We start from the raw sequence: 57,671 nt of genomic DNA on the forward strand, positions 1-57,671 counted from the left end.
CTGCCGGCCTTGCCGGCCTTGCCGGCCTTGCCGGCCTTGCCGGCCTTGCCGGCCTTGCCGGCCTTGCCGGCCTTGCCGGCCTTGCCGGCCTTGCCGGCCTTGCCGTACGCGTCCGCCCTCCCATCCCGTTGGCAGGCCCGACGACGGCAGCACGCATTTCACTGCTCGTCTCGACGCGCTCCCGGGCAGGGGTGTCGCGGATGCTGTCGGCGGGTGCCTCGGTCAGCAGGTCGTCGACCCGGACGTGGGGGTCAGCCGGGTGATCGAAGGAGCGCCGGTGCGCGTGGAGGTCCGGGCTGGAACTGGCCGTAGCGGTGTAGTGCGCTTGATGCGCGTGCGCGGCGAGGACTGAACTCCGAATCTCAGGAACGCCAGTGGCGCCGTCGGTGCGGACATCGCGAGGCCCCTGTGGCGAGCACTCTCCGTGAAGGCTGACGGACACTCAGATATCTCTGACGTATCGTCACCAATTTAAGATCATCTTGCACGCACGTTGCACAAGGTGATGAAAAACAGCGATGATCAATGGAGGGTCCCGCAAGTGTGTAACAGCAGGTCAGCAGGCATTTAGGAGTGTCGTGCCCCTCATCTCCCAGGGGCACGACACTCCTGCCGATCAGATGTCCCGGAAGATCTCGATCTGCGCACCCACCGTGTTCAGGCGTTCCGCCAGGTCCTCGTAACCCCGGTTGATGACGTAGACGTTGCGGAGCACGGACGTGCCCTCGGCGGCCATCATCGCCAGGAGGACGACCACGGCCGGGCGGAGGGCAGGCGGGCACATCATCTCGGCGGCGCGCCAGCGGGTGGGGCCTTCGACCAACACCCGGTGCGGGTCGAGGAGTTGGAGGCGGCCCCCGAGGCGGTTGAGGTCGGTCAGATAGATCGCGCGGTTGTCGTAGACCCAGTCGTGGATGAGGGTCTGGCCCTGCGCGGCGGCGGCGATGGCCGCGAAGAAGGGGACGTTGTCGATGTTCAGGCCGGGGAACGGCATGGGGTGGATCTTGTCGAGCGGCGCCTGGAGTTTCGACGGGCGGACGGTGAGGTCCACCAGCCGCGTACGGCCGTTGTCGGCGACGTACTCCGCCGAGCGGTCGTGGTCGAGACCCATCTCCTCCAGGACCGCCAGCTCGATCTCCAGGAACTCGATCGGCACCCGGCGCACGGTCAGTTCGGACTCCGTGACGACGGCGGCGGCCAGCAGGCTCATCGCCTCCACCGGGTCCTCGGAGGGCGAGTAGTCGACGTCCACGTCGAGGTGCGGCACCCCGTGCACGGTGAGCGTGGTGGTGCCGATGCCCTCCACCCGTACGCCGAGCGCCTCCAGGAAGAAGCAGAGGTCCTGGACCATGTAGTTGGAGGAGGCGTTGCGGATGACCGTCACGCCGTTGTGGCGGGCGGCGGCCAGCAGCGCGTTCTCCGTCACCGTGTCACCGCGCTCGGTCAGCACGATCGGGCGGCCGGGGGTGACGGACCGGTCCACCTCGGCGTGGTACAGCCCCTCGGTGGCCGTGATGTCGAGGCCGAACCGGCGCAGAGCGATCATGTGCGGCTCGATCGTCCGCGTCCCCAGGTCGCAACCGCCCGCGTAGGGCAGCGTGAAGTGGTCCATGCGGTGCAGCAGGGGGCCGAGGAACATGATGATCGAGCGGGTGCGGCGGGCGGCGTCCGCGTCGATCGCGGCGAGGTCCAGCGCGGCCGGCGGCACGATCTCCAGGTCGACACCGCCGTTGATCCACCGGGTGCGTACGCCGATGGAGCCGAGCACCTCCAGAAGGCGGTACACCTCCTCGATGCGCGCCACCCTGCGCAGCACTGTGCGCCCCTTGTTCAACAAGGAGGCGCACAGCAGCGCGACACACGCGTTCTTGCTGGTCTTCACGTCGATCGAACCCGACAGCCGACGCCCGCCGACGACCCGCAGATGCATCGGACCCGCGTATCCCAGCGAGACGATCTCGCTGTCCAGCGCTTCACCGATTCGGGCGATCATCTCAAGGCTGATGTTTTGGTTACCGCGCTCGATACGATTCACCGCGCTCTGACTCGTGCCGAGTGCCTCCGCCAACTGCGACTGTGTCCAGCCACGGTGCTGCCTGGCGTCACGAATGAGCTTGCCGATGCGTTCGAGGTAGTCGTCTGCCATGAGGCGAGGTTATCTCAGATATGAGATTGCACCTCCTGAGGGGCCTGTTGGGGGTGTGACGAGGGGCCATTCAGGTGACGGAGTGTCAGCCGTGCGGTGCGGGTCAGTGGCGCCTGGCGTTGCGTGTACGACGCCAGCCGAAGGGACCGGGCAGGTCCATCGAGGTCGTACGGCGTCCCGTGCTGCTGTGGGTGTGGCGTGGGCCGTTGCGGCCCCCGGTGGTGATGGACCAGGAGCGCTTGTTGATGTTCAGTCGTACACCCGGCAGGATGCGGAAGCTCTTGCGGAACGTGAGCGGCATGTGTGCCTCCCTCCCGACTACTTGACGCGGACCGGGTACCCCGCCCGACGGTTCGCATCCCTGCCGTGCGGCGGCAACTGCGCGCACCGTGCCGGGTGTTGGCTCGACCGTGCGCGTCAGCGGGGCGGCAGTACGCAGAACTCGTGGCCGTCGGGGTCGGCCAGCACCACCCAGTCGACATCGCCCTGGCCGATGTCGATCCGCGTCGCGCCGAGGGAGACGAGGCGGTCGACCTCCGCCTCCTGGTCGCCGCCGGCGGGCGGGGCGAGATCGAAGTGGAGGCGGTACTTCCCGGTCTTCGGGGCCAGCGGCGGACCGCCCCAGGTGATCTTCGTGCCGCCCTGCGGTGCCTGGATCGCGGTCTCCTCGTCCTGGTCCCAGACCAGGGGCCAGCCCAGCGCCCGGCTCCAGAAGTACCCGACCTCCTGCGAGCCGTCGCTCGCGAGCGCACCGACGAATCCGCAGCCGGCGAGAAACTCGTTGCCCGGCGGGATGACACAGAACTCGTTGCCCTCGGGATCGGCGAGGACCACGTGTCCCTCCTCCGGGAGCTGGCCGATGTCGATGTGACGGCCGCCGAGGCCGAGTGCCCTCGCCACCACCTCTCGCTGGTCCTCCAGGGACTGGCTGGTGAGGTCGAAGTGCATCTGGTTCGGGACGGTCTTCTTCTCCTGGCTCGGCAGGAAACGGAGCCGGAAGCCGGTCCCGTCGTCCGGGGCGAGCGCGACGGCGCCGTAGGGATCGTCGACGGCCTCCCAGCCCAGCACACCGGCCCAGAACCGCGCCAGACCGACGGGGTCGTGCGCGTCGAAGCAGAGTGCGTGCAGGTGGGAGGTCATGTCGGGGATCTCCGATTCGCTGACTCACGGCCGCGCACCGGGCTCGTCCCCGTGCCCATGAGGCCCACCATGCTAGGAAGGCCGGGAATCACCGTGCAACGCAAATAGAACGGCCGTGCGCGGCGCCGGGCGGAACGGCTCCGTGGGGCATCGGGTGGAACGGTCCGGTCGGGCGGTGACGGCTTGCCTGGGTGGTGGGGCGACTGGCCGGTGTGGCGGCGCGGGCGGGCCGGCCTGTGTGGCGGCGCGGGCGGGTCGGCCTGCGTGGTGGGGCGGGCGGATCGGCCTGCGTGGTGGGGCGGACCGGCCAGTGCGACCGGTACGGGCTGGCCCGTCGGGCGCGGACGGACCGCCTCGTGCCGGGCGGACGATCGGCGCGCGGCGCGGACCGGCACCTCCCTGCGGCGTGGACGGGCTACCCCTGCGAGCAAACGAACCGTCCGTGCGAGCAAAGGAACCGTCCGTGGGACGCGAGCCGGCCGCCTTCTCCGACGCGAGCCGGCCGCCTTCTCCGACGCGAGCCGGCCGCCTGTCCGACGCAAACCGGCCGCCCGCGTGACGCGAGCCGGCCGCCCGTCCGACGCTAACCAACCAACCAACCGCCCGTCCGACGCGAGCCAAGCACCCCCTGCGACACCCGTGAAATGCCCCCGACGCCGTGCCGGGACGGGCGGCGATCGCCCCTCACCCCGTCGAGATTGGCGCACGCCACATCGGGCCGGGCATGACCAGCCCGCGCCCATGTACTACTGTTATCTCGACATCGAGATATCTGCCGAGGCGCACCTCGGCCGCACGCCGTAGTCGGTCTGGCGGTAAGGGCTACCTAACTTAGCCTTACCTTAGCGGATCGGCCAAGGGGGCGTGGCGGCAGGATGCGGTGGTACGCGCACATGGAATGAAGGAGACTGTCGTGTCGGCGAACAGCTTCGACGCCCGCAGCACGCTGCAGGTGGGCGACGAGTCGTACGAGATCTTCCGGCTGGACAAGGTGGAGGGCTCGGCTCGCCTGCCCTACAGCCTCAAGGTCCTGCTGGAGAACCTGCTCCGCACGGAGGACGGCGCGAACATCACCGCCGACCACATCCGTGCCCTCGGCGGCTGGGACTCGCAGGCCCAGCCCAGCCAGGAGATCCAGTTCACCCCGGCCCGCGTGATCATGCAGGACTTCACCGGTGTCCCCTGTGTCGTGGACCTCGCCACCATGCGTGAGGCCGTCAAGGAGCTGGGCGGCGACCCGGCCAAGGTCAACCCGCTCTCCCCGGCCGAGCTGGTCATCGACCACTCCGTCATCGCCGACAAGTTCGGCACCAACGAGGCCTTCGCCCAGAACGTCGAGCTGGAGTACGGCCGCAACAAGGAGCGCTACCAGTTCCTGCGCTGGGGCCAGACCGCCTTCGACGACTTCAAGGTCGTACCCCCCGGCACCGGCATCGTCCACCAGGTGAACATCGAGCACCTGGCGCGCACGGTCATGGTCCGTAACGGCCAGGCGTACCCCGACACCCTCGTCGGCACCGACTCGCACACCACCATGGTCAACGGCCTCGGCGTCCTCGGCTGGGGCGTCGGCGGCATCGAGGCCGAGGCCGCGATGCTCGGCCAGCCGGTCTCCATGCTCATCCCGCGCGTCGTCGGCTTCAAGCTGACCGGTGAGCTGACCCCCGGCACCACCGCCACCGACCTCGTGCTCACGATCACCGAGATGCTCCGCAAGCACGGTGTCGTCGGCAAGTTCGTCGAGTTCTACGGTGAGGGCGTGGCCGCCACCTCCCTCGCCAACCGCGCCACCATCGGCAACATGTCGCCGGAGTTCGGCTCCACCGCCGCGATCTTCCCGATCGACGGCGAGACCATCAAGTACCTGAAGCTCACGGGCCGTTCCGAGCAGCAGCTCGCGCTCGTCGAGGCGTACGCCAAGGAGCAGGGCCTCTGGCTGGACCCGGCCGCCGAGCCGGACTTCTCCGAGAAGCTGGAGCTGGACCTCTCCACGGTCGTCCCCTCCATCGCCGGCCCGAAGCGCCCGCAGGACCGCATCGTCCTCGCGAACGCCGCCGAGCAGTTCAAGCAGGACGTCCTCAACTACGTCGACTCCGTGGACGAGTCCGGCAAGGAGTCCTTCCCGGCCTCCGACTCGCCGGCCGTCGCCCCGAACGGCGCCCCGTCCAACCCGGTCACCGTGACCGCCCCCGACGGCTCGACGTACGAGATCGACCACGGCGCGGTGACGGTCGCGGCCATCACCTCCTGCACCAACACCTCCAACCCGTACGTCATGGTCGCCGCCGCGCTCGTCGCGAAGAAGGCCGTGGAGAAGGGCCTGACCCGCAAGCCGTGGGTCAAGACCACCCTCGCCCCGGGCTCCAAGGTCGTCACCGACTACTTCGACAAGGCGGGCCTGACCCCCTACCTCGACAAGGTCGGCTTCAACCTCGTCGGCTACGGCTGCACCACCTGCATCGGCAACTCCGGCCCGCTGCCGGAGGAGGTCTCCAAGGCCGTCAACGACCACGACCTCGCGGTCACCTCGGTCCTGTCCGGCAACCGGAACTTCGAGGGCCGGATCAACCCCGACGTCAAGATGAACTACCTGGCCTCCCCGCCGCTGGTCGTCGCGTACGCCCTCGCGGGCTCCATGAAGGTGGACATCACGCGCGACGCCCTCGGCACGGACCAGGAGGGCAAGCCGGTCTTCCTGTCCGACATCTGGCCCTCCGAGGCCGAGGTCAACGACGTCGTGGCCAACGCCATCGGCGAGGACATGTTCAACAAGTCCTACCAGGACGTCTTCGCGGGCGACGCCCAGTGGCAGGCCCTGCCGATCCCCGAGGGCAACACCTTCGAGTGGGACGCGGAGTCGACGTACGTCCGCAAGCCCCCCTACTTCGAGGGCATGACGATGGAGACCACCCCGGTCTCGGACATCGCCGGCGCCCGCGTCCTCGCCAAGCTGGGCGACTCGGTCACCACCGACCACATCTCCCCGGCCGGCGCGATCAAGGCCGACACCCCCGGAGGCAAGTACCTCACGGAGCACGGGGTCGAGCGTCGTGACTTCAACAGCTACGGCTCGCGCCGCGGCAACCACGAGGTCATGATCCGCGGCACGTTCGCCAACATCCGCCTGCGCAACCAGATCGCGCCGGGCACCGAGGGCGGCTACACCCGCGACTTCACCCAGGACGGCGGTCCGGTGTCGTTCATCTACGACGCCTCGCGCAACTACATCGAGCAGGGCATCCCGCTGGTCATCCTGGCCGGCAAGGAGTACGGCTCCGGCTCGTCCCGCGACTGGGCGGCCAAGGGCACGGCCCTCCTCGGCGTCAAGGCCGTGATCGCCGAGTCCTACGAGCGCATCCACCGCTCGAACCTCATCGGCATGGGCGTGCTCCCGCTGCAGTTCCCGGAGGGTGCCTCGGCAGCCTCCCTCGGCCTCACCGGCGAGGAGACCTTCTCCTTCACCGGCGTCGAGGAGCTGAACAACGGCACCACCCCGCGCACGGTGAAGGTCACCACCGACAGCGGCGTCGAGTTCGACGCGGTCGTCCGCATCGACACCCCCGGTGAGGCCGACTACTACCGCAACGGCGGCATCATGCAGTACGTGCTGCGCAGCCTGATCCGCAAGTAGGCGGACCGGCAGGGCGGTCGAGGGCCGCATCCCCGCGCGACGGGGATGCGGCCCTTCGCCGTTCCCGACGGCCGGCCCGGTCCCGCCGACTCGCCGGGCGAAAACCTGGCGATGCCGGGACCGAAGGGCGAAGACTTGGGCCCATGGATGCACCGATGCGGCGCAGTGCCCCCCTCCCGTTCGTCGACGAGCACACCGTCCTCATCGAGGCGAACGCCGACGACACCTGGTGGGCCCTCGCCGAGACGCTCGACTGGGCCTTCTCCCGTCCCGCCGCGGTCCGTTACGCCAGGCTCGTGGGCTGCGCCGACCACACGGCCTCCGGCCCGCGCCCGCCCGTGGCGGGCTCGACGACGTTCCCCGGCTTCCGGACGGCGGCCGCGATCCCGCCCCGGGAGCTGACCCTCCTGGGCCGTCACCGCTTCTCCTCCTACACCTGGACCTTCCGCCTCGACGCGGAGGGCCCGGACCACGTCCGTCTGCGCGCGGAGACCCGCGCCGCCTTCCCGGGCCCGGCCGGCGGCCTCTACCGCCTCCTCGCCCTGGGCACCGGGACGCACGCGAAGCTCACCCGCCGACTGCTGGCCGACGTCCGCCGGCGCACCGAACGCTCCTGGACGCGGGGACCGGCGGCCTGAGGCGGCCCTGCGGGCGACAGCGGGCGCCCGCAGCCGTTTACAAGCGCGGCGCTCCGCGCTAGCTTCCGGAGTAGGTGGGGGTGGGAGCGCTCCCATATGGTGCGGCGGACCGGAACCCGCTGTGCCCGGACCGGCTCCCACCCCGCACCACTCATCCACGCACGGGCACCGCACACCCGCACCTTCGCACCTGGCACGCGCACGTCCCCCCACCTCCAAGCCGTACACGCAAGGAGTATCTGTCATGCACGTGACAAAATTACGATTGAGGCTGCCCAGACGCCACCAGGCACTCCTGCTCGTCCTGCTCGCCCTCGTGACCACGATCCCGGCCCTCGGCCTGGTCGTCACGGCCGGCAGCGGCAAGGCGGAGGCGCACGGCACGCCCATGAAACCCGGCAGCCGCACGTTCCTGTGCTGGCAGGACGCGCTGACCGACACCGGTGAGATCAAACCGGTCAACCCGGCGTGCCGTTCCGCACAGCAGGTGAGCGGGACGACCCCGTTCTACAACTGGTTCTCGGTGCTCCGCTCGGACGGCGCCGGCCGCACCCGCGGCTTCGTCCCGGACGGTCAGCTGTGCAGCGGCGGCAACACCAACTTCACCGGGTTCAACACCCCGAGCGCCGACTGGCCGTTGACGCACCTGACCTCCGGCGCGACCGTCGACTTCTCGTACAACGCCTGGGCGGCGCACCCGGGCTGGTTCTACGTCTACATCACCAAGGACGGCTTCGACCCGACGAAGACGCTCACCTGGAACGACCTGGAGGCGCAGCCCTTCCTGAGCGTCGACCACCCGCCGCTGACGGGCAGTCCGGGCACGGTCGAGGCCAACTACTCCTGGCGGGGGCGGCTCCCGGCGAACAAGTCGGGCCGCCACCTCATCTACATGGTGTGGCAGCGCTCCGACAGCCAGGAGACCTTCTACTCCTGCTCCGACATCGTCTTCGACGGCGGCAACGGCGAGGTGACCGGCATCAAGCAGCCCGGCAACCCCAGCGAGCCGGTACCGGGCGAGTGCGCCGCCACCCGTCGTACGACGGGCAGCTGGTCCGGCGGCTACCAGTCCGAGGTCGTCGTCACCAACACCGGCGAGGTGCCGATGCTCGGCTGGATGGTCGACTGGAACCTGCCGGCCGGCCAGCGGGTCGACAGTCTGTGGAACGGCAGCGCGACCTACAGCGGGCAGGGTGTGATGGTGCACAACGCCAACTGGAACGGGGAGCTGGATCCCGGCGAAACCGCCACGTTCGGCTATGTGGTGCAGGGGTCGGGAGGTGATACCGCGACCACCCTGCCCTGCCGGGTCGGCTGAGGGCCCGCCCGGTGCCCCGGTCCCTCCGGCAGCCGGTCCCGGCCGTCCGGTCGGGGCCGGCTGCGTCGCCGCACCCGGCCCCGACCGGGATCAGGACAACAGCTCCACCTCCGCCAGCGTCGCCGTGCCGTCGAGGACGAGGCGGTAGCGGTCGTACGCCTTCGGGGCGGTGAGGGAGAAGACCCGGGTCTGGCGGTCCCAGGCGAAGGATTCGCCGGAGCGCCTGTCGAGGGTCTTCCAGCTGGTGCCGTCGGCGGACCCCTGGAGGGTCCAGCCGGCCGGTGCCTCGTCACGGTCGGCCGAGGTCAGCGTGTACCGGACCGCCTTCGTGCGGGCCGGTATCGGAAGCGGCACCGTCCCGGCCGACGCCTTCGTCGCCGAGGTGTCGTCGAACAGCGCTCCCTCGCCCTCGACGGCGTCCGAGCGGGGCGCCGGAGCCCTGTCGTCCTTCGTGATCGACACCGGGGCCGCCTTCTCGCCGGTGCCCCAGCGGGACGGCTCCGGGCCCATGTCGAACCTCAGCGTGCCGCCCCGGGAGATGAGCGAGTGCGGCAGCGAAGTCGACGTCCAGGGCCTGCCGTCGACCTTCAGACCCTGTACGTACACGTTCCGCGCGCTGTTCCCGGGAGCCTCGACCACCAGGTCCCGGCCGTTCTCCAGATGGACGGTCGCCCTGGTGAACAGCGGGGAGCCGACGGCGTACTCACCGCTGCCCATCACCAGCGGATAGAAGCCGAGCGCGGAGAACAGGTACCAGGCGGACTGCTCGCCGTTGTCCTCGTCGCCGTGGTAGCCCTGCCCGATGGCGCTGCCGACGTAGAGGCGGGACAGCACCTCGCGCACCTTCTCCTGGGCCTTCCAGGGCTGCCCGGCGGCGTCGTACATGTAGATCGCGTGGTGGGCGACCTGGTTGGAGTGCCCGTACATGCCCATGCGTACGTCACGGGCCTCGGTCATCTCGTGGATGACCCCGCCGTATGAGCCCACGAGGTCCGGGGAGGCGGTCTCCGGGGTGGCGAAGTACGTGTCCAGCTTCCTCGCCAGCCCGCTGCGGCCGCCGTACAGGTTGGCCAGGCCCTTGCTGTCCTGGGGCGCGGTGAAGGCATAGCCCCAGCCGTTGGTCTCGGTGTAGTCGTGGCCCCAGACGCGGGGGTCGTACGCCGAGGAGTCGACCCGCCAGGCCCCCTCGGCGTCCCGGCCCTGGAAGAAACCGGCCTTCTCGTCGAACAGCCTCACGTAGTTCCGGGCTCTGTCGAGGAAGTAGGCGGACTCCTCCGCGTAGCGCTTCTCACCCGTCCTCCGGTACAGGGCCCGGCCCATCCGGGCGATGCCGTAGTCGTTGAGATAGCCCTCCAGCGCCCAGGACAGGCCCTCGTGGGTGTCGGTGGAGGTGTAGCCGAGGAAGGGGGAGGTGGCCATGCCCTTGCGGCCGACGCCCGGCGAGGGCGGGACGACCGTGGCGTTCTTCAGGGCCGCCTCGTACGCGGTCTTCGCGTCGAAGTCCACTCCCTTCACGTACGCGTCCGCGAACGCCACGTCCGACGAGGTGCCGGTCATCAGATCCGCGTAGCCGGGGGAGGACCAGCGGGAGGTCCAGCCGCCGTCCTCGTACTGCTGCACGAAACCGTCGACCATCTCGCCCGCCTGACCGGGCGTCAGCAGCGAGTACGCGGGCCAGGTCGTCCGATAGGTGTCCCAGAAACCGTTGTTGACGTACACCTTGCCGTCGACGATCTTCGCCCCGGTGCGGGTCGGGGTGTCCTGGCCGGTCATGGGGGAGAACGGCGAGGCGTATTGGTGCTTCGAACCCACCTTCTCGAAGCCGGAGTTGGGGTACAGGTACAGGCGGTAGAGGCTGGAGTACAGCGTGGTCAGCTGCTCGGGGGTCGCGCCCTCGACCTCGACCTTGCCGAGGATCCGGTCCCACTGCGCCCGCGCCCGGTTCTTCACCGTCCCGAAGGCCGTGCCGTCCGGGATCTCCTGGCGCAGGTTGTCCTTCGCCTGGTCCAGGCCGATGAGGGAGGTGGCCAGGCGGAGCGTCACCGTGCGGTCCTCGCCGGCGTCGAAGCGGAGGTGGCCCTTCACGCCGGCCGAGCCGCCGTCCGTGACGGGTGCGTCGAAGACCCCGTACACGAAGAGGCGGGTCGCGCCCGTGGAGAGCCCGGACTTCACGTCCGAGAAGCCCGTGACGATGCCCGCGTCCTTGTCCAGGGTCAGACCCGCCTGGTCGGTCACGTTGTCGAAGAGGACGCTCGCGTCGTCTCCGGGATAGGTGAAGCGCAGCGCTGCCGCGTGGTCCGTCGGTGCGATCTCGGCCCTGACGCCGTTCTCGAAGCGGACCCCGTAGTAGTACGGCCGGGCCGTCTCGTTCTCGTGCCGGAACGCCAACGCCCGTGCCGAGCGGCTCAGTTCGGGGGTTCCGGCAGCGGCCGAAGGCATCACCTGGAAGGTCTGCCGGTCGCCCATCCACGGGCTCGGCTCATGACTCGCGCTGAACGCCTGGACGGTGGGGAGGTTGTCCGCGTCGTTGGCCCGCGCGTAGTCGTACAGCCAGCTCAGTGACCCCGCGTTGGTGACCGGCGTCCAGAAGTTGAAGCCATGGGGCACGGCGGTCGCCGGAAAGTTGTTGCCGCGGGAGAATCCGCCGCTGGAATTCGTTCCCCTGGTGGTCACCGCGTAGTCGGAGAGATGCGCCTTCGGCCGTTCGGGCGCCCGCACCCGCAGCGTGACGTCGTCGAGCCAGCCGCGGAACCTCGCCGGCCCCCTGGGGGAGTCGTACGCCACCACGATCCGGTCCACGGTCCGCCCGGCCGCGACCGAGCCGATCCGTGCGACCACGTCGTTCCACTGGTTGACGTACAGCACCTTCGCCGCGCCCTGGCCGCGCGGCGACAGCGGGAACCCGTGGCCGTCCACCGCCCCCAGCTCGCTGAGCGAGGTGCCGTCGGTGAATACCAGGTCGACCGAGACGTTCGTGGCGTCGTAGTCCGGATCCCCGGCGGCCATCGACGGGAAGATCCGGTACGCCAGCTCGGTGTTCCGCTCGACGGCCACATCGACGTCGAAGATCTTGTTGTACGCGTACGCCCTGCCCTGTGCCGTGTGCCGGCCCGCGTATCTGAGGGCCCGCGCGCCGGTGAAGCCCGCGCCGGCCTTCGCGGTCGCCGAGCCGCTCGGGCCCCGGTCGACCAGCGACAGCATCTCCTTCGGCGCGGGTGCCTGCCCGCCGCCCGTGGAGAAGCGCACATCGGCGAGCTGGGTGATCATCGAGGCGCCGTTGTTCCTCGTGATGTCGAGCCGGAAGTGCCGGTACCCGGCAACCGCCTCGCCGGGGATGTCGTACGACTTCGTGAGGAACCGCTGCCCGAAGCTCTCACCGGAACGGGTGTCGAGGGTCTTCCACTCCTTGCCGTCGGTGGAACCCCGCAGGGTCCAGTCCTTCGGGTCGCGCGTCTCGACGTCGTTGGCCGAGGTCAGCGCGTACGTGACGACCTCGGCGGGCCGGTCGAGGTCGAACTCCGCCCAGCCCGTGGGCTGGAAGGTGAGCCACTTGGTGCCGGGCTCGCCGTCGACGAGGTTCTCCTTCACCTCACCGCCGCTCGTGTTCTCGCCGCTGGCCCGCACGTCGGTGACGCGGTCGGTGATGTCGCCCGGGATGCCGGTGGTGTAGCCGCCGTCGACGCCGGACGCGCGGGGGGAACCGTCCGGTGCCGTGTCGGTCGTGCTGAGCCAGTCCGGAGCCGGGTCGTCCGGTTCGAACGAGGAGCTGAACTCCCGCTCACCGGCCGCCGGCCGGTCCGGTGACGCGACCGCCGCGCCCTGCGAGGCCACCACCAGGGCGAAGGCGGCGGCGCCGAGCGCCACTGTGGAACCCCGTCCGTGCCGCATCGGCGAGCACCCTCCCTACGTCCGGAAGACAGTTCTCGATCAAGAGACGACCGAATGAGGACAACGTTGTCGACCGCGTGAACGCAGGGACCAGTAGGGGTGGAAGTGACGTGTCGTGTCAAGGGTGTTGAGTGCGCCGTCCGGGACGAATGGCGGGAATTTTCCGGTCGGGTGGCGCAAGGCCGCTCATATTTCCGCGAGGTCTCAACTCGGAAAAGACCGAAGGCGAACCTTGCATTCGATCTTGCCCCCCTGGCGGGAAGTGGACTATACCTGTCGGCGTCCGCATAGTGGTCACCCAGGTGCGGACAGGCCCTACCTGGGGGGAATTACCGGTGGTCGCGGACGTGTCCGCGCGCGGACCGCCGTCTTGCCCCTGTTGAATCCTCACGCACGACCCCAGCTTGAACCGACTGCGGTGCCGGGAGGATCCGGTTCACCGCCTGAGTCCTGGAGAAGGCGAGGACTTGAGCATGGGATCCACGACCGCTGAGAACGACCACGGCCCCGACGGGGTCGCCGGCACCGGCACCGGCACCGGCCCCGAAGGCGTAGGCCGCCGCGATCTGATCAAGCGTTCCGCCGCGCTGGGCCTGATCGCCGTGCCGACGATGAGCGTCCTGTCCGCGTGTGCCAGTGGCGGCGGCGGGGACGACACCTCCGAGGACAGCCAGGGCAAGACCTCCGCGTCGAACCCGTTCGGCGTCAAGAAGGGCAGCAAGCTCGACGTCGTCATCTTCAAGGGCGGTTACGGCGACGCCTACGCCAGGGCGTGGGAGGCCGCCTTCCAGAAGAAGTGGGGGGTCACCTCCACCCACACCGGCACCCAGGAGATCACCGGCAAGCTCCAGCCGCGGTTCAACGCGGGCAACCCGCCGGACATCGTCGACGACTCCGGCGCCCAGCAGATCCCGATCGACGTCCTCTACAAGAACGGCCAGCTCCTCGACCTCGCCGAGGTCCTGGACGCCCCCTCGATCGACGACCCGGGCAAGAAGGTCCGCGACACCCTGATCCCCGGCACGCTCGACGCGGGCATGCAGGAGAACAAGGTCGTCGCCCTGAACTACATCTACACGGTGTGGGGCCTGTGGTACTCCGGCAAGCTCTTCAAGGAGAACGGCTGGGAGGAGCCCAAGACCTGGGCCGACTTCCTCACCATCTGCAAGGAGGCCAAGGCCAAGGACATCGGCGGCCTCGCCCACCAGGGCAAGTACCCGTACTACATCAACGTCGCCATCATGGACCTGATCGCCAAGACGGGCGGTCTGGAGGCCATGAAGGCGATCGACAACCTCGACCCGAAGGCGTTCGTCGGCTCCGACGCCGCGAAGGCCGGCGTCGAGGCCATCTACGAGGTCGTCGAGAAGGGCTATCTGATGCCCGGCACGAACGGCCTCACCCATACGGAGTCCCAGGCCCGCTGGAACCAGTACAAGGCCGTGTTCATCACCTCCGGGTCCTGGCTGGAGAACGAACAGCTGAAGCAGACCCCGGACGACTTCGAGATGACGTTCATGCCGATGCCCCTGCTGCCGGACAGCGTGATGCCGTTCGAGGCGATCCGGGCCGGCTCGGGGGAGCCGTTCATCATCCCGGCCAAGGCGAAGAACCTGCCGGCCGCCAAGGAATTCATGCGGATGATGCTCTCCAAGGAGTGGTCGACACTGTTCGCCAAGGAGGCGAACTCCCTGACGATCGTGAAGGACGGGGTCGACACCGGTGTCTCCCTGCGGCCCGGTACGCAGTCGACGGTGGAGGTGTCCAAGGCCGCCGGTGACAACACGTTCCGTTACCTGTACACCGAGTGGTACAGCGAGATGGACACGGCGATCCAGAACGCGTCGAACGAACTGATGGCCAAGCGGATCCAGCCGGCCGAGTGGCTCAAGCGGGCACAGGCCGCGGTGGACAAGCAGGCCAAGGATCCCGACTCCAAGAAGAACCATCGGGACTAGTGGGGGCGTCGGAGCGCCGGGAGAGCTGCGCACTGTGGTGAGCTGCGGGTTCGTGGTGGCTCGCCGCGCAGTTCCCCGTGTCCCCCGAAATCTGGGGCGCGCCTTTCGTCTCATGGAAGCCGAGGCAGGGAAACGCCAATGCGTAAAGGACAGAACCGGTTCGTCGCGGGGTTTCTCCTCGTTCCCGTGGCGCTTTATCTGATCTTCGTGATCTGGCCGTACATCCAGACGTTCGGCTATTCGCTGACCGACTGGAAGGGCCAGTCGCAGACGTTCTCCTTCATCGGCCTGGACAACTACACGGCGTTGTTCCAGGACGACATCTTCCTCCAGGCGATCTGGCACAACATCCTGTTCCTGGTGTTCATCCCGGTGATCACCATCCTGCTGGCGCTGTTCTTCGCGTTCATGCTGAACGCGGGCGGCCGCGGCCGGGCCGGCGGGGTCTCGGGGGTCGCCGGCTCGGGGTTCTACAAGATCGTGTACTTCTTCCCCCAGGTGCTGTCGCTGGCGATCCTCGCGGTGCTGTTCGGGGCCGTGTACCGCAGCGACAGCGGAGGCATGCTCAACGGCCTCCTGCTGAAGCTGGGGCTGGTCGACAAGAGCAGTCCCGTCGAGTGGCTGAACGAGCCGAACATCGTGCTGTGGGCCCTCATCCTCGTCGTCGTCTGGCACGGCGTCGGCTTCTACCTGGTGCTGTTCTCCGCCGCGATGCAGGCCATTCCGAGGGACATCTACGAGGCCGCGCTGATCGACGGCGCCGGCCGTGCCCACACGTTCTTCCGCATCACCCTGCCGCTGCTGTGGGACTCCGTGCAGACCGCCTGGGTCTACCTCGGCATCGCGGCGATGGACATGTTCATCCTGGTCTCGACCATGACCGCGGGCGAGTACGGGGGCGGCCCCGACCACCACAGCGAGGTCATGGCGACCGTGATGATGCGCAACTTCCTGCTGTACGGCAGGAGCGGTTACGCCTGTGCCATGGGCGTCGTGATGCTGCTCCTCACCCTGATCGTGTCGGTGGTCATGCTGCGCGCCACCCGTCGCGAGCGCGTCGAGTTCTGAGCGGGAGAGACGACAGAAGTGATGAGTGCACCCCTCAAGACCGCCTCGCGCGGCGACTCGGTCCCGACCGGCCCGACGGTGGACAAGCGCCGGACCGGCCCCGGCGACGAGCGCGGCGAAGGCGTCGTGCTGAACGTCTTCTCGCACGGCTTCCTCGCCCTGTGGGCCCTGCTGATCGTGCTGCCGCTGCTGTGGCTGGTGCTCAGCTCCTTCAAGACCGACGCGCAGATCGGCGGCTCGGCCTTCGGCTGGCCCAAGCACTGGTCCCTGGACGTCTTCTCCCGTGCCTGGGACAAGGGCATCGGCGACTACTTCGTCAACACGGTCATCGTGCTGGTCTTCTCCGTGCCGCTGACCATGCTGTTCGGTTCCATGGCCGCGTACGTCCTGGCCCGCTACCCCTTCACGGGCAACCGGCTGCTGTACTACTTCTTCGTCGCCGGCGCGATGTTCCCGGTCTTCCTCGCCCTGGTGCCGCTGTTCTTCATGGTCAAACGGCTCGACATGCTGAACACCTACCAGGGGCTGATCCTGGTGTACGTCGCCTACTCGCTGCCGTTCACGGTGTTCTTCATGCACGCGTTCTTCCGGACGCTGCCCACGGCGGTCTTCGAGGCGGCCATCCTCGACGGTGCCTCGCACACCCGGACGTTCTTCCAGGTCATGCTGCCGATGGCCAAGCCGGGGCTGATCAGTGTGGGGATCTTCAACACCCTGGGGCAGTGGAACCAGTTCATCCTGCCCACGGTCCTCATGCAGCCGCAGAGCGGCGACGATCCCGAGCGCTACGTCCTCACCCAGGGCCTCATCCAGCTCCAGCAGCAGCAGGGCTACGCGTCCGACCTGCCCGTCCTCTTCGCCGGTGTCACCATCGCCATGATCCCGATGCTGGTGGTCTACCTCTCCTTCCAGCGCCAGGTGCAGGCGGGCCTGACCTCCGCCACCCTCAAGTAGCCCGGTCCGGGACCTCAAGTAGCCGCAGAGTGACATTTAGTGGTCATTCGGCGGTCTCAGTTTCCCTCAAGGACTTGACTGCGGTAACCCGTTCAGCGGAGTTTGGAGTTCACAACTTGTAAGTGACCCGGGTTCCGCGGCTGTGGCCTGGGTCACGGGCGGCGTGCGGGCCGCCCGTCCTGGGACGGGAGTGGATGAGTCGATGGAGACTCCGGGGTCGCAGTCGTCGCTGCACCGAGCAAATCTCGAGCGCGTCGTCCGGGCGGTCCGGCTCGCCGGGTCGCTGACGCAGGCGGAGATCGCCAGGACCACCGGCCTGTCCGCGGCCACGGTCTCCAACATCGTGCGCGAACTGAAGGACGGCGGAACCGTCGAGGTCACGCCCACGTCGGCCGGCGGCCGGCGGGCGCGCGCGGTCTCGCTCAGCGGGGACGCGGGGATCGTGATCGGCGTGGACTTCGGGCACACCCATTTGCGCGTCGCGATCGGGAACCTCGCCCATCAGGTGCTCGCCGAGGAGGCCGAGCCGCTGGACGTGGACGCCTCCTCGTCCCAGGGCTTCGACCGGGCGGAGCAGCTGGTCACCCGTTTGATCGAGGCCACCGGAGTGGATCGAACGAAGATCGCCGGCGTGGGCCTGGGAGTCCCCGGCCCGATCGACGTGGAGTCCGGTTCGCTCGGCTCCACCGCCATCCTGCCGGGCTGGACCGGCTCCAAGCCCGCCGCCGAGATGCGCGACCGCCTCGGCGTGACCGTGCACGTGGACAACGACGCCAACCTCGGTGCCCTCGGTGAGCTGGTCTGGGGCAGCGGCCGGGGCGTTCGGGACCTCGCGTACATCAAGGTCTCCAGCGGAGTGGGGGCCGGACTGGTGATCGATGGCAAGATCTACAGGGGTCCGGGTGGCACAGCGGGAGAAATCGGGCATATTACTCTTGATGAATCCGGCCCTGTCTGCCGCTGCGGCAACCGAGGCTGCCTGGAGACCTTCGCGGCCGCGCGCTATGTGCTGCCGCTCCTCCAGTCCAGCCACGGCACCGACCTGACCATGGAAGGGGTCGTACGGTTGGCGAGGGACGGGGATCCGGGCTGCCGTCGGGTGATCGCCGACGTCGGCCGACACATCGGAAGTGGAGTCGCCAATCTCTGCAATCTGTTGAACCCGAGCCGCGTGGTCCTCGGTGGCGATCTCGCCGAGGCCGGAGAGCTGGTTCTCGGACCCATAAGGGAGTCGGTCGGCCGGTACGCGATCCCGAGTGCCGCGCGTCAACTCTCAGTGCTGCCAGGGGCACTTGGCGGCCGAGCCGAGGTCCTCGGGGCCTTGGCCCTGGCCCTCAGTGAGATGGGTGATTCGACCCTTTTGGACGGAACCCTCTCCGCAGCTACCCCTGTCTTCACTTAGAGAACGAAACACGCCGTTGCCAACCCGTTAAGGATTTACTTCTTGACGTCGCACGTGTGGCCGAGTTGACTTCCAGCCACCTCGGCCGCAGTGCTGCGGCCCGTGTCAGGGAGGCACAACCCAAATGAACGCAACGATGCGTAGAGTCGTGATCGGCGCCACCGCGGTTTCGCTGGCGCTCTCCGTGGCCGCCTGTGGCAAGGCCGGCGACGACAACGACTCGGACAGCGGTAGCGACAGTGGCTCCGGCAACAAGACCATCGGTCTGCTCCTGCCCGACAACGTCACCGCGCGCTACGAGAAGTTCGACCGGCCGTACTTCGAGGACAAGGTCGAGGAGCTCTGCTCCGACTGCAAGGTCGAGTACGCGAACGCTGCCGCCGACCCCACCAAGCAGGCTCAGCAGATGAGCACCATGGTGACCAAGGGCGTCAAGGTCATCGTCGTCTCCGCCCAGGACTCCGCCGCCATCAAGTCCTCCATCCAGTCCGCGGTGGACAAGGGCGTCAAGGTCGTCGCCTACGACCGCCTCGCGCAGGGCCCGGTCTCGGCCTACGTCTCCTTCGACAACGTCAAGGTCGGCGAGCTGCAGGGCCAGGCCCTCCTCGACGCCCTCGGCGACAAGGCCACCCCCAAGGCCAAGGTCGTCATGATCAACGGTGACGACGCCGACCCGAACGCCGGTCAGTTCAAGGAGGGCGCGCACAAGGCCCTCGACGGCAAGGTCGACATCGCCTTCGAGCAGTCCGGCCTGTGGAAGGACACCGTCGCCGCCCAGAAGATGTCCGCGGCCATCACCCAGCTGGGCGCCAAGAACATCGCGGGCGTCTACGCCGCCAACGACGGCATGGCCGGTGGCATCGCCAACACCCTCAAGGGTGCGAAGATCAGCAGCATCCCGCTGACCGGTCAGGACGCCGAGCTCGCCGCCATCCAGCGGATCGTCGCCGGCACGCAGTCCTCCACGGTCTACAAGGCCTACAAGCCGGAGGCCGACACGGCCGCCGAGCTCGCGGTGAACCTGCTGGACGGCAAGAGCATCAAGTCCCTGGCCGACACCGAGGTGACCAGCGGCTCCGGCGACAAGGTCCAGGCGAAGCTGCTGACCCCGGTCTCCGTCACCAAGGAGAACATCAAGGACACGGTGGTGAAGGACGGCCTCTACACGGTCGCCGACATCTGCACCCCCGAGTACGCCAAGGCGTGCAAGTCCGCCGGCCTGGAGTAGTCGCTCCGGTCCACTGAGCCTGTCCGGCGCCCGCCCCACCCATACCCCGCTTCCGGGGCGGGCGCCGGACGGAACCGCCGCGGAAAGAGCGGCGGACGCTCGCATGTTCACCTTGTAAGCCTTGTGCGACGGCCCCCATGTCGGCGGGGCCCGCACATTCCTCCGCGCCCGGTTCCCGGCGCGGCATCCCCGCCGGTCAGGCGGCGAAGGAGATGGTTCACGTGTCCGCTACGCCCGTGCTGGCGTTGCGCGGAGTCTCCAAGCGATTCGGTGCGGTGCAGGCACTCACCGACGTCGATCTGGAGGTTCACGCCGGAGAAGTGGTCGCCCTGGTGGGCGACAACGGCGCAGGAAAGTCCACGCTGGTCAAGACGATCGCGGGTGTCCACCCCATCGATGAGGGCGTCATCGAGTGGCAGGGCGAGTCGGTGAGGATCAACAAGCCGCACGACGCCCAGGGACTCGGCGTCGCGACGGTCTACCAGGACCTCGCGCTGTGCGACAACCTCGATGTCGTCGGCAACCTCTACCTCGGGCGCGAGCTGCTGCACCGCGGCGTCATCGACGAGGTGTCGATGGAGAAGAACTCCCGGGAGCTGCTGTCCACGCTCTCGATCCGCATCCCGAGCGTCCGCATCCCGATCGCCAGCCTCTCCGGCGGTCAGCGCCAGGTCGTCGCCATCGCCCGCGCCCTCATCGGCGACCCCAAGCTCGTCATCCTGGACGAGCCCACCGCCGCCCTCGGTGTCGAGCAGACCGCGCAGGTCCTCGACCTGGTCGAGCGGCTGCGCGAGCGCAACCTCGCCGTCATCCTCATCAGCCACAACATGGCCGATGTCAAGGCGGTCGCGGACACCGTCGCCGTGCTGCGCCTGGGCAAGAACAACGGCTCCTTCTCCGTGAAGGACACCAGCCACGAAGAGATCATCGCCGCGATCACGGGTGCCACGGACAACGCCGTGACCCGTCGTGCGGAGCGGCGCACCACGGAGGCGGCAAAGTGAGCGACACGTCCAAGACCGTGAAGAGTGATTCCCCCAAGACCGGTGCGGAGGGCCAGACCACGGTCGCGCCCGCCGACGACCCCACGGCCGCGCCGGTCACCGTCGTCGACCCCCGGCTGCTGATCCGCGAAGAGGGCCTCAAGGGCTACGTCACCGAGTTCAAGCGCAAGGTGAAGGGCGGCGAGCTGGGCTCGCTGCCGGTGGTCGTCGGTCTGATCGTCATCTGGACGATCTTCCAGCTCCAGAACGATCGTTTCCTCAGCGCCGACAACCTGTCGAACATCAGCTACTTCCTCTCGGCCACCGGCATGCTCGCCATCGGCCTGGTGTTCGTCCTGCTGCTCGGCGAGATCGACCTGTCGGTGGGCTCGGTCAGTGGTCTGGCCTCCACCGTGTTCGCCGTGCTCGCGGTCAACCAGGGCATGAGTCCCTGGCTGGCGGTGGTCCTCGCGATCCTCACCGGTATCGCCATCGGCGCGCTGCAAGGCTGGTTCTTCGCCCGGGTCGGCGTACCCGCGTTCGTGGTCACCCTGGCCGGCTTCCTCGGCTGGAACGGCCTGATGCTGTGGCTGCTGGGTGACAGCGGCACGATCAACATCCCGTCCGACACGGGTCCGGTCCGGCTGCTCGGCCAGAGCTCCTTCTTCATGGACCAGGCCATCATCGGCGCGTACCTCCTGGCCGGCCTCGCCGTCGTCCTCTCCCTCGTCGGCAACCTCAACGAGCAGCGCCGTCGCCGGGCCGCGGGTGTCCCGTTCCGGGCGACCAGCGAGATCCTGCTGCGCGTCGGCGCGCTCGCCGTCGCCGCGTTCGCCGCCGCCGCCGTGCTCAACAACGCGTCCGGTGTCTCCAACGCGCTGGTGATCTTCCTCGTGGCGCTGGTGATCGTGGACTTCGTACTGCGGCGCACGACCTACGGCCGCAAGGTGTTCGCGGTCGGCGGTGGCATCGAGGCCGCCCGCCGTGCCGGTATCAACGTGCCGATGATCCGGATCACCGTGTTCGCCATCTCCGGTGGCTTCGCGGCGATCGGCGGTATGTTCTTCGCCGGCCAGACCGCGAGCGCGACGCTGTCCGCGGGCAGCGGCAACATCCTGATGCTCGCGATCGCCGCGGCGGTCATCGGCGGCACCAGCCTCTTCGGCGGCCGCGGTTCGGTGTGGTCGGCGCTGCTCGGCATGCTGGTGATCCAGTCGATCCAGACCGGTCTCGACCTGCTGAACATGAACACCTCGATCCAGTACATGATCACGGGTGCGGTGCTGCTGGGTGCGGTGGTCATCGACTCCGTCAGCCGCAGGAGCCAGAAGGCCGCGGGCCGCGCGTAGCGGCGATGCGGAGGGGCGCCGTCGGGGTGCCTGTCCGTCGCCGACCGCGGGCCGGTCGTGGCTGGTCGCGCAGCCCCCCGCCCCCGTCCGGGGCGCTCATGTGCCCGGTGCCTTCAAGGCGCCGGGCACTTCTGCTTGTTGTCGGACGTTTCGTACGGGTACGCCCGCGCAGGATGGTTTACGCCGTTCGCGTGACGTGACGGTCGACCGCCCGGCGGTCGGCCGTCCGCGCGGAAGATTAGACTTCGACGAGCCCGGTAACGCTCGAACAGCACTATCGCAAGGAGGCACGGGTGCCGCTGCTGACCCGCATCAGGGGACCGCGCGATCTGGACCGGCTCAGCCTGGAGGAGTTGGACCAGCTGGCGGAGGAGATCCGGACCTTCCTCGTGGAGGCGGTGTCGAAGACCGGCGGTCACCTCGGCCCGAACCTCGGCGTGGTCGAGCTCACCATCGCGATGCACCGTGTCTTCGACTCGCCGAGGGACAAGGTGCTGTGGGACACGGGCCACCAGTCCTACGTCCACAAGCTCCTCACCGGCCGTCAGGACTTCTCCCGGCTGAAGATGAAGGGCGGCCTGTCCGGCTATCCCTCGCAGGCCGAGTCCGAGCACGACGTCATCGAGAACAGCCACGCCTCCACGGTGCTCGGCTGGGCCGACGGCCTCGCCAAGGCCAACCAGGTGCTGAAACGCGACGACCACGTCGTCGCGGTCATCGGTGACGGCGCGCTCACCGGCGGCATGGCCTGGGAGGCGCTCAACAACATCGCCGACGCCAAGGACCGCCCGCTGGTCATCGTCGTCAACGACAACGAGCGCTCGTACGCGCCGACCATCGGCGGCCTCGCCAACCACCTGGCCACCCTGCGGACCACCGACGGCTACGAGCGGTTCCTGGCCCGCGGCAAGGACCTGCTGGAGCGCACGCCCGTCGTCGGCCGCCCCCTCTACGAGACGCTGCACGGAGCCAAGAAGGGGCTGAAGGACTTCATCGCCCCGCAGGGCATGTTCGAGGACCTCGGCCTCAAGTACGTCGGCCCGATCGACGGGCACGACATCGAGGCGCTGGAGTCCGCGCTCGCCCGCGCCAAGCGCTTCGGCGGCCCCGTCATCGTGCACTGCCTCACCGAGAAGGGACGCGGCTACCAGCCCGCCCTCCAGGACGAGGCCGACCGCTTCCACGCCGTCGGCAAGATCCACCCGGACACGGGCCTGCCGATCGCCTCCTCCGGCGCCGACTGGACCTCCGTCTTCGGCGAGGAGATGGTGAAGCTCGGCAAGGAGCGCGAGGACATCGTCGCCATCACGGCGGCCATGCTCCAGCCGGTCGGCCTCGACAAGTTCGCCAAGGCATTCCCCGAGCGTGTGTACGACGTCGGCATCGCCGAGCAGCACGCCGCGGTGTCCGCCGCGGGCCTCGCCACGGGCGGGCTGCATCCCGTCTTCGCCGTCTACGCGACCTTCCTCAACCGTGCCTTCGACCAGGTGCTGATGGATGTCGCCCTGCACAGGTGCGGGGTGACCTTCGTCCTGGACCGGGCCGGCGTCACCGGCACCGACGGGGCCTCGCACAACGGCATGTGGGACATGTCGATCCTCCAGGTCGTGCCGGGGCTCAGGCTCGCCGCGCCGCGCGACGCCGACCAGGTCCGCGCCCAGCTGCGCGAGGCCGTCGAGGTCACGGACGCGCCGACCGTGGTGCGCTTCTCCAAGGGCGCCGTCGGCCCGGCCGTGCCCGCCCTGCGCCGCGTCGGCGGCATGGACGTGCTGCGCGAGCCGGGCACCGACACCCCGGACGTGCTGCTCGTCTCCGTCGGCGCCCTCGCGCCGATGTGCCTGGAGATCGCCGACCTGCTCGACAAGCAGGGCATCACCACCACGGTCGTCGACCCGCGCTGGGTCAAGCCGGTCGACGAGCACATGGCGCCCCTCGCGGACAAGCACCGCGTGGTCGTCACCGTCGAGGACAACTCCCGCGTCGGCGGCGTCGGCTCGGCCGTCGCCCAGGCGCTGCGCGACGCCGGCGTGGACATCCCGCTGCGCGACTTCGGCATCCCGCCGCGCTTCCTCGACCACGCCTCCCGCGCCGAGGTCCTGGCCGAGATCGGGCTCACCGCGCCCGACATCGCCCGCCAGGTCACCGGACTGGTCTCCAAGATCGACGGCCGGTTCGGCGACACCGCGGCGGCGGTGGAGTCCGCCCGCGACTGATCGCCCGGTTGGGCCGTTCGGGCCGGTCTCGCCATCCTTTACGGTGGTGAGACCGGCCCATTCGCGTGAAACCCCTCGTGCCGGGGCATACGCTCCACGCCCCCTCTCGATCATGTCGAGGACGACAAGCGTGGGAGGTACGCCTGTGAGCAGCACACTCTTCCGGACGAAGAAGGTCGAGCAGTCCATCCTCGATACCGAGGAGCCAGAACACGCGCTCAGGAAATCCTTGTCCGCGCTGGATCTGACGGTCTTCGGCGTCGGTGTCATCATCGGCACCGGCATCTTCGTCCTCACCGGCACGGTGGCCAAGAACAACGCCGGTCCCGCCGTGGCCCTCGCCTTCGTCGTGGCCGGCGTCGTCTGCGCGCTCGCCGCCCTCTGCTACGCGGAGTTCGCCTCCACGGTCCCGGTCGCGGGATCCGCGTACACCTTCAGTTACGCCTCCCTCGGGGAGCTGCCCGCCTGGATCATCGGCTGGGACCTGGTCCTGGAGTTCGCGCTGGGGACGGCGGTGGTGGCGGTCGGCTGGTCCGGCTACATCCATTCGCTGCTGGCCAATGCCGGCTGGGAGCTGCCGGCGGCGCTCGGCACCAGGGACGGGGCCGACGGCTTCGGTTTCGACATCCTCGCCGCCGCGCTCGTCCTGATCCTCACCGCCATCCTCGTGATCGGCACCAAGCTCTCCGCGCGCGTCACCTCCCTCGTCGTCGCCATCAAGGTGACGGTCGTCCTCACCGTGATCGTCGCGGGCGCCTTCTTCGTGAAGGGCGACAACTACGACCCGTTCGTGCCCAAGGCGCAGGCTGTCGAGGCGGGGGACAGCCTCCAGGCGCCCCTCATCCAGCTGCTGTTCGGCTGGGCGCCCTCCAACTTCGGGGTGATGGGCATCTTCACGGCCGCCTCCGTGGTCTTCTTCGCGTTCATCGGCTTCGACGTCGTCGCCACGGCCGCCGAGGAGACGAAGAACCCGCAGCGCGACATGCCCCGGGGCATCATCGGCTCCCTCGTCATCTGCACCACGCTGTACGTGGCGGTCTCCATCGTCGTCACCGGCATGCAGCACTACACGAAGCTGTCGGTGACCGCGCCGCTCGCCGACGCCTTCAAGGCGACCGGGCATCCGTGGTTCGCGGGCTTCATCAGCTTCGGCGCCGCCGTCGGCCTGACGACCGTGTGCATGATCCTGCTGCTCGGCCAGACCCGGGTGTTCTTCGCGATGAGCCGCGACGGGCTGCTGCCGCGCTTCTTCTCCCGCGTCCACCCCCGGTTCAAGACCCCGCACCGGCCCACCATCCTGCTCGGTGTGGCCATCGCGGTGCTGGCGGGCTTCACCCCGCTGAGCGAGCTGGCCGAACTGGTCAACATCGGCACGCTGTTCGCCTTCGTGGTCGTCGCGATCGGCGTGATCATCCTCCGCCGGACCCGCCCCGACCTGCCCCGGGCGTTCCGTACCCCCTGGGTGCCGGTCATCCCGGTCCTGTCGGTGGGCGCGTCGCTGTGGCTGATGCTCAACCTGCCCACGGAGACCTGGCTGCGCTTCGCCGGCTGGATGCTCCTCGGCTTCCTCGTCTACTTCGTCTACGGCCGCTCGCACAGCCGTCTCGGGCGTCAGGAGGGGACCGCGACGGGTGACGCCGGCGGGCCGCCCGGGCGCGACGTCCCGTAGCGGGTCCGAGCCCGCTCCTTCGTCCTCCGGCCCCGTACGCCCCGCCCACGGTGGGGCGTACGGGGCCGGAGGGCCTTCAGGACGCGCCGCGCACCGCTCTCGGCCCCGTCACCTCGGCGCCCAACTCGCCCACTCGGCGCCGCAGTTCGCGGTCGGCGGTGACGACCAGGCAGGGGCGGCCGCCGGCCTCCTCGGCGACCAGCTCCACGATGCGGTCGTCGCCGCTGCGCGGGGCCGCCTCGACCCGTACGCCGGGGACCGGCTCCACACCCCTGGCCGCGCCCTCGACGACCAGCACCAGCTCGACGGGCTCCTCCCGGCCGGGGACCCCGTCCCGGGCGAGCCGGTCGCGCAGGCGTTCCGCCGCGCCGCGCCGATCACGCCACCAGCCGTCGGGCACGGAGCCGATGACGTTGGCGGCGTCGACGATCACGAGCAGGGGGGCGTCCATGGGGACAGGGTCGCACGCCCGTCCCACCGGCTCGGTGAAACGGCCGTCCTATGATGGGTCCGCTCGGTCTTTCGTATGTCTGTGCGAGAAGAAGGCGGTCGAGGAGCCGCGCCGGGCGTCACGGAAGGGGCGGGTCACGTCATGCGGATCGGATCCGGGCGGGCCGCTGCCCGGGGAGCGGCGGCCGGTGCCCCGGAGAACGGCGGGGGCGAGCGGCACAGGGCCGAGGCCACCGCGTCCGGTTCCTGGCTCGTTCTCGGCAAGGACGGCCGGCTGACCGCGTACGCCCGCGCGCGGACGGGGCTGTTGCGCTGGACGCAGAACCGGCCCGGCGGCCGTGAGTGGACCGGCCCGGACCTCTTCCCCGTCACCGGTCTGACCGACCTGTTCGTCGCGCAGGGCGCGGACACCTACGTGCACTTCCTCGGCCGCCGCGAGAGCGCGAAGTCCGGCGGTCCGCCCGCCGTGGACGTCGTGCACGCCATCCAGTACCAGACGGGTCGGCCCGTCACCGAGTGGCGCTCGCTGGGCAATCCGCACAAGGACCGGGCGAAGGCCTCGCGCCTCGGGGCACCGGCCGCGGGCGTGAGCGCCGACGGCAGCGTCCACGTCCTCGCGCGCAACGCGGGCGGCGGTGTGATGCTGCGGCGCGAGCTGGCGGGCGGCAAGTGGAGCCCGTGGACCGACCTCAAGGGCGACGGGGTGCGCGGGGCGGTGTCCGTGGTCGCGCACTCCTGCGGGCGGGTCGAGGCGATGGCCGCCGGCGGGGACGCCCTCCTGCGCTGGACGCAGGACGGGCCCGGCGGCGCCTTCGGCCAGGAGCCCGCCCTCCCGCTCGCGGGGGCCCGCGGCGGCGCGGTGGGCCTGGAGACCGCGCCCGGCCGGGCCACGTACTACTGGGCCGACCCGTCGACCGGGGAGGTCGTGGCGCACCGTCCGCAGGACGGGGTGATCCCGCTGGGCGGGGCGCCGGCCGAGGATTCCGTCGCGGTGCTGCGAGCGCCGCTGGGCGGCTACGACTGCACGGTGCTGGCGCATCGCGGCCCCGGGGGCGAGGTGCTGCTCGCCGCGTGCGCCACGGAGAACGAGCGGGCCGGGGTGGACTGGGCGCCGACGGGTGAATGCTGCGTGGGGGCACCGGCGTTGGCGCGGGACGCGAACGGGCGGGTGGTGCTCGGGGTGATCCGCGCCGACGGCACGCTGCGGACGTCACGGCTGGGGGCACCGGACTTCAGGTTCCCCGAGGACGCGTGAGAGGAGGGCCCCCGCCCGACAGCGGAGACCCTCCTCAGGTCCGTACGACCGTCATGGCCGTACGAATGTCATGCCCGTACGACCGTCACGCGGGGACCGAAGCCACCCCGGCCTCCAGGAACTTCTTGCCGTTGACCCGCTCGCTGACGCCCTCGCGGTCCAGGTACGGCGTGATGCCGCCCAGGTGGAAGGGCCAGCCGGCGCCGGTGATCAGGCAGAGGTCGATGTCCTGCGCCTCGGCGACGACACCCTCGTCGAGCATCAGCCCGATCTCCTGGGCGACGGCGTCGAGCACGCGGGCCCGCACCTGCTCCTCGGACAGGACCACATCGCCCTGCTTGAGGAGCGCGGCGACCTCGGGGTCCAGCTCCGGCTTGCCGGAGTCGTAGACGTAGAAGCCGCGCTTGCCCGCCTTGACGACGGCCGCGAGGTTCGGGGAGACCGTGAAGCGGTCGGGGAAGGCCCGGTTGAGGGTCTCCGAGACGTGCAGGCCGATGGCCGGGCCGACCAGCTCCAGGAGCACCAGCGGCGACATCGGCAGACCCAGCGGCTCGACCGCCTTCTCGGCGACCTCGACCGGGGTGCCCTCGTCGATGACGTTCTGGATCTCGCCCATGAAGCGGGTCAGGATGCGGTTCACGACGAACGCCGGGGCGTCCTTCACCAGGACCGCGGTCTTCTTCAGCTTCTTGGCGACGGCGAACGCCGTGGCCAGGGAGGCGTCGTCGGTCTGCTCGCCGCGGACGATCTCCAGGAGCGGGAGGATCGCGACCGGGTTGAAGAAGTGGAAGCCCACGACCCGCTCGGGGTTCTTCAGCTTCGACGCCATCTCCGACACCGACAGGGACGAGGTGTTGGTGGCGAGGATCGCGTGCGCCGGGGCGACCGCCTCGACCTCCGCGAACACCTGCTGCTTGACGCCGATCTCCTCGAAGACGGCCTCGATGATGAAGTCCGCGTCCGCGAAGCCCTCGGCCTTGTCCAGCACACCGGTGACCAGTGCCTTGAGACGGTTGGCCTTGTCCTGGTTGATCCGGCCCTTGAGCAGCAGCTTGTCGATCTCGGAGTGGACATAGCCCACACCCTTGTCGACGCGCTCCTGGTCGATGTCGGTCAGCACGACCGGCACCTCCAGGCGGCGCAGGAACAGCAGCGCGAGCTGGGAGGCCATCAGACCGGCGCCGACGACACCGACCTTGGTGACCGGGCGCGCCAGGTTCTTGTCCGGGGCGCCGGCGGGGCGCTTGCCGCGCTTCTGCACCAGGTTGAAGGCGTAGATGCCGGCGCGCAGCTCGCCGCCCATGATCAGGTCGGCGAGGGCGACGTCCTCGGCGTCGAAGCCCGCCTGGAGGTCGCCGTCCTTGGCGGCGGCGATGATGTCCAGCGCGCGGTACGCGGCCGGGGCCGCCCCGTGCACCTTGGAGTCCGCGATGAAGCGGCCCTTGGCGACGGCCTGGTCCCAGCCCTCGCCGCGGTCGATCACGGGACGCTCGACCGTGACCTCGCCCTTGAGGACGTTCGCCGTCCAGATCAGCGACTGCTCCAGGAAGTCGGCGCCCTCGAAGATCGCGTCCGCGATGCCGAGGTCGAAGACCTGCTGACCCTTGAGCTGCTTGTTCTGGTTGAGGCTGTTCTCGATGATCACCGAGACGGCCTTGTCGGCGCCGATCAGGTTCGGCAGCAGCGCGCAGCCGCCCCAGCCCGGGACCAGCCCGAGGAAGACCTCGGGGAGGGAGAAGGCCGGGATCGCCTTGGAGACGGTCCGGTAGGAGCAGTGCAGACCGACCTCGACGCCACCGCCCATCGCGGCGCCGTTGTAGTACGCGAAGGTCGGCACGGCGAGCGCGGACAGCCGCTTGAAGACCTCGTGGCCGCCCTTGCCGATGGCGAGCGCGTGCTCGTGCTCCTTGAGCAGCTCGACGCCCTTGAGGTCGGCGCCGACGGCGAAGATGAACGGCTTGCCGGTGACACCCACACCGACGATCTCGCCGGCCGCGGCCTCCTTCTCGACCTGGTCGACGGCGGTGTTCAGGTTCGCCAGCGACGCCGGGCCGAAAGTGGTCGGCTTGGTGTGGTCGAAACCGTTGTCCAGCGTGATGAGCGCGAAGCGCCCGGCGCCGAACGGCAGGTCGAGGTGGCGTACGTGCGCGGACGTCACGACCTCGTCGGGGAACAGCTCGGCCGCGCCCTTGAGGAGCTCGGTGGTGGTGGTCACTTGTCGCCTCCGGCGTCCTTGTGGTGCGGGTTCTCCCAGATGACGGTGGCGCCCATGCCGAAGCCGACGCACATCGTGGTCAGGCCGTAGCGGACCTCCGGCTGCTCCTCGAACTGGCGGGCGAGCTGCGTCATCAGACGCACACCCGAGGAGGCCAGCGGGTGACCGAAGGCGATGGCGCCGCCGTACTGGTTGACGCGCGCGTCGTCGTCGGCGATGCCGTAGTGCTCCAGGAAGGCCAGCACCTGCACGGCGAAGGCCTCGTTGATCTCGAACAGGCCGATGTCGTCGATGGACAGACCCGCCTGGGCGAGCGCCTTCTCCGTCGCCGGGATCGGGCCGTAGCCCATGACCTCCGGCTCGACACCCGCGAAGGAGTACGAGACGAGGCGCATCTTGACCGGGAGGTTGTTCTCGCGGGCGAAGTCCTCGGAGGCGATGAGCGAGGCCGTCGCGCCGTCGTTCAGGCCGGCCGCGTTGCCGGCGGTGACCCGGCCGTGCACACGGAACGGGGTCTTGAGACCCGTCAGGTTCTCGATGGTCGTGCCCGGACGCATCGGCTCGTCGGCGGTGACCAGGCCCCAGCCGGTCTCGCCGGCCTCGGCGTTGGTGCGGCGCACCGAGATCGGTACCAGGTCGGCCTGGATCTTGCCGTTGGCGTACGCCTTGGCGGCCTTCTCCTGCGAGCGCACGGCGTACTCGTCGGCGCGCTGCTTGGTGATCGTCGGGTACCGGTCGTGCAGGTTCTCGGCGGTCATGCCCATGAACAGGGCGGACTCGTCGACCAGCTTCTCGGAGACGAAGCGCGGGTTCGGGTCCACGCCCTCGCCCATCGGGTGGCGGCCCATGTGCTCGACACCGCCGGCGATGGCGACGTCGTACGCGCCGAACGCGACGGAGCCGGCGACCGAGGTGACGGCGGTCAGGGCGCCGGCACACATGCGGTCGATGGAGTAGCCGGGCACCGACTGCGGCAGACCGGCGAGGATGCCCGCCGTACGGCCGATGGTGAGGCCCTGGTCACCGATCTGCGTGGTCGCGGCGATGGCGACCTCGTCGATCTTCGCGGGCTCCAGACCGGGGTTGCGGCGCAGCAGCTCCCGGATCGCCTTCACGACGAGGTCGTCGGCGCGGGTCTCGTGGTAGATGCCCTTCGGGCCCGCCTTGCCGAACGGGGTGCGGACGCCGTCGACGAAGACGACTTCCTTGACGGTACGAGGCACGATGGCTCTCCTCCAGAGGTGCGGGACGGCACTGCTGCGGCGCGCAACCGCTGAGCGCGCGCTCAGGCCCATGCTACTTGCGAGTAACAGCGCTGCCCACCCCTGGGCGAGGGAGCGGCGAAGGTCACACGGCATTCATGGGTTACCGCCGGTTACGCATCTCTACCTTAGGGGCGCGGGGGCGTGCGCGACCAGCTACGACGCACCCGCGGTCCCCTACGGTGCCCCGGGGGCGGGAGCGGTGGACCCCCGGGGCACCAGCACGGGCGTGGCCACCGGGTGCGACACCCCCGCCTCGCCGTCCCCGGCGATCACCCCGAACAGCGTGTGCGCCACATCCGCCCCGAACCCGTGCACGTCATGACTCATGGCGGAGAGAGTCGGCCGCGTCAGCCGGCAGAGCTGCGAATCGTCCCAGGCCAGCAACGACACGTCCGCCGGCACCCGCACGCCCATCTCCGCCGCCACGGACAACCCCGCCACCGCCATGATGTCGTTGTCGTAGACGATCGCCGTGGGCCGGTCGTCCCCCGCCCCCGTCAGCAACGACCGGGTGGCCCGGGCCCCCGCGTCCCCCGAGAAGTCGGTCGCCACCTGTCGGGCCCCGGCCAGCCGCAGCTCCCGCGCCGTCCGGTCGAACGCCGCCGTACGAATGGCCGTGTGCCCCAGCGCGGCGGCGCCCCCCACCCGCGCGATCCGCCGGTGCCCGAGCGCCGCCAGATACCGCACGGCCTCCGTCACGGCGGTCGCGTCGTCCGTCCACACCGAGGTCAGCCCGCCGGTCAGCGACGGATGCCCGACGGCCACCACCGGCATCCCCAGCCGCCCCGCCGCGGCCACTCTCGGATCGTCCGCGCGGAAGTCGACCAGGATCGACCCGCTGACCTGCCGCCCCCGCCACCACGCGTCCTGGACCTCCACCTCCTCGTCCATGGTGCGCACCAGCCGCAGCAGCAGCGAGCAGGACCGCTCGGTCAGCACGCTCTCCACCCCGGAGACGAACTCCATGTAGAACGGTTCCAGCCCGAGCAGCTTCGCGGGCCGGCAGACCGCGAGCCCCACCACGTCGACCCGCCGGCTCGACAGCGACCGGGCCGCCAGGTTCGGCGCCCACCCCAGCTCCCGGGCCGCCGCGAAGATCCGGTCCCGGGTGGCGTCGGCCAGCCCCGGCTTCCGGTTGAACGCCAGCGACACCGCTCCCTTGGACACCCCGGCGCGCGCGGCGACGTCCTTGATGGTCACGCGGGGGGTCGTCATCGGTGGGGCTCCAGGCAGTACAGGGCCGCTCGGGCGGCGTCCGGATCGGGAGTCTCCCAGCCGTCGACCCCGATGGTCACCTGTTCCCCGGGAAGCAGGGTGACGAGCCCCCGGTCCGCCCGCGCCCCCGGGTCCAGCCGGTCGGCCTGCAGGAGCAGGTCCCGTACGAGGGTGCGGGCCGTCACCGTGACCGAACCCGGCGCTGCGGTCACCTCGAACTCCGGCCGGGGACAGGGGATGTCGCGGTCGGGGCCGGGGAAGTGCAGGGCACGCAGTCCGTCCGCGTCCGCGACGAGGAACTCCTTCGGCCCGGCGGGCGCCAGCTCCCGCGGCACGCCGATCCGGGCCACCGTCCGTCCGGCGGCGGCGAACCCGGCGTACGCCTCCCCGAGCACCGACCCGTCGACCGACATCCGCCGCAGCCGCGCGGAGCCGGTCCACTCCCCGGCCGCCTGGTTGACCACGGCCAGCACCTCGGCCGAGAGCGTCAGCAGCCGGTCCGCGTACAGCCGTCGCAGCTCGTGGTAGAGCGGTTTCTCCCGGCCGTCCCCGTCGATCGCCGCCCAGGAGGTCACCGGCCAGCAGTCGTTGAGCTGCCAGACGATCGTGCCCGCGCACACCGGCCAGTGCGACCGCCAGTGCTCGATCCCGGCGGCGACCGCCCGCGCCTGGTTGACCTGCGTCAGATAGTGCCAGCGGTCGAAGTCCCCCTCGGGCAGGACGAAATGACGCGCGAGGCCCCGCTCCAGCTTCCCGTTCCCGTCCTCGGCCTTCTGGTGGTGCAGCATGCCGGGGGAGTCGGGCGCAAGCTCCTCACCCGGCAGTGCCCGCCGCAGCGTCGCGTACGCGGGCGGCGCCTGCCAGCCGAACTCGGCGACGAATCGCGGCACATCGGCCCGGTACGCCGTGTAGTCCTCCCGGTTCCACACCTCCCAGGAGTGGTGCGTGCCGTGCGCGGGGTCGTTCGGATGCCGCTCCCATGACCCCGACCAGGGGCTGCCCGCCGTGTACGGCCGCGTCGGGTCCGACTCCGCGACGACACGCGGCAGCAGCCCCAGGTAGTACCCCTCACCCCACGACTCCCCGGCGAGCCGCTCCTCCCAGCCCCAGTCCCTGAAGCCCCACAGGTTCTCGTTGTTGCCGTTCCACAGCACCAGCGACGGATGCGGCATCAGCCGGACGACGTTCTCCCGCGCCTCGGCCTCCACCTCGCCCCGCAACGGCTGTTCCTCCGGGTAGGCCGCGCACGCGAACGGGAAGTCCTGCCAGACCAGCAGCCCCAGCTCGTCGCAGACGTCGTAGAAGTCCGCGCTCTCGTAGATCCCGCCGCCCCAGATCCGTACGAGGTCGACCCCGGCCTCGGCCGCCCGGGTGAGCCGCGCCCGGTACCGCTCCGGCGTGACCCGGGACGGGAACACGTCGTCCGGGATCCAGTTGACCCCGCGCGCGAACAGCCGCTCACCGTTGACGACGAGGGTGAACCCGGTGCCGTGCTCATCGGCGCTCCGGTCCAGCTCCACACTCCGGAACCCGACCCGCCGCCGCCACAGGTCGAGTGCGCCGCTCTCGCTGTGCAGCGTCAACTCGATCTCGTACAGCGGCTGTTCGCCGTACCCGCGGGGCCGCCACCGCTCCACGCCCGGGACCTCCAGGCGTACGGCCCCACTCGTCCCCTCGACCTCCGCGACCGCGGTGACGCCTCCCACCCGGGCCTGAAGCCGCAGCCCGGCCTCCACGGCCGACCGCTCCACGTCGACGAGCAGCTCCACGTGCCCGGTCGTGCCGTCGACGGTCACCAGCGGCCTCACCCGCGCGATCCGGGCCGTCGACCATCTCTCCAGCCGGACGGGCCGCCAGATCCCGGCCGTCACCAGCGTCGGCCCCCAGTCCCAGCCGAAGGAGCAGGCCATCTTCCTGATGTACTGGAAGGGTTCGGGATAGGCGTTCGGCCGCTCGCCGAGCCGCTCGCGCACCGCCTCCGCCTCGGCGTACGCGGAGGCGAAGCGCACGGAGAGCCGGCCGCTCAGGCCGGTGACGTCGAAGCGGTACGAGCGGTGCATGTTCCGCACGGACCCGAGCATCCGGCCGTCGAGCCGGATCTCGGCGGCGGTGTCGAGCCCGTCGAAGACCAGGTCGGTCCGGTCGTGCCCGCCGGGCGCCCCGGCGCCGGGCAGTTCGACCTCGTACGTCCACTCCCGGCGGCCCACCCAGGCCACCTCGGTCTCGTTCCGCCCGACGAAGGGGTCCGGGATCAGCCCCGCCGCCAGCAGGTCGGTGTGCACGCACCCGGGCACCTCGGCCGGGAGGGGCTCCCCCTCGTGGCGCAGGATCCAGCCCTCGGTGAGCGGTGTGGCGTCCAGCATGCGCACTCCTAAACCGGTCCAGTCGACTGCCCGGTCCCGTCGCGAAACTATTTCGACAGCCTTGGCGGGATAGGGACTTTACCGGTTCAGTGACGGGCTGCCAGAGTGCCGAACCAGCCAACCCACCCGTGCTCGTCCGTCCCGAACGGAGCTGGTGCACATGAACCACCGAAGGACACTCACCGGAACACTGGTCGCGGCCGCCCTCCTGGCCTCGGGCTGCACCGGCGGCGGAGGCAGTTCGAAGGGCGCCGACGCCGAGGCCGCCGAGGACCCGGCACGGGTCTCCGGAACCATCACGGTTCTCACCCACCGGACCGACATCGTGCAGGACGGCACGATGCAGAAGTACGCCGACGCCTTCAACCGGATCTATCCCGAGGTGAAGGTGAAGTTCGACGCGATCACCGACTACGAGTCCGAAGTCAAGATCCGTATGAACACGGAGAACTACGGCGACGTCCTCATGATCCCGGCCGTCGTCAAGAAGAACGACTACCCCAAGTTCTTCGCCTCGCTCGGCACCCGGGACGAGCTCGCCGAGAAGTACCGCTTCACCGGCTTCACCACCGTCGACGGCAAGGTCTACGGCCAGAGCCCGATGGGCGCGGCGCCCGGATTCATCTACAACAAGCGGATCTGGGCCGAGGCCGGAGTCACCGACTGGCCCACCACCCCCGCGGAGTTCCTCACCGCGCTCAAGGCCATCAAGTCCAGGACCGACGCCATCCCCTACTACACCAACTTCGCCGCCCAGTGGCCGCTGAGCCAGTGGACCGGTGTGAACGGCTCGGTCAGCTGCGACACCGGGGCCACCACCCGGCTCGCCGAGGGCGACCCCTGGGGCGAGGACGGCGAACTCCGCGTCGCCGACCGGCTGTTGTACGACATCGTGCACCAGGGCCTGATCGAGAAGGACCCGACCACCACCAACTGGGAGAACTCCAAGCCGCGGCTGGCCAAGGGCGAGATCGCCACCGCCTGGCTCGGCAGCTGGGCGATCAGCCAGTTCCAGCAGGCCGCCGAGAAGGCCGGGGCCGACCCCGCCGACATCGGGTTCATGCCGTTCCCCTACCGCGTCGACGGCAAGGCCTGCGCGACCGTGAACCCCGACTACAACCAGGCCGTCAACATCCACTCCGACCACAAGGAGGCGGCCCGCGCCTGGATCGACTGGTTCACCGACAAGTCGGGCTACGCGGACGACAACCTCTCCATCTCCACGCTCAAGAAGGCACCGCTGCCCGAGGTGCTGAAGCCCTACGAGGAGCAGGGCGTCGAACTCATCGAACTCGACGACGCCGACGGCGGAAAGGTCAAGGAGATCGACAGCGCCTCGGAGGTCGGCATCAACGCGCCCGCCTACCGCCAGGACCTGGTCGACCTCGCCCGCGGCGCCAAGAAGGGCAGCCTGGACGACTTCCTCGCCGACCTCAGCGAACGCTGGACCGAGGCACAGAAGACCGTGGGGTCCTGATGCCCCACGCGCGGACGACGGACCCCTCGCGCGCGGTGCGGAAGGTGGCGCGGCCCTCCCCGGCGGCGCCCCGGCCCCCCACGCCCCGGCGCGCCCCTCGCGGGGTGCGCCTGTGGCGCGGGCTCACCCCCTGGCTCTTCCTGGCCGCCCCGCTGGCCCTGCTGATCACGTTCACCTACGCGCCCGTCGCCAACATGCTGGCGTACAGCTTCACCGACTGGGACGGCGTCAGCCCCGAACTGAACTACACCGGCGCCGACAACTACGTCGAGATCTTCACCCGCCCCGAGCTGTTCCAGGTGTTCTTCGTCAGCGGCTACTACCTCGCCGCGTCGGCCGTACAGATCGTGCTCGCCCTCTACTTCGCCACGGTCCTCAGCTTCAACCTCCGCTTCCGGAACCTCTTCAAGGGCGTGCTGTTCTTCCCGTACCTGATCAACGGAGTCGCGATCGGGTTCGTCTTCCTCCACTTCTTCCAGGACGGCGGCACCCTCGACTCGGTCCTGGCGCTCTTCGGCCACACGTCCGACCGCGCCTGGCTCGGCACGGAGACGTCCGCGAACGTCTCCCTCGCGAGCGTCTCCGTCTGGCGCTACATGGGCCTGAACTTCGTGCTCTTCCTCGGCGCGATCCAGTCGATCCCGGGGGAGCTGTACGAGGCCGCCGAACTCGACGGCGCGAACCGCTGGCACCAGTTCCGGTACATCATCGCGCCCGGCATCCGCCCGGTCCTGAGCCTGAGCGTCATTCTCTCGGTCTCCGGCTCCCTGTCGGTCTTCGAGATCCCGTACATCATGACCGGCGGCGCCACCGGCACCGAGACCTTCGTGATCCAGACGGTGAAGCTCGCGTTCCAGTTCAACAGGACGGGCCTCGCGTCCGCCGCCGCGGTCGTCCTGCTGCTGATCATCCTGGCGGTGACGTGGCTGCAACGCCGGCTGGTCCCCGACGACAGGGTGGACCTCGTATGACGGCTCCGACGACCCCGGCCCCGGTGAACCGCGGGCGAGTCGCCCGCACCCTCACCTATCTGTCCCTGGCCGGCGCCTCGGTCGTGGTGCTGCTGCCCCTCGTGGCGGTCCTGCTGACCTCGCTCAAGACCGAACGCCAGATGGCCGAGGACAGCGGCGCGCTCACCCTGCCCGACAGCTTCCTGAACCTCGACAACTACGCGACGGCCTTCCGCGACGGCGAGATGCTCGCCGCCTTCGGCAACACGGCCCTCATCCTTCTCGTCGCCGTCACCGGCACGGTCGTCATCGGCTCGATGGCGGCCTACGCGATCGACCGCTTCACCTTCCGCTTCCGGAAGCTTGTCGTCGCCCTGTTCCTGGTCGCCACCCTGGTCCCCGGGGTCACCACCCAGGTCGCGACCTTCCAGATCGTCGACAGCTTCGGCATGTTCGACAGCCTCTGGGCGCCGATCGCCCTCTACATGGGCACCGACATCGTCTCGATCTACATCTTCCTGCAGTTCGTGCGGTCGATCCCGGTCTCCCTGGACGAGGCCGCCCGCCTGGACGGCGCCAACGCCTTCACGATCTACCGGAAGATCATCTTCCCGCTCCTGAAACCCGCGATCGCCACGGTCGTCATCGTCAAGGGGATCACCGTCTACAACGACTTCTACATCCCCTTCCTCTACATGCCCTCCGACGACCTGGGGGTGATCTCCACGTCCCTCTTCCGCTTCAAGGGCCCCTTCGGCGCCCACTGGGAGACGATCTCGGCGGGGGCGGTCCTGGTGATCCTGCCGACCCTGCTCGCCTTCCTGCTGCTGCAGAGGTTCATCTACAACGGCTTCATGCGGGGCGCCACGAAGTAGGCCCGCGGCGGGGGAGCGACGGCTCCCCCGCCCCGGCGGCAGGGCCTAGGCGTCCTTCGCCTTCGCCACCACGGACATCGCCCCCACCAGCACCGGCGTCACCAGTTCCACCTGCCAGGCCCGCGCCCCGTGGCCCGCGAGCACCGCGCTCACGGCCTCCGCGTCCAACGACCTCGGCGGTTCCCAGCACAGCCGCCGGACGGTGTCCGGGGTGATCAGGTTCTCCTGCGGCATGTTGAGCTGCTCGGCCAGCGCGGACACCCCCGCCCGCGCGGCGGACAGCCGGGCCGCCGCCGCGGGATCCTTGTCGGCCCAGGCCTTCGGCGGGGGCGGCCCGGTCACGGGCTGCCCGTGCGCCGGCAGCGCCGAGTCCGGCAGCGCCCTGGCCCGGTCGACCGCCGCCTGCCACTGCTCCAGCTGACGCCGGCCCATCCGGTGCCCGAAGCCGTTCAGCGCGGCCAGCGCCTGCGCGTTCACCGGCAGGGCCAGGGACGCCTCGACGATCGCCGCGTCGCTCAGCACCTTGCCCGGGGAGACGTCCCGGCGCTGCGCGATCCGGTCCCGCGCCTCCCACATCTCCCGCACGACCGCCATCTGGCGCCGCCGGCGCACCTTGTGCATCCCGGACGTACGCCGCCACGGGTCCTTGCGGGGTTCCGCGGGCGGCGCGGAGGCGATCGCGTCGAACTCCTGGCGGGCCCACTCCAGCTTCCCCTGCCGGTCCAGCTCCTTCTCCAGGGCGTCCCGCAGGTCCACGAGGAGTTCCACGTCGAGCGCGGCGTACCGCAGCCAGGGCTCGGGCAGCGGACGGGTCGACCAGTCGACCGCGGAGTGGCCCTTCTCCAGGACGTAGCCGAGCACGCCCTCGACCATCGCGCCGAGGCCGACCCGGGGGAACCCGGCGAGCCGCCCGGCCAGCTCGGTGTCGAAGATCCGCGTCGGGACCATGTCTATCTCGCGCAGGCACGGCAGGTCCTGGGTGGCCGCGTGGAGCACCCACTCCACGCCGGAGAGCGCCTCGCCGAGGCCGGAGAGGTCGGGGCAGGCGACGGGGTCGATGAGCGCGGTGCCCGCGCCCTCGCGGCGCAGCTGCACCAGATAGGCGCGCTGACCGTAGCGGTAACCGGACGCGCGTTCGGCGTCCACGGCGACGGGACCGGAGCCGGCGGCGAAGGCGGCGATCACCGCGGCGAGCGAGGACTCGTCGGCGATGACGGCCGGAATACCGTCCCGGGGCTCCAGCAAAGGGATCGGCGCCCCCGCTTCAGAAGATCCGCCGTCGTCCGGAGGGGCGCCTCCGGTGGTTCGCAGGGTCCTGTCTGCTGCGGTCTCTTGGGCGTCGGTCACCTGTCAAGGGTATCCGTGTATGGACATGGCCCGCCGACGGAACGTTCCGCCGACGGGCCATCCAGGGGCGTAAACCAGTCACGTATCACACGTGTCAGTGAATGTTTCCGGCAAACCAGGGCGAGCTGGACATCGATGGTGGATTTCGGCCCTTTCCTGGCGCCGTGTCCTCGGTGTCCTGCCCTCGCGCCCCCGGTGTCAGTGGATGATCCCGGTGCGCAGGGCCACCGCCACCATCCCGGCACGGTCGCCGGTGCCGAGCTTGCGCGCGATTCGGGCCAAGTGGCTCTTGACCGTGAGTGCGGACAGGCCCATGGAGACGCCGATCGCCTTGTTCGACTGCCCCTCCGCGACCAGGCGCAGCACCTCGACCTCGCGGCCCGACAGCTCCCGGTAGCCGCCCGGGTGGCTCGGGGCTCCCGGGGGGCGGCGGTGCATACGGGCGGCGGAGCCGAGGGGAGCGGCACCCGGGCGGGTGGGCAGTCCGATGTTGGTGCGGGTGCCGGTGACGACGTATCCCTTCACACCGCCCGCGAGGGCGTTGCGTACGGCGCCGATGTCGTCGGCGGCGGAGAGGGCGAGGCCGTTGGGCCACCCCGCCGCGCGGGTCTCGGAGAGGAGGGTCAGGCCGGAACCGTCCGGCAGGTGAACGTCCGCGACGCAGATGTCGCGTGGGTTGGCGACGCGGGGGCGGGCCTCGGCGATGGACGAGGCTTCGATGACATCGCGGACCCCGAGGGCCCACAGGTGCCGGGTGACGGTGGACCGGACCCGTGGATCGGCGACCACCACCATCGCGGTCGGCTTGTTCGGACGGTAGGCGACCAGGCTTGCGGGCTGCTCGAGGAGAACGGACACCAGGCCTCCTGGGTGCGGGACGGGGGGCGGATTCGCCGGGCTCGTGGGGTCGAAGCCGGGACGAACCGTGCTTTCAAGGTCACAGAGGTCTTCGGCACCAAACCTCTGCTCCTTTAGAGAATGATCACGATTTAGTGAGTAACAATCCGTGCAATTCGGACACGTCTTCGATCATTCGAAGACCGAACGGTGTCGCTTCACGTCGATACGAGGCCGAAAGTGGCCGTATCGACAAAGTGACGGGAATGGCCGGTGTGATGGTCGGTGCGGTTGCCCGCACGCAAAAAGGGACCGTGCTCGACGGAGCACGGTCCTGAGGGTCGAGAGGCCGGCGGGCAGGTCAGCGGGCCTGCGGCCCCCGTCGCTGCGGCAGCGTCACCACCGCCGCGTCCCCGGGGTCGACCGCCGGTGGCAGCCCCGCGATCTGGCCCAGCAGATCGCACCACGAGGCGAGGTGCGCGGCGGTGTCGGGAACGCCGCCCAGCACCTCGCGCGGGGTCCACGAGGCCCGGATCTCGATCTGCGAGGCGGCCGGCCGTGCCGCCAGCCCGCCGAAGTAGTGCGAACTCGCCCGCGTCACCGTCCCGCTCGGCTCGCCGTACGACAGACCCCGGGCCTGCAGCGCCCCGGTCAGCCACGACCAGCAGACCTCCGGCAGCAGGGGATCCGCCGCCATCTCGGGCTCCATCTCCGCCCGGACCAGCGTCACCAGCCGGAAGGTGCCCTGCCAGGCGTCGTGCCCGGCGGGGTCGTGCAGCAGCACGAGACGGCCGTCGGCCAGGTCCTCGTCCCCCTCGACGACCGCGGCCTCCAGGGCGTACGCGTACGGGGCGAGCCGCTGGGGCGGTTTGGTCGACTCGATCTCGATCTCCGGCCGCAGCCGTGTGGCCCGCAGCGCTTCGACGGCGGAGCGGAACGGAGCCGGTGCCGTCCTGTCCGCATCGCGCTCCCCCTCCTTCGCGTCGTCCATCCCGCCAGCGCCGTCCGACAGTCGTCCCTGAGCCGCAGCCATGCCGGAACATTAAGGGGAACCGGGCCCCGGCGCAGGGCAAGACACCCGTGCGCTGGGTCACTGTCGCATCGCGCTCAGCGAACGGAGGCCGCGCCGCGGGCCGGGAGCGGCGACCGGAGAAGCGGGCGTCCCGCCTGTCCCCGGCCCCGGCCGTCGGCGCCGGGGAGGCGTGGGAGACTTTGCCTCGTGAGTGCCAACGCCAGCCCCTCGGGCCACCAGCCGACCGCCACCCGCGACGCCGTCGAGAACTCGGCCTTCCTGAAGGCGTGCAGGCGTGAGCCCGTGCCGCACACACCGGTGTGGTTCATGCGGCAGGCCGGACGCTCACTCCCCGAGTACCTGAAGGTGCGCCAGGGCATCGGGATGCTGGACTCGTGCATGCGGCCGGAGCTGGTCACCGAGATCACCCTCCAGCCGGTCCGCCGGCACCACGTGGACGCGGCGATCTACTTCAGCGACATCGTCGTCCCCCTCAAGGCCATCGGCATCGACCTCGACATCAAGCCCGGCGTGGGCCCGGTCGTCGAGAAGCCGATCCGCAGCCGCGCCGACCTCGCCCAGCTCCGCGACCTGACCTCCGAGGACGTCTCGTACGTCACCGAGGCGATCGGGATGCTCACCGCCGAGCTGGGGGAGACCCCCCTCATCGGCTTCGCCGGCGCCCCCTTCACCCTCGCCAGTTACCTCGTCGAGGGCGGCCCGTCCCGCACCTACGAGAACGCCAAGGCGATGATGTACGGCGACCCCGAGCTCTGGGCCGACCTGCTCGACCGCCTCGCCGAGATCACCTCCGCCTTCCTCAGGGTCCAGATCGAGGCGGGCGCCTCGGCCGTCCAGCTGTTCGACTCCTGGGCGGGCGCCCTCGCCCCGGCGGACTACCGCCGCTCGGTGCTCCCCGCCTCCGCGAAGGTCTTCGACGCCGTCGCCGGGTACGGCGTCCCGCGCATCCACTTCGGTGTCGGCACCGGTGAGCTGCTGGGCCTCATGGGCGAGGCCGGCGCGGACGTCGTCGGCGTCGACTGGCGTGTCCCGCTCGACGAGGCCGCCCGCCGCGTCGGCCCCGGCAAGGCGCTCCAGGGGAACCTGGACCCGACCGTCCTGTTCGCCGGTACCGAGGCCGTCGAGGCCAAGACCCGCGAGGTCCTCGACGCCGCCGCCGGCCTGGAGGGCCATGTCTTCAACCTCGGCCACGGCGTCATGCCCAGCACGGACCCGGACGCCCTGACCCGCCTCGTGGAGTACGTCCACACCCGGACCGCTCGCTAGGGTCCGGGCCCTTCACCAGCCGGGCCGCGTCCGTCTGCCGAACAGCAGACCGCGCGGTTCGGGCGGGGGCGGGGTGCCGGGGCGCAGCGGCCAGGCCAGCAGCATGCCGGCCACGAAACCGACCAGGTGGGCCGCGTACGCCACCGTGCCGACGTCCAGGGCGCCCGCGCCGGACGAGTTGAACGCCTGGAGCACGAACCAGAAGCCCAGCACCAGCCAGGCGGGCAGTCTCAGCGGCAGGAAGACCAGGAAGGGCACGAGGACCCAGACCCTGGCCTTCGGGTAGAGGACCAGGTACGCGCCGAGGACACCGGCGATCGCGCCGGACGCGCCGATCAGCGGGTCGGTGGAGTCGGCGTTGACGAAGGCGTAGCCGTACGACGCCGCGTAGCCGCAGGCCACGTAGAACAGGGCGAACCGTACGCGGCCCAGCCGGTCCTCGATGTTGTTGCCGAAGATCAGCAGGAAGAGCATGTTGCCCAGCAGGTGCAGCCATCCGGCGTGCAGGAACAGCGCGGTCAGGACGGACAGCGCGGGCGACTTGTCGTAGCCCGGCGGACCCAGCGCGCAACCGCCCGACGGGGCGAGTTCGCCGGTGGGGACCAGCCGCGGCAGCTGATGACGGATCAACTCCGCCGGTACCGCCGCGTACTGCTCCAGGAACGCCTGGGTGTGGCACAGCCGGGCCAGTTCGCCGTCGCCCGGCACGGAACCGGCCAGACCCGGCATGAAGACGAAGACGAAGACGTTCGCGGCGATCAGCGCGTAGGTCACGTAGGGCGTGCGGCTCACGGGGTTCACGTCGTGCACGGGGATGACCACACCGGACTTGTGCCCGGGATGAGGAGCCGGAATCAGCGCTCGCGGCGGCGGCACGGGCCTCGGCTCCGCCGCTGGTGAACGTACGGGGCGGGTGGTGCGTATGACTCCTCAACCGCGGATCTACGTGAGGAACAGGCGATGAACGACCGAGTTACCCCGGCGATGCACGCCACCCCCGATGGTGAGGCCGAGATCTCGCTGGTGGTGCGGCTGCCCTGGGAAGATGTCGCCGCGCTCGGCCAGGAGGCCGGGCGGCTGGCGGCGCGGATGCAGCGGCCGGTGACCCTGGACGAGGCGGTGAGCCACCGGCTGCGGTCGGCCCGGCCTGCGGCCGCGCACGCGAAGCCGGCCGCGGCCTCGACGGCTCAGCCGGCCGCGGTGACGTCCGCGGCATCGGTGTCCTCGCTGCCGTCCCGGCCGCCGACGGAGCAGGCACGGCAGGCCATCGACCGCATCACCGGCACGTCGGCCGTGTGACGGACACGCTCCGGCCCTCTAGACGCCGTCCGACCTGACCGCCGCCGTCGCCTTTCTCGCCGCCACCAGGACCGGGTCCCAGACCGGGGAGAAGGGCGGGGCGTAGCCGAGGTCCAGGGCGGTCATCTGTTCCACCGTCATCCCCGCGGTGAGGGCCACCGCCGCGATGTCGACGCGCTTGCCCGCGCCCTCCCGGCCGACGATCTGGACGCCGAGGAGCCGGCCGGTGCGGCGTTCGGCGAGCATCTTCACCGTCATCGGGGCCGCGCCGGGGTAGTACCCGGCGCGGCTGGTGGACTCGATGGTGACGGTGACGTACTGGAGACCGGCCCGGTCGGCGTCCTTCGCGCGCAGGCCGGTGCGGGCGATCTCCAGGTCGCAGACCTTGCTGACGGCGGTGCCGACGACACCCGGGAAGGTGGCGTATCCGCCGCCGGCGTTGGCACCGATGACCTGGCCGTGCTTGTTGGCGTGGGTGCCGAGCGGGATGTGCCGCAGATGGCCGGAGACCAGGTCGAGGACCTCGACGCAGTCGCCGCCGGCCCAGATGTTCTCGTGGCCCCTCACCCGCATGGCCAGGTCGGTCAGCAGACCCCCGTGGTCGCCCACCGGCAGGCCCGCCGCCCGTGCGAGCGTGGTCTCGGGGCGTACGCCGATGCCCAGGACCACCACGTCCGCCGGGTACTCGGCGTCCTTCGTGGCGACCGCGCGGACCCGGCCGTCGGCGCCGGTGCGCAGGGCGGTGACCTCGGCGTCGTCGACCATCGTGATGCCCAGGCCCGTCATGGCCTTGTGCACCAGCCGGCCCATGTCCGGGTCGAGGGTGGACATGGGCTCGCTGCCCCGGTTGACGACCGTGACCTCGTACCCCCGGTTGATGAGCGCCTCGGCCATCTCCACGCCGATGTAGCCCGCGCCGACGACCACGGCCCGTCGGCCCTCGGTGGCCGCCAGGGTGTCCAGGAGGGCCTGGCCGTCGTCCAGGGTCTGCACGCCGTGCACCCCGGGGGCGTCGACGCCGGGCAGGTCCGGGCGGATCGGCCGGGCGCCGGTGGCGATGACGAGCTTGTCGTACGAGGTCCAGGACTCGGTGCCCGCGTCGAGGTCCCGCGCGCGCACGCGGGCCCCCTCGACATCGATCTCCACGACCTCCGTGCGCATCCGCAGATCGATGGCGCGGGCCCGGTGCTCCTCGGGCGAGCGGGCGACGAGCCGGTCCCGTTCGGGGACGTCGCCGCCCACCCAGTAGGGGATGCCGCACGCCGAGAACGAGGTGAAGTGGCCCCGCTCGAACGCCACGATCTCCAGCTCCTCGGGCCCCCGCAGCCGGCGGGCCTGCGACGCGGCGGACATGCCCGCCGCGTCGCCCCCGACGACCACCAGGCGCTCCCGTGAACGTTCTTCAGTACGGCTCATGTTCATGGGAACACGCTACGGGGGCGCGGCATTTCGGCACGGCGTGACCGTGGTCGAAGCCGTGCCGCCGCCTTCCGCCCGACCGGTCGTCAGTCCTGGGCGCGCCCCTGCTCCCGCTCCTCCTCCTGCTCCGGCGCGGCGGCCGGGAGCGAGCCGGCGGTGCCCGCGGCGGCCGTCGCCGGGACGGGCCGGCGGGAGCGGGTCAGGCGCAGCCACAGGAACACCACGACCGCGGTGACCACCGCGAAGGGGAGGATCGCGGCGAGAGCCATGGCCAGCCAGCGGAACACGGCGACGAACGCGTTCCAGCCGCCCGCCAGCGCATCCGCGAAGCCCGGCTCGTCGTCGGACTTGCCGGCCTTCTTCACCGCGGTCTCGGACAGGGACAGCGTGATGGTGGCGAAGCTCGTACGGTCCTTCAGGGACTTCTGCTGGGCGAGCAGGGACTCCAGGTCGGCCTGCCGGCTGCTCAGCTCGCCCTCCAGGGTGACCACGTCACTGAGCTTGCCCGCCCGGTCCATCAGCTCACGGATCCGGGCCACGCTCGCCCGCTGCGTCCTGATCCGGCTGTCCACGTCGACGACCTGGTCGGTGACGTCCTCGGCCTTCGTCCTCCGTTCGATCAGCTTGCCGGTGCCCTCCAGTTCACCGAGGACCTGCTCGTACTTCTCCGAGGGCACGCGCAGGACGACCCGGGTGCGTTCCCGGTCCTTGCCGTCCCGGGTCGTGGACTCGCTGCCCACGAAACCGCCCGCGCCCTCCACGGCGGTACGGGCCTCGTCCAGGGCCTTCGGCACGTCCTTGACCCGTACGGTCAGGGTGGCGGTGCGGATGATGTGGCTGGGCGTGATCTTGACCGGCGCGTCGGCGGCGCTCCCGTCGCTGTAGCCGCTGCCGCTCTCGTCGTTCAGGGCTCCTTCCTGCCGAGCGGCGGTCGTGTCCGACTGGCTGTCGGAGTTCGCGCTCTTGGCGGAGCCGCCGCTGTCCCGGGCGTCGGAGCAGCCCGTGAGCGCCAGGGCTCCCGCGAGGAAGAGGGCGGCGAGAGCCCCTGCGTGCCGCCGGGAACGTCGTACGTGTGTGTGGGCCATTGCGGCGTACCCCCCGAGGGTCGTGGCAGGCGTGTCCGCCCGCACTGCTGACGTCTCTTCGACGCCCGAGGGGGCCGGAACGTTGGCGGGCGCGGGTCCCGAAGCGGTCACGGTCGGGACTCGGCGGGGCCACAGGGACGGACGGGTGCGAACCGGGGGCGGTGGCAGGACCGGCGTCATGACTGTCAGTGACATCTGAGAGGCTGGAGCCATGAGCGGATCAGGTACGGACGCCGGGCGCGACGCCGGGCATGTCGTCGTCATCGGGGCCGGCATCGCGGGGCTGGCCGCCGCGCACAGGCTGTTGGACCGGGGCGCGAGAGTGACCGTCCTGGAGGCCGCGGACCGGGTCGGCGGCAAGCTGTTGCCCGGCGAGATCGCGGGCGCGCGCGTCGACCTCGGCGCCGAGTCGATGCTCGCCCGCCGTCCCGAGGCGGTCGCCCTCGCCCGCGAGGTGGGTCTCGCCGACCGGCTCCGGCCGCCCGCCACCGCCACGGCCTCCCTGTGGACCCGGGGCGCCCTGCGGCCCATGCCCAAGGGCCATGTCATGGGGGTCCCCGGCACCGCGTCCGCGCTCGCGGGGGTCCTGTCCGACGAGGGCCTGGCCCGTATCGAGCGCGACGCCGACCTGCCGCGCACCGAGGTCGGCGACGACGTGGCGGTGGGGGAGTACGTGGCGGCCCGCCTCGGCCGCGAGGTCGTCGACCGCCTGGTGGAACCTCTGCTCGGTGGTGTCTACGCGGGCGACGCGTACCGCATCTCGATGCGTTCGGCCGTACCCCAGCTCTTCCAGGCGGCGCTGACCCACACCTCCCTCACCGAGGCCGTCCGGGGCATCCAGGAGCGGGCGGCAGCCGCCCGGCAGACCGGGCCGGTGTTCATGGGCATCGAGGGCGGGATCGGCCGGCTGCCGCTCGCGGTGGCCGAGTCGGTGCGGGCGCGCGGCGCCGAGATCCGCACCCGCACGCCCGTCACCGAGCTGCGCCGGGAGGCTCCCGGCGGCTGGCGTGTCGTCACCGGCGGTACGGGCGGCGGGAAGGAGCGTGTCCTGCGCGCCGACGCCGTGGTCCTGGCCGCCCCCGCCCCGGTCGCCGCCGCCCTCCTCGGCGCCGAGGCCCCCGAGGCCGCCGCCGAACTGTCGGGCGTGGAGTACGCCTCGATGGCCCTCGTCACCCTCGCCTACCGCCGGGCCGGCCTCACCCTCCCCGAGGGCAGCGGCTTCCTGGTGCCGCCGGTCGACGGCCGCACGATCAAGGCGTCGACGTTCTCCTCCCAGAAGTGGGGCTGGATCGCCGAGGAGAACCCGGACCTGCTGATCCTGCGCACCTCGGTCGGCCGCTACGGCGAGACGGCGATCCTGGACCACGACGACGCCCACCTCGTGGACGTGTCGCGGACCGACCTGCGCGAGGCCACCGGCCTGACCGCCGTCCCCGTCGAGACCCGGGTCACCCGCTGGGACGACGGCCTGCCCCAGTACCCGGTCGGCCACCACGCGCGCGTGGCCCGCGTCCGCGAGCACCTCGGCAAGCTGCCGGGCCTCGCGGTCTGCGGAGCGGCGTACGACGGTGTCGGCATCCCGGCCTGCGTCGCGAGCGCCGCCGCCGCGGTCGACGAGATCCACGGCGACCTGCGCGCGCTGCGGGATCTCACCGCCGACCCGGTGCAGAGCCTCCACGGCGGAGCGGGAGAATAGAAGTCATGAGCGACGTCGCCCCCACCACCGAGACCGGCCGGATCCCGAACAAGGGCAAGCTGGCCAAGGACCTCAACGAGGTCATCCGCTACACCCTGTGGTCCGTCTTCCGGCTGAAGGACGTGCTGCCGGAGGACCGCGCCGGTTACGCCGACGAGGTCCAGGAGCTGTTCGACCAGCTCGCCGCGAAGGACGTGACCGTCCGCGGAACGTACGACGTGTCGGGCCTGCGCGCCGACGCCGACCTCATGATCTGGTGGCACGCCGAGACCAGCGACCAGCTCCAGGAGGCGTACAACCTCTTCCGCCGGACGAGGCTGGGCCGCGCGCTCACCCCGGTGTGGTCGAACATGGCGCTGCACCGGCCCGCCGAGTTCAACCGCTCGCACATCCCGGCGTTCCTCGCCGACGAGACGCCCCGCGACTACGTCAGCGTCTACCCCTTCGTGCGCTCCTACGACTGGTACCTGCTGCCCGACGAGGACCGCCGCCGCATGCTCGCCGACCACGGCAAGATGGCCCGCGGCTACCCGGACGTCCGCGCCAACACCGTCGCGTCGTTCTCGCTGGGCGACTACGAGTGGATGCTCGCCTTCGAGGCCGACGAGCTGTACCGCATCGTCGACCTCATGCGCCACCTGCGCGCCTCGGAGGCCCGGATGCACGTCCGCGAGGAGGTGCCGTTCTACACGGGCCGCCGGAAGTCGGTGGCCGAACTGGTGGCGGGCCTGGCGTAGCCCCGCACCGGGGGCGCGGGGCGGGGCTCCGGACGCGGTGCGCACGCCGCGCGCCGCTCCGGCAGTCGCCCCTCCAGCAGATACGTCTCCAGGAGACCGTTGACGCAACGGTTGGACCCCCAGCCGACCCCGTGGTTGCCGGCGTCCCGCTCGGTCACCAGCACCGATCCCCACAGCCGCCGGTGCAGCGCGATCGCCCCGTCGTACGGTGCGGCCGCGTCCCGCTCGGCCGCCAGGATCAGCGTGGGCGGCAGCTCACCGGGCCCGGTCCGCACGTCGAGCGGCTGCTGACGAGGGCCCTTCCAGTACGCGCACGGCAGGTTCGCCCACACGTTGTCCCACGTCTCGAAGGGCGCGGTGCGCGCGAGCCGCGTGTTGTCGCGGTCCCAGATCTGCCACTCGGTGGGCCAGGGGCCGTCGTTGCACTCGACGGTCGTGTAGACGGCGCTCGCGTTCTCCTGCTCGACGGCCGCCTCGGGGGACGGACCGGCGATCTGCACCAGCGGCTTCGGATCGCCCTTCAGATAGGCGGAGAGCGCCAGGGCACGCTGCGGCCAGTGGTCGTCGTAGTACGCGGCCTGGAGGAACGCGCCGTGCAACTGTCCCGGTCCCACCTTGCCCCCGGCGGGACGGGCCGCCAGCCTCGCCGCCGCGCGTTCGTAGCTGCGCAGCACCTTCTCGGGGGTGTCGCCCAGCCCGTACACCGAGTGGTGCCGGGCGGCCCAGGCCCGGAAGTCCGCCCAGCGTCCCTCGAACGCGGCCGACTGGTCGAGGTTGTTGCGGTACCAGATCTGCTCGGGGTCCGGGTTCACCACCGAGTCGAACACCAACCGGCGTACGTGAGAGGGGAACAGCGAGGCGTACAGCGCCCCCAAGTACGTGCCGTACGACGCTCCCACGAACGTCAGCCGCGGCTCGCCCAGAGCGGCGCGCAGTACGTCGAGGTCGCGGGCGTTGTTGAGGGAGTGGTAGTGCCGCAGCGCGCTCCCGCCCCGCCGCGCACACCCCCGCGCGAACGCCTTGGCCCGCGCGATCCGCTCCTTCTTGTACGCCTCCGAGGGGTGGGCCGGCGCCGGTGAGGGCCCCTGGCGCAGCGTCTTGGGGTCCCGGCAGGACAGCGGCGCCGAGCGGCCGACCCCGCGCGGGGCGTACCCGACGAGGTCGTAGGCGGCGCCGAGCCGTTTCCAGTCCGGAAGGTAGCCGAGGAGCGGGAAGAACATCCCCGAGGCTCCCGGGCCGCCCGGATTGAACACGAGCGCGCCCTGCCGGGCCACCTTCCTGCCCTGGGCGTCCTTGCCCTTGGCCCGGACCTGGCTGACGGTCAGCGAGATCTGTCTGCCGTAGGGCCGCGCGTAGTCGAGCGGCACCTCGACTCTCCCGCAGCGCACCCCGTCCGGCAGGCCCTCCGCCGGCGGACACTTCCCGAACCGGATGCCCTCGGCCGCGGCCCGCCGCGCGACCGGGCCGGTGAGCGTGTCCGCCGCGGCCGGGGGAGCGGCGAGGAGACCGCCCAGCAGCACCGCCGCGACGGTCACATGGAGAACGGCAGCCCGCATGGCGAATCCCTCCGAAGCACGACAGCGTCACAGGGATGTTTGGTGCGGAAGGGGGCGAATGTAAAGCACCGGCGGATGGTGTCGCCGCCGCGTGCCCCTACGGTGTCACCGGTGTTCGAACGCCGCCCGCAGTTCGGGGGACTCCACCGCCCCCACGCCCCGGACGGCCACCGAGACCAGGTCCGGGACGTCGCCCCCGTTCCGTCCCAGCACGGCGTTCAGCACCCGCGTCCCCTCCGGTGACGCCCACCGCGTGCCCGGCGGCCCCTCGGCCCGCGCGATGACCAGGCAGCTGAGCGTCAGCACCAGCGGCAGCGCGAACCACAGCGCCACCAGCGCCCGGTGTTCGGCGAACCCCTGCGAGGGCAGCATCAGCGCCAGCGCCCCGAGGCCGCACACCCCGAGCGCGGCGCCCCGTACCTGGGTGACCGCGTCGGCCACGCCCGTGCGCGCGGCGTCCGGTACGGCCAGTCCCGCCGCGACGAGCCGGTCGGAGAGGTGCCGTACCGACTCGGCGGCCGCGGCGGCCCGGCGTACGGGCGCTATCCGGGACTGTCCGTCCGGGCCTATCGCGCCGATGACGGTGCGTTCCATCTCGTCCCGGCCCACGGGGTCCACGACGGTCGCCCAGCCGGTGTGGGCGAGGAGGAGCCGGCGCTGGCGGGCCATCGCGACGAGGGTGAGGTCGGCGACGCGCGCCGGGCCGCCCGACAGGAACGCCGCCTCGTACAGGGTCAGCCGGTGGCAGTGGTGGACGTGGTCCGCCCGGAGGTCACCGGCGGCGGCCGCCCGCAACGAGGTCAGGCACAGTCGGGCACAGGAGACGCCGGCGGCGGCCCAGGCCAGGAGGAGGAAGAGGACCCAGAGCATGGCGACTTTCTACGCGCCCGCCGGTCCGGCGGCGGGCGTTGACCGGAATCCTGAGGGAAGGTTCCCGGTCTCGCCCGTTTGTACGCCGCCTCGGCCCGCAATTGCCAGGCCGCGGGGTGACGTGGAGCGCTTCAGTCGTCGTCCGACGGTCCGTTGGCGGCCGGTGGCAGGGAGTAGGCCGACGGGGTCGGCGAGGGTGTCACCGGAACCGGGGAGCCGGGGTCGGCCGGCCGGTCGGGCGGCGGGGCCGGGGAGCTGGTCAGGGGCGGGGCGCTCGCTGAGGCGGTGTCGCGGGCGATCGCGTCGTAGTCGACGAGGCCGGTGGCCTCCAGGACCTTGATGTGGTCGAGGACGGTGGTGTTGGCGTCATCGGCGAGGGCGCGGACCAGGGAGTTGCGGGTGGTGGCGCGGACCTGGGCGACCACGGAGAACACCCTGCCGTGCGCCAGCCGCAGGATGTTGGCGAACTCGCGGTCGTAGGTCTCGCCCCGCGCCGCGTCCAGGGTGGCCAGCCACTGTTTCTGCTGATCGTTCGGCTGGTTGGGCAGGGGCAGGTCCAGGCGCGCCGCGACGTCGCGGACGCGGGCGTCGAGGAAGGTGTGTCCCTCGATGAGATGCCCGCCGGCGGTCCGTACGGCCGCGGTGGTGCCCTTCGTCTCGGCCTGCTGTCCGGCGGGCAGCTCCCACAGCCCGGCCAGCCTGACCTTCGTGATGAAGTCCCGGTCCAGGGCGGACAGCGGACCGTACCGCGTCGTCATGGTCGTCGCGTTGAGCACGCTGGCACCGGTGCCGGAGCGGTCCGCGTACGACCAGACCGGGAAGACCAGCGCGACGAGCGTCGCCGTCAGTCCGGCGACGATGAGTCCTGTGCCACTGAAGAGTCCCCCTCTGCCGTTGGTGGTTCGCATGGTGCCTCCTGCTCGCGGCACCGCACGCTAGTGCGCAACGGGTGCTGCTCGGCCTACGGACCGGTATGTTACTGCCCGGTCTACGCCAACTGCCGTATGCGGAGGAACGGTTGAGGAGGGGACAAAGCGCGTCGTACGGGGTACTCGAAGTGCCGGACCAATCGGTCCCAAACGGGTCACATATGACGCCAAACCCGTGTGGGGGGCATGGGTCTGTTAATCGCAGCACATTCGGGGCGGACGGTCCGGCTCAGCGGCGTAGCAGCACCCTGCGGGTGGCGCGGGCCAGCCGGGCCGCGGGGCGCCGGGACAGCGGGGCGGGTCCCGAGCGCTCCAGCCACCAGCGGCGCACCTCGCGCAGGACGTCCCCGTCGTCGGGGCGGCCGGTCAGCAGCACGTGCTCGGCGAAGGACAGGGCGTCCCGCCGGTAGCCGTCGGTCATGGGGTGGCCCTGGGCGTACGCCACGAACGCCGGCCGGTACGACGAGCCGAGGATCTCCGGCAGCTCCGGCGCCACCTTCGCCACGACGTCCGCCCGCTTGGCCGCGAGGGACCGCGCCTGGACGCCCAGCCGCACCCGGTCGAACCCTTCGGGCACCGGCGTCCCCGCGACCAGCGCGGACAGCAGCGCGGCCTGGGCGAGCCCGAGCCGCTGCCGGGCGACGGGCTCGGCCTCGGCCGCGGACGCCGTCCCGGTGGCGGGCGTCCTCGCCCCGGAGCCGCGCACCTCGGCCTTCTCCAGCACACCCCGGATCGACGCCAGTTCCCGCTCAAGGTCGCCCGGCTCGGGGAAGTTGTCGTCACGCTCCAGCAGGACCCCCGGCGGGGTCACACGGGAGGCGAGGTCGGCGAGGACGTCGAGGACCTCCGGGGGGACGGGGTGGGCGTGGCTGTCGTGCCAGACGCCGTCCCGCTCGAAGCCGCCCGCGACATGGACGTACGCGATGGCCTCGACCGGCAGCTCGTCGAGCGCCTTCGCGGGGTCCTCGCCCCGGTTGACGTGGTTGGTGTGCAGGTTCGCCACGTCGATGAGGAGCCGGACGCCGGTGCGGTCGACCAGGTCGTAGAGGAACTGCCCCTCGGTCATGTCCTCGCCCGGCCAGTTGATCAGGGCGGCGATGTTCTCCAGCGCGAGCGGCACCGGCAGCGCGTCCTGGGCGATGCGGACGTTCTCGCACAGCACGTCGAGGGCGTCCCGGGTGCGGGGCACCGGCAGCAGGTGCCCGGCCTCCAGCAGTGGCGACGCGGTGAGGGCGCCCCCGGCCCGGACGAACGCGATGTGTTCCGTCACGAGAGGGGCGCCCAGAGTCTCCGCGCGCTCGGCGAGGGAGCGCAGGCGCTGCTCGTCGGGGCGGTCGGCGCCGCCGAGACCCAGGGAGACACCGTGCGGCACCACCGTCACACCGCGCTCACGCAGCCGCAGCAGCGACTCGTGGACGTGGCCGGGGCAGACGTTCTCGGCGACGACCTCGACCCAGTCGACACCGCCCGACCCCGCCATGCGCTCGACGGCGTCGGCGATCTCCGGCCGCCAGCCGATCCCCGTCCCCAACTGTGCGATCTGCTCCATCGTCCCCTCCACGGTCACATCGGCCACGGCTTCACCAGACCCTGTGCGTCTCCTCACGGCGGACCTGTGCTGCGGTGTGACGGAGTCATGGCCCCGGGAGACGGGACCGAACCCCTGGGAGGGGACCTTCAGAGCAACATTTGAGCTTTCCGCTGAGCTTTGTGCCGAGCCCGCTACTGGACCGCAGGCTGGCCCTGGTCCTTGTTGATCTCCTCCGGGTCCGGACGGCCGGTGGGCACCGCGGACTCGAAGGGCGACGGCTTCGACTGGGTGTCCGGGTTGTTGGACGGCACGGCGGGGGGCGCGGCGGGCGGCACCTGGCCGGCGGCGGGCGGCGGCGGGCCGGTCGGGCTGGCCGTACCGGTGACCGAGTTCTGGGCGATGGTCGCGAAGTCGACCTCGCCGGTGGCCTCCAGGATCGTGATGTGGTCCAGCACGGTCTGGTTGGCGTCGGAGGCCAGCTGACGGATCAGCGTGTTGCGGGTGGAGTTCCGCACGGAGGCGATCGCCGGGAAGATCTTGCCGTGGGCGGTCCGCAGCAGGTTCGCCCAGACCTTGTTGTAGTCGGCCTCGGTCTTGGCGGCGGTCATCTGGTCCAGGAAGCCCTGCTGTTCCGCCGTCGGCTGGTTCGGCAGTTCGACGCCCAGCTTGGCCGCGATGATCCGGGACCGTTTGTCCAGGTCGGTGTGGCCCTTGATCAGGTGGTCCGCGGCCTCCCTGACGGACTTGCTGCCGCTGCGCTCCAGGGCCTGCTGACCGGCCGGCAGCTCCCACAGTCCCGCCAGCCGTACGCGGATGAGCAGGTCGCGGTCGCCGGGGGTGAGCGGCCCCCACTGCGTGGTCACCGTGTCACCGGTGAGCGCGGCCGCGGCCGTCGCGTTGCGGTTGGGGTACGAGTAGAAGATGGGATAGGCGACCGCGGTGAGCGTGCCGGCGATCGCCAGGGCGACGAGGACTGAGCCCTTGGAGCGTCGCAAAAGAGCCTCCCGGAGGAAACCAACTGATCGTTGGGGGTCCGACTGTTGCTTGGGGTGCGGAGGGTGACCGCTGGGTGTGCCCGGTGGTCCGCGGCCTCCGCTCGGGGCGGGGCCGGGGCCGGGGCCGGGTCAGATCGTGCCGTTGGCGATCGCGTCGAAGTCGACCTGACCGGTCTTCTCCAGCATCGTGATGTGGTCGAGCACGGTCTGGTTGGTGTCCGATGCCAGCTTGCGCACCAGGGTGTTCTCGGTCTGGTTCCGGATCGTCCCGATGGCCGGGAAGATCTTGCCGTGGGCGGAGCGCAGCAGGTTGGCCCACACCCGGTCGAACTGGTCGTCCGTCGCGTTGTCCATCTGCTGCAGGAAGCCCTGCTGCTGCTCGTTCGGCACGTTCGGCAGCTCGACGCCCATCTGGGTCGCCACGGCCCGCACCCGCTCGTCGAGGTCCTTGTGACCCACGATCAGGTGGTCCGCCGCCTCCTTCACCTTCGGGCTGCTCGACCGCGCCATCGCCTTCTCGGCGGCGGGCAGCTCCCACAGTCCCGCGAGCCGTACGCGGATGATCAGATCCCGGTCGGAGGCCGTCAGCGGCCCCCACTGGGTGTTCACCGTGCCGGCGGCCATGTTGGCCTGAGCGGTGCCCGAGCGGTCGGCGTAGGACCATACGGGGAACGCCAGCGCGCCGACGGTGACGACGAGAGCCAGACCGGCGATGAGCGAGCCGTTGAGACGCCGCAAAATGATCCTCCCGGATGATGCCAACTGGTCGTTGGGACAGTTGCTTGGCCAGTGCCGGAAGATACGTGCGGGGCGGCGGAGTTGTTCAACGGGCTTTGAACCGGCTGAGAGGGTCCCGCTCAGGCCGACACGATTCAGCGGGGCGCGCACGGGTGCCGGGCGCTCCGCCGGGGCCGGGTGGGTGTCCGGATGCCTGGGCCCACGGGGCCGGTGGGTCTGTTCTGCGGGGTGCCGTGGGCGAGGGCGCGGGTGAAGAGGCGGGGCGGTGCCGACGCCGGGGGCCGGCGTCCGGACGGGCGGCTCGGACGGGAGGCGGGCCGGGGCGTCGGTCGTGCGGCCGCGCCGGCCCGCGCCCGGCGCCGCCGCCGAGGGCTCGGGCGGGTGCCGGGTGCCGGGTGCGCGGACTGGGTGCCAGGTGCGCGGTGCCGGGTGAGGGGACTGGGTGGCCCGTGCGTCAGGGGAGGAGAGGCCGGTGGTCCGCGACCACCGTGCTGGAGCCCGGGGCGACCTCCGTGAAGCCGGCGTCGCGGACGAGGGGGAGGCCGGTGGTGGTGAGGGTCTTCCAGTGGGCCGGGGCGGCGGTGCGCACCGAGAGGGGGAAGCCCGCGTCCCGCCAGGTGGTGCGGGCCCGGGCGTCCAGGTCCCACCAGGCGAGCTGGGCGCCGTGGCCTGCCTGGGCCATCGCCTTGCCCGCCGACATCTCCACCCCGGGGTTCAGCCAGAGCACCGGGGCGGCGGGGTCGGGCCCGGCCGGAGGTTCCGGGTCGTCGAGGTCCGTGCCCGAGACCTGGAGACGGGCCAGTTCCTTGGGCCAGCCGTCGAGCGGGACCGGCGGGAAGACGCGTACCTCCGCCGACTTGCCCGCCACGGTGATCCCCGGCAGTGCCTCGGCCCGCCGCCACTCGGCACCCCGCGCCCGCCGGACCACCTTGCGGATCCGGGCGTCCTGCCAGCTCCGCATCGCCTCGGCCCACTCCCCGTCGCCCAGCGACCGCGCGTCGCTCAGCATCACGAGCACCGCCCGCGCCGCCGTCTCCAGCGCGTCCGTACGCGCCGGCGGAGCGCCCCGCTCGATGCGCGCCACCAGAGGCAGCACGAACTGCGGCCCCTCGTCGCGCGAGGTCCGCTCGTCCTGGAAGGGGCTGTCCTGGACGGCAGCGGGGGTGGGGCCGGGGGTCGGGTCGCTCGTGGTCACCCGCCCAGTCTGCCAGGCGAAAAGGGCCCTATCCCGACCCGCACTCGCCCGTCTGTACGAGGATGGGGCCATGGAACGTGAGTTACTGCTGAGGCTGGAAGGTGTCGGCCGCCGCTACGGATTCCGTGGCCCGTGGGTGCTGCGCGGTGTCGACCTGGAGATCGCCCCCGGCACGCTGACCCGGGTCGAGGGCGCGAACGGCACCGGCAAGTCGACGCTGCTCCGCGTCCTCGCCGGACTCGACGCGCCCACGGTGGGCCGGGCCACAGGTCGCCCGCGCACGGCGTACGTCCCCGAACGCTTCCCCGCCGCACTGCCGTTCACCGCCGCCGAGTACCTCACCCACCTCGGTGCCGTCCACGGCCTCGACCGCCCGGCCGCGGCCCGCGCCGCCACCGAGTGGCTGGAGCGCTTCGGCGCCGCCGAGTACGCCCGTACGCCCATGGGGGAGTTGTCCAAGGGCAGCAGTCAGAAGGTCGCCGTGGCGCAGGCTCTGCTCGCCGCGCCGGAGTTGCTCGTCCTCGACGAGGCGTGGACCGGTCTGGACGCCGACGCCCGCGAGGAGTTGGAGCGCGTGGTGGTCGAGCGGACCGCCGCGGGGGCCGCGGTGGTGTTCGTGGACCACGATCCGGGGCGGTTGGCGGGGGCGCCGGACGCGGTCTACGCGGTGGTCGGGGGTGCGCTCGATCTCCGGGAGGGGAGCGGGACTTCACGGACGGGGGCGGACGACGCCTCGGCCGCCGCTGCTGTCGTCGTCGCCGCTGTCGTCGTCGAGGGGCGTGGGGCTTCGGGGCAGCAAGTACCGCCGCGGATCGGCAAGTTGGTGACGACGGTCGAGGAAAGCGGCTCCGGGACACACCGGTTCACCGTCCCGGCGGCGGCCTCGGACGCGCTGCTCAGGGCGCTGCTGGAGGCCCGCCCGCCCTGGCACGTGGTGAGCGTGGGTCCGGTACCCGCGTCCCTGACCGCACCCGACCCCGGACCGTGTCCCGACCCCGAACCGGAACCCGCCCCCGGACCGGAGCCTGACCCCGGACCGGAACCCGCCCCCGGACCGGAGCCTGACCCCGGACCGGAACCCGCCCCCGGCCTCTCACCGGAACCCGCACTGGAAGGCGGACACGCCTGATGAACGCCCTCCTCCGCTACCAGGCAGCCCTCCTCGTCCGTTCCCAGCGCTGGCTCCCGCCCGTCATCCTGTACGCGGCGTTCCTCGCCATCGGGGTGCAGAAGGGGCAGCCGGTGCTCGACTCGCTCGGCTACACGGCCGCCGCGCTGCTGCCCGTCTCCGCCTGGCTGATGCGGATCTGTGTCACCAACGAGCCTCCCGCGGCCCGCAGTTGTACGGGCGCGGCGGCCGGACCCGGCCGGGCGCACCTGGCCTGCGTCCTGGTGGCGTTCTCGGCGGCCGCGCTCCTCGGCACGGCGGCCACGGTCCTCGTCACGATCATCAGCGCCCCCACGAGCACGGACCACCAGACCCGCGTC

General features: G+C 70.8%; 45 protein-coding genes (1 of these 45 running past the window's edge). 23 read left to right on the plus strand and 22 right to left on the minus strand.

The annotated features are described in order from the left end of the window. On the plus strand, positions 1-263 hold a 263-nt coding region (locus tag ACZ6BB_RS00985), incomplete at its 5' end, for a hypothetical protein (RefSeq protein WP_471613211.1). A 353-nt stretch (positions 264-616) separates the two neighbouring features. On the opposite strand, the gene ACZ6BB_RS00990 is transcribed toward ACZ6BB_RS00985, so the two are convergent. From ACZ6BB_RS00990 to ACZ6BB_RS01000, 3 genes are all read right to left on the minus strand, one after another. After that, a complete protein-coding gene (locus tag ACZ6BB_RS00990) occupies positions 617-2,146 on the minus strand; it encodes a helix-turn-helix domain-containing protein (protein ID WP_471613212.1) in 1,530 nt (509 codons plus the stop codon). A 103-nt stretch (positions 2,147-2,249) separates the two neighbouring features. Beyond that, complete coding sequence (locus tag ACZ6BB_RS00995; protein WP_012999948.1) at positions 2,250-2,447, minus strand: DUF4236 domain-containing protein; 198 nt, start codon at positions 2,445-2,447, stop codon at positions 2,250-2,252. 116 nt (positions 2,448-2,563) lie between these two features. Further along, a complete protein-coding gene (locus ACZ6BB_RS01000) occupies positions 2,564-3,286 on the minus strand; it encodes a VOC family protein (RefSeq protein ID WP_471613213.1) in 723 nt (240 codons plus the stop codon). Positions 3,287-4,199: 913 nt separating this feature from the next. Between ACZ6BB_RS01000 and acnA the strand changes: the two genes are divergently transcribed. The 3 genes from acnA to ACZ6BB_RS01015 all read left to right on the plus strand — a co-directional run bounded on the left by acnA (position 4,200) and on the right by ACZ6BB_RS01015 (position 8,873). Continuing rightward, complete coding sequence (gene acnA / locus ACZ6BB_RS01005; protein WP_471613214.1) at positions 4,200-6,917, plus strand: aconitate hydratase AcnA; 2,718 nt, start codon at positions 4,200-4,202, stop codon at positions 6,915-6,917. Between the two features lie 155 nt (positions 6,918-7,072). Further along, positions 7,073-7,555, plus strand: coding sequence for a hypothetical protein (locus ACZ6BB_RS01010; RefSeq protein WP_471614086.1), 483 nt, complete (start codon positions 7,073-7,075; stop codon positions 7,553-7,555). A 244-nt stretch (positions 7,556-7,799) separates the two neighbouring features. After that, positions 7,800-8,873 carry a lytic polysaccharide monooxygenase gene (locus tag ACZ6BB_RS01015; protein WP_471613215.1) on the plus strand — a complete coding sequence of 358 codons (1,074 nt, stop codon included), beginning with the start codon at positions 7,800-7,802 and terminating at the stop codon, positions 8,871-8,873. Between the two features lie 90 nt (positions 8,874-8,963). Here ACZ6BB_RS01015 and ACZ6BB_RS01020 read toward each other — a convergent pair whose 3' ends face one another. Next, entirely contained in the window at positions 8,964-12,761 is a 3,798-nt protein-coding gene (locus ACZ6BB_RS01020; RefSeq protein ID WP_471613216.1) for a GH92 family glycosyl hydrolase, read from the minus strand. A 473-nt stretch (positions 12,762-13,234) separates the two neighbouring features. Here ACZ6BB_RS01020 and ngcE point away from each other — a divergent pair, with 473 nt between their 5' ends. The 9 genes from ngcE (at position 13,235) to ACZ6BB_RS01065 (ending at position 25,585) form a co-directional block, all read left to right on the plus strand. Next, the gene (gene ngcE / locus ACZ6BB_RS01025; protein ID WP_471613217.1) at positions 13,235-14,719 is read left to right on the plus strand and encodes an N-acetylglucosamine/diacetylchitobiose ABC transporter substrate-binding protein; all 1,485 of its coding nucleotides are present in this window, start codon (positions 13,235-13,237) and stop codon (positions 14,717-14,719) included. 138 nt (positions 14,720-14,857) lie between these two features. Continuing rightward, on the plus strand, positions 14,858-15,787 hold the full coding sequence (locus ACZ6BB_RS01030; RefSeq protein WP_471613218.1) for a carbohydrate ABC transporter permease: 930 nt from the start codon (positions 14,858-14,860) through the stop codon (positions 15,785-15,787). Positions 15,788-15,808: 21 nt separating this feature from the next. Then, positions 15,809-16,741, plus strand: coding sequence for a carbohydrate ABC transporter permease (locus ACZ6BB_RS01035; protein ID WP_471613219.1), 933 nt, complete (start codon positions 15,809-15,811; stop codon positions 16,739-16,741). Between the two features lie 202 nt (positions 16,742-16,943). Continuing rightward, positions 16,944-18,143, plus strand: a complete 1,200-nt coding sequence (locus ACZ6BB_RS01040) for an ROK family transcriptional regulator (protein WP_471613220.1) — start codon at positions 16,944-16,946, stop codon at positions 18,141-18,143. Positions 18,144-18,267: 124 nt separating this feature from the next. Continuing rightward, positions 18,268-19,371 carry a sugar ABC transporter substrate-binding protein gene (locus ACZ6BB_RS01045; protein ID WP_471613221.1) on the plus strand — a complete coding sequence of 368 codons (1,104 nt, stop codon included), beginning with the start codon at positions 18,268-18,270 and terminating at the stop codon, positions 19,369-19,371. Between the two features lie 212 nt (positions 19,372-19,583). After that, on the plus strand, positions 19,584-20,375 hold the full coding sequence (locus tag ACZ6BB_RS01050; protein ID WP_471613222.1) for an ATP-binding cassette domain-containing protein: 792 nt from the start codon (positions 19,584-19,586) through the stop codon (positions 20,373-20,375). Continuing rightward, the gene (locus ACZ6BB_RS01055) at positions 20,372-21,703 is read left to right on the plus strand and encodes a sugar ABC transporter permease (protein ID WP_471613223.1); all 1,332 of its coding nucleotides are present in this window, start codon (positions 20,372-20,374) and stop codon (positions 21,701-21,703) included. Before ACZ6BB_RS01050 ends, ACZ6BB_RS01055 begins: the two co-directional genes overlap by 4 nt. 293 nt (positions 21,704-21,996) lie before the next feature. After that, the gene (dxs, locus tag ACZ6BB_RS01060) at positions 21,997-23,916 is read left to right on the plus strand and encodes a 1-deoxy-D-xylulose-5-phosphate synthase (RefSeq protein ID WP_471613224.1); all 1,920 of its coding nucleotides are present in this window, start codon (positions 21,997-21,999) and stop codon (positions 23,914-23,916) included. A 145-nt stretch (positions 23,917-24,061) separates the two neighbouring features. Beyond that, positions 24,062-25,585 carry an amino acid permease gene (locus ACZ6BB_RS01065; RefSeq protein ID WP_471613225.1) on the plus strand — a complete coding sequence of 508 codons (1,524 nt, stop codon included), beginning with the start codon at positions 24,062-24,064 and terminating at the stop codon, positions 25,583-25,585. Positions 25,586-25,661: 76 nt separating this feature from the next. Here ACZ6BB_RS01065 and ACZ6BB_RS01070 read toward each other — a convergent pair whose 3' ends face one another. Beyond that, positions 25,662-26,036, minus strand: coding sequence for an NYN domain-containing protein (locus tag ACZ6BB_RS01070; RefSeq protein ID WP_471613226.1), 375 nt, complete (start codon positions 26,034-26,036; stop codon positions 25,662-25,664). 141 nt (positions 26,037-26,177) lie between these two features. Here ACZ6BB_RS01070 and ACZ6BB_RS01075 point away from each other — a divergent pair, with 141 nt between their 5' ends. Beyond that, positions 26,178-27,290, plus strand: a complete 1,113-nt coding sequence (locus tag ACZ6BB_RS01075; RefSeq protein WP_471613227.1) for a PLL family lectin — start codon at positions 26,178-26,180, stop codon at positions 27,288-27,290. Between the two features lie 85 nt (positions 27,291-27,375). Here the strand turns inward: ACZ6BB_RS01075 and ACZ6BB_RS01080 are convergent, their stop codons facing one another. The 4 genes from ACZ6BB_RS01080 to ACZ6BB_RS01095 form a co-directional block, all read right to left on the minus strand. After that, entirely contained in the window at positions 27,376-29,505 is a 2,130-nt protein-coding gene (locus ACZ6BB_RS01080; RefSeq protein ID WP_471613228.1) for a 3-hydroxyacyl-CoA dehydrogenase NAD-binding domain-containing protein, read from the minus strand. Beyond that, complete coding sequence (locus ACZ6BB_RS01085) at positions 29,502-30,728, minus strand: thiolase family protein (RefSeq protein WP_045559888.1); 1,227 nt, start codon at positions 30,726-30,728, stop codon at positions 29,502-29,504. The genes ACZ6BB_RS01080 and ACZ6BB_RS01085 overlap by 4 nt, the downstream gene beginning before the upstream one ends. Before the next feature lie 216 nt (positions 30,729-30,944). Beyond that, positions 30,945-31,985, minus strand: coding sequence for a LacI family DNA-binding transcriptional regulator (locus ACZ6BB_RS01090; RefSeq protein ID WP_471613229.1), 1,041 nt, complete (start codon positions 31,983-31,985; stop codon positions 30,945-30,947). Continuing rightward, positions 31,982-34,348, minus strand: a complete 2,367-nt coding sequence (locus ACZ6BB_RS01095; protein WP_471613230.1) for a glycoside hydrolase family 2 protein — start codon at positions 34,346-34,348, stop codon at positions 31,982-31,984. Before ACZ6BB_RS01095 ends, ACZ6BB_RS01090 begins: the two co-directional genes overlap by 4 nt. Positions 34,349-34,508: 160 nt before the next feature. Between ACZ6BB_RS01095 and ACZ6BB_RS01100 the strand changes: the two genes are divergently transcribed. Genes ACZ6BB_RS01100 through ACZ6BB_RS01110 form a run of 3 tightly spaced genes read left to right on the plus strand, consistent with a single transcriptional unit; the run spans position 34,509 to position 37,650 of the window. Continuing rightward, on the plus strand, positions 34,509-35,825 hold the full coding sequence (locus ACZ6BB_RS01100; protein ID WP_471613231.1) for an ABC transporter substrate-binding protein: 1,317 nt from the start codon (positions 34,509-34,511) through the stop codon (positions 35,823-35,825). Continuing rightward, complete coding sequence (locus ACZ6BB_RS01105) at positions 35,825-36,796, plus strand: carbohydrate ABC transporter permease (RefSeq protein ID WP_471613232.1); 972 nt, start codon at positions 35,825-35,827, stop codon at positions 36,794-36,796. The genes ACZ6BB_RS01100 and ACZ6BB_RS01105 overlap by 1 nt, the downstream gene beginning before the upstream one ends. Continuing rightward, positions 36,793-37,650 carry a carbohydrate ABC transporter permease gene (locus tag ACZ6BB_RS01110; protein WP_471613233.1) on the plus strand — a complete coding sequence of 286 codons (858 nt, stop codon included), beginning with the start codon at positions 36,793-36,795 and terminating at the stop codon, positions 37,648-37,650. The genes ACZ6BB_RS01105 and ACZ6BB_RS01110 overlap by 4 nt, the downstream gene beginning before the upstream one ends. A 45-nt stretch (positions 37,651-37,695) precedes the next feature. Here ACZ6BB_RS01110 and ACZ6BB_RS01115 read toward each other — a convergent pair whose 3' ends face one another. From ACZ6BB_RS01115 to ACZ6BB_RS01125, 3 genes are all read right to left on the minus strand, one after another. After that, complete coding sequence (locus tag ACZ6BB_RS01115; RefSeq protein ID WP_471613234.1) at positions 37,696-38,997, minus strand: HRDC domain-containing protein; 1,302 nt, start codon at positions 38,995-38,997, stop codon at positions 37,696-37,698. Positions 38,998-39,195: 198 nt separating this feature from the next. Then, positions 39,196-39,855: a LuxR C-terminal-related transcriptional regulator gene (locus ACZ6BB_RS01120; RefSeq protein ID WP_471613235.1), complete on the minus strand. Its 660-nt coding sequence runs from the start codon at positions 39,853-39,855 to the stop codon at positions 39,196-39,198. Positions 39,856-40,195: 340 nt separating this feature from the next. Continuing rightward, positions 40,196-40,867 carry a DUF3000 domain-containing protein gene (locus tag ACZ6BB_RS01125; RefSeq protein WP_471613236.1) on the minus strand — a complete coding sequence of 224 codons (672 nt, stop codon included), beginning with the start codon at positions 40,865-40,867 and terminating at the stop codon, positions 40,196-40,198. Positions 40,868-41,053: 186 nt separating this feature from the next. Here ACZ6BB_RS01125 and hemE point away from each other — a divergent pair, with 186 nt between their 5' ends. After that, a complete protein-coding gene (hemE, locus tag ACZ6BB_RS01130) occupies positions 41,054-42,133 on the plus strand; it encodes a uroporphyrinogen decarboxylase (protein ID WP_471613237.1) in 1,080 nt (359 codons plus the stop codon). 12 nt (positions 42,134-42,145) lie between these two features. Here the strand turns inward: hemE and ACZ6BB_RS01135 are convergent, their stop codons facing one another. Beyond that, positions 42,146-42,955, minus strand: a complete 810-nt coding sequence (locus tag ACZ6BB_RS01135) for a rhomboid family intramembrane serine protease (protein ID WP_471613238.1) — start codon at positions 42,953-42,955, stop codon at positions 42,146-42,148. A gap of 138 nt (positions 42,956-43,093) precedes the next feature. Between ACZ6BB_RS01135 and ACZ6BB_RS01140 the strand changes: the two genes are divergently transcribed. Then, positions 43,094-43,432 (plus strand): hypothetical protein, encoded by a 339-nt coding sequence (locus ACZ6BB_RS01140; protein WP_471613239.1) that lies wholly within the window; start codon positions 43,094-43,096, stop codon positions 43,430-43,432. Positions 43,433-43,450: 18 nt separating this feature from the next. Here ACZ6BB_RS01140 and ACZ6BB_RS01145 read toward each other — a convergent pair whose 3' ends face one another. After that, entirely contained in the window at positions 43,451-44,854 is a 1,404-nt protein-coding gene (locus tag ACZ6BB_RS01145) for an FAD-dependent oxidoreductase (RefSeq protein ID WP_471613240.1), read from the minus strand. An 83-nt stretch (positions 44,855-44,937) separates the two neighbouring features. Next, positions 44,938-45,936, minus strand: a complete 999-nt coding sequence (locus ACZ6BB_RS01150; protein ID WP_471613241.1) for a DUF4349 domain-containing protein — start codon at positions 45,934-45,936, stop codon at positions 44,938-44,940. Between the two features lie 211 nt (positions 45,937-46,147). Between ACZ6BB_RS01150 and hemG the strand changes: the two genes are divergently transcribed. Both hemG and hemQ read left to right on the plus strand, forming a co-directional pair. Then, the gene (gene hemG, locus ACZ6BB_RS01155; protein WP_471613242.1) at positions 46,148-47,632 is read left to right on the plus strand and encodes a protoporphyrinogen oxidase; all 1,485 of its coding nucleotides are present in this window, start codon (positions 46,148-46,150) and stop codon (positions 47,630-47,632) included. 5 nt (positions 47,633-47,637) lie between these two features. Next, positions 47,638-48,369, plus strand: coding sequence for a hydrogen peroxide-dependent heme synthase (gene hemQ / locus ACZ6BB_RS01160; RefSeq protein ID WP_471613243.1), 732 nt, complete (start codon positions 47,638-47,640; stop codon positions 48,367-48,369). Here hemQ and ACZ6BB_RS01165 read toward each other — a convergent pair. The 7 genes from ACZ6BB_RS01165 to ACZ6BB_RS01195 all read right to left on the minus strand — a co-directional run bounded on the left by ACZ6BB_RS01165 (position 48,318) and on the right by ACZ6BB_RS01195 (position 56,183). Then, entirely contained in the window at positions 48,318-49,925 is a 1,608-nt protein-coding gene (locus ACZ6BB_RS01165) for an alpha/beta hydrolase (protein ID WP_471613244.1), read from the minus strand. The two genes, hemQ and ACZ6BB_RS01165, sit on opposite strands and share 52 nt — an antisense overlap. Before the next feature lie 105 nt (positions 49,926-50,030). Next, the gene (locus ACZ6BB_RS01170; protein ID WP_471613245.1) at positions 50,031-50,795 is read right to left on the minus strand and encodes a TIGR04222 domain-containing membrane protein; all 765 of its coding nucleotides are present in this window, start codon (positions 50,793-50,795) and stop codon (positions 50,031-50,033) included. 131 nt (positions 50,796-50,926) lie between these two features. Continuing rightward, positions 50,927-51,703: a DUF4142 domain-containing protein gene (locus ACZ6BB_RS01175; RefSeq protein ID WP_471613246.1), complete on the minus strand. Its 777-nt coding sequence runs from the start codon at positions 51,701-51,703 to the stop codon at positions 50,927-50,929. 250 nt (positions 51,704-51,953) lie between these two features. Further along, positions 51,954-53,273 carry an MbnB/TglH/ChrH family RiPP precursor modification enzyme gene (locus ACZ6BB_RS01180; protein WP_471613247.1) on the minus strand — a complete coding sequence of 440 codons (1,320 nt, stop codon included), beginning with the start codon at positions 53,271-53,273 and terminating at the stop codon, positions 51,954-51,956. 173 nt (positions 53,274-53,446) lie between these two features. Next, positions 53,447-54,250, minus strand: coding sequence for a DUF4142 domain-containing protein (locus ACZ6BB_RS01185; protein WP_471613248.1), 804 nt, complete (start codon positions 54,248-54,250; stop codon positions 53,447-53,449). 129 nt (positions 54,251-54,379) lie between these two features. Beyond that, positions 54,380-54,988 (minus strand): DUF4142 domain-containing protein, encoded by a 609-nt coding sequence (locus ACZ6BB_RS01190; protein ID WP_471613249.1) that lies wholly within the window; start codon positions 54,986-54,988, stop codon positions 54,380-54,382. A 454-nt stretch (positions 54,989-55,442) separates the two neighbouring features. Next, positions 55,443-56,183 carry a peptidyl-tRNA hydrolase gene (locus ACZ6BB_RS01195; protein ID WP_471613250.1) on the minus strand — a complete coding sequence of 247 codons (741 nt, stop codon included), beginning with the start codon at positions 56,181-56,183 and terminating at the stop codon, positions 55,443-55,445. A gap of 70 nt (positions 56,184-56,253) precedes the next feature. On the opposite strand from ACZ6BB_RS01195, the gene ACZ6BB_RS01200 reads away from it, so the two are divergent. Both ACZ6BB_RS01200 and ACZ6BB_RS01205 read left to right on the plus strand, forming a co-directional pair. Then, positions 56,254-57,312, plus strand: a complete 1,059-nt coding sequence (locus ACZ6BB_RS01200) for an ABC transporter ATP-binding protein (RefSeq protein WP_471613251.1) — start codon at positions 56,254-56,256, stop codon at positions 57,310-57,312. Beyond that, a protein-coding gene (locus tag ACZ6BB_RS01205) for an ABC transporter (protein ID WP_471613252.1) crosses the window boundary here: on the plus strand, positions 57,312-57,671 show its 5' portion. It continues 312 nt past the right edge of the window; 360 of the gene's 672 nt are visible here — the first part of the coding sequence; it begins with the start codon at positions 57,312-57,314; its stop codon lies beyond the right edge, outside the window. The genes ACZ6BB_RS01200 and ACZ6BB_RS01205 overlap by 1 nt, the downstream gene beginning before the upstream one ends.

The sequence above is a fragment of the Streptomyces sp. NPDC041108 genome (assembly GCF_055592645.1).

Bases quoted from the DNA above. Each gene is read 5' to 3' on its own strand.
- ACZ6BB_RS00990 (WP_471613212.1), bottom strand. From the start codon at position 2,146: ATGGCAGACGACTACCTCGAACGCATCGGCAAGCTCATTCGTGACGCC.
- ACZ6BB_RS00995 (WP_012999948.1), bottom strand. From the start codon at position 2,447: ATGCCGCTCACGTTCCGCAAGAGCTTCCGCATCCTGCCGGGTGTACGA.
- ACZ6BB_RS01000 (WP_471613213.1), bottom strand. From the start codon at position 3,286: ATGACCTCCCACCTGCACGCACTCTGCTTCGACGCGCACGACCCCGTC.
- ACZ6BB_RS01010 (WP_471614086.1), top strand. From the start codon at position 7,073: ATGCGGCGCAGTGCCCCCCTCCCGTTCGTCGACGAGCACACCGTCCTC.
- ACZ6BB_RS01015 (WP_471613215.1), top strand. From the start codon at position 7,800: ATGCACGTGACAAAATTACGATTGAGGCTGCCCAGACGCCACCAGGCA.
- ACZ6BB_RS01020 (WP_471613216.1), bottom strand. From the start codon at position 12,761: ATGCGGCACGGACGGGGTTCCACAGTGGCGCTCGGCGCCGCCGCCTTC.
- ngcE (WP_471613217.1), top strand. From the start codon at position 13,235: ATGGGATCCACGACCGCTGAGAACGACCACGGCCCCGACGGGGTCGCC.
- ACZ6BB_RS01030 (WP_471613218.1), top strand. From the start codon at position 14,858: ATGCGTAAAGGACAGAACCGGTTCGTCGCGGGGTTTCTCCTCGTTCCC.
- ACZ6BB_RS01035 (WP_471613219.1), top strand. From the start codon at position 15,809: ATGAGTGCACCCCTCAAGACCGCCTCGCGCGGCGACTCGGTCCCGACC.
- ACZ6BB_RS01040 (WP_471613220.1), top strand. From the start codon at position 16,944: ATGGAGACTCCGGGGTCGCAGTCGTCGCTGCACCGAGCAAATCTCGAG.
- ACZ6BB_RS01045 (WP_471613221.1), top strand. From the start codon at position 18,268: ATGAACGCAACGATGCGTAGAGTCGTGATCGGCGCCACCGCGGTTTCG.
- ACZ6BB_RS01050 (WP_471613222.1), top strand. From the start codon at position 19,584: ATGGTTCACGTGTCCGCTACGCCCGTGCTGGCGTTGCGCGGAGTCTCC.
- ACZ6BB_RS01070 (WP_471613226.1), bottom strand. From the start codon at position 26,036: ATGGACGCCCCCCTGCTCGTGATCGTCGACGCCGCCAACGTCATCGGC.
- ACZ6BB_RS01075 (WP_471613227.1), top strand. From the start codon at position 26,178: ATGCGGATCGGATCCGGGCGGGCCGCTGCCCGGGGAGCGGCGGCCGGT.
- ACZ6BB_RS01090 (WP_471613229.1), bottom strand. From the start codon at position 31,985: ATGACGACCCCCCGCGTGACCATCAAGGACGTCGCCGCGCGCGCCGGG.
- ACZ6BB_RS01095 (WP_471613230.1), bottom strand. From the start codon at position 34,348: ATGCTGGACGCCACACCGCTCACCGAGGGCTGGATCCTGCGCCACGAG.
- ACZ6BB_RS01100 (WP_471613231.1), top strand. From the start codon at position 34,509: ATGAACCACCGAAGGACACTCACCGGAACACTGGTCGCGGCCGCCCTC.
- ACZ6BB_RS01105 (WP_471613232.1), top strand. From the start codon at position 35,825: ATGCCCCACGCGCGGACGACGGACCCCTCGCGCGCGGTGCGGAAGGTG.
- ACZ6BB_RS01110 (WP_471613233.1), top strand. From the start codon at position 36,793: ATGACGGCTCCGACGACCCCGGCCCCGGTGAACCGCGGGCGAGTCGCC.
- ACZ6BB_RS01125 (WP_471613236.1), bottom strand. From the start codon at position 40,867: ATGGCTGCGGCTCAGGGACGACTGTCGGACGGCGCTGGCGGGATGGAC.
- ACZ6BB_RS01140 (WP_471613239.1), top strand. From the start codon at position 43,094: ATGAACGACCGAGTTACCCCGGCGATGCACGCCACCCCCGATGGTGAG.
- ACZ6BB_RS01145 (WP_471613240.1), bottom strand. From the start codon at position 44,854: ATGAACATGAGCCGTACTGAAGAACGTTCACGGGAGCGCCTGGTGGTC.
- ACZ6BB_RS01150 (WP_471613241.1), bottom strand. From the start codon at position 45,936: ATGGCCCACACACACGTACGACGTTCCCGGCGGCACGCAGGGGCTCTC.
- hemG (WP_471613242.1), top strand. From the start codon at position 46,148: ATGAGCGGATCAGGTACGGACGCCGGGCGCGACGCCGGGCATGTCGTC.
- hemQ (WP_471613243.1), top strand. From the start codon at position 47,638: ATGAGCGACGTCGCCCCCACCACCGAGACCGGCCGGATCCCGAACAAG.
- ACZ6BB_RS01165 (WP_471613244.1), bottom strand. From the start codon at position 49,925: ATGCGGGCTGCCGTTCTCCATGTGACCGTCGCGGCGGTGCTGCTGGGC.
- ACZ6BB_RS01170 (WP_471613245.1), bottom strand. From the start codon at position 50,795: ATGCTCTGGGTCCTCTTCCTCCTCCTGGCCTGGGCCGCCGCCGGCGTC.
- ACZ6BB_RS01175 (WP_471613246.1), bottom strand. From the start codon at position 51,703: ATGCGAACCACCAACGGCAGAGGGGGACTCTTCAGTGGCACAGGACTC.
- ACZ6BB_RS01180 (WP_471613247.1), bottom strand. From the start codon at position 53,273: ATGGAGCAGATCGCACAGTTGGGGACGGGGATCGGCTGGCGGCCGGAG.
- ACZ6BB_RS01200 (WP_471613251.1), top strand. From the start codon at position 56,254: ATGGAACGTGAGTTACTGCTGAGGCTGGAAGGTGTCGGCCGCCGCTAC.